The organism is Nostoc sp. 106C (genome assembly GCF_002154725.1).
Lineage (GTDB): Bacteria > Cyanobacteriota > Cyanobacteriia > Cyanobacteriales > Nostocaceae > Aulosira.
On the sequence record NZ_MTAW01000128.1, the window covers coordinates 1 to 47500 of the forward strand.

General features: G+C 40.6%; 41 protein-coding genes and 1 pseudogene. 15 read left to right on the forward strand and 27 right to left on the reverse strand.

The window, feature by feature from the left end; all coding sequences use genetic code 11:
• Positions 1-218: 218 nt before the first annotated feature.
• Positions 219-380, forward strand: a pseudogene (locus BV375_RS38225) (IS701 family transposase); the annotation flags it as partial.
• Between the two features lie 73 nt (positions 381-453).
• Here the strand turns inward: BV375_RS38225 and BV375_RS19525 are convergent.
• Positions 454-2619: a peptidase domain-containing ABC transporter gene (locus BV375_RS19525; protein ID WP_086763345.1), complete on the reverse strand. Its 2166-nt coding sequence runs from the start codon at positions 2617-2619 to the stop codon at positions 454-456.
• A gap of 568 nt (positions 2620-3187) precedes the next feature.
• Here BV375_RS19525 and BV375_RS37000 point away from each other — a divergent pair.
• Positions 3188-3331, forward strand: coding sequence for a hypothetical protein (locus BV375_RS37000; protein ID WP_166507481.1), 144 nt, complete (start codon positions 3188-3190; stop codon positions 3329-3331).
• Between the two features lie 18 nt (positions 3332-3349).
• Here the strand turns inward: BV375_RS37000 and BV375_RS38760 are convergent, their stop codons facing one another.
• The 5 genes from BV375_RS38760 to BV375_RS19545 form a co-directional block, all read right to left on the reverse strand.
• Positions 3350-3484 carry a hypothetical protein gene (locus tag BV375_RS38760; RefSeq protein ID WP_279432940.1) on the reverse strand — a complete coding sequence of 45 codons (135 nt, stop codon included), beginning with the start codon at positions 3482-3484 and terminating at the stop codon, positions 3350-3352.
• Positions 3485-3667: 183 nt separating this feature from the next.
• On the reverse strand, positions 3668-4252 hold the full coding sequence (locus BV375_RS19530; RefSeq protein ID WP_086763347.1) for a Uma2 family endonuclease: 585 nt from the start codon (positions 4250-4252) through the stop codon (positions 3668-3670).
• A gap of 10 nt (positions 4253-4262) precedes the next feature.
• On the reverse strand, positions 4263-5291 hold the full coding sequence (gene obgE, locus BV375_RS19535; protein ID WP_086763349.1) for a GTPase ObgE: 1029 nt from the start codon (positions 5289-5291) through the stop codon (positions 4263-4265).
• Between the two features lie 259 nt (positions 5292-5550).
• Positions 5551-6267, reverse strand: coding sequence for a Mo-dependent nitrogenase C-terminal domain-containing protein (locus tag BV375_RS19540; RefSeq protein WP_086763351.1), 717 nt, complete (start codon positions 6265-6267; stop codon positions 5551-5553).
• Positions 6268-6437: 170 nt separating this feature from the next.
• A complete protein-coding gene (locus tag BV375_RS19545; RefSeq protein ID WP_086763408.1) occupies positions 6438-7505 on the reverse strand; it encodes a sulfate ABC transporter substrate-binding protein in 1068 nt (355 codons plus the stop codon).
• A gap of 604 nt (positions 7506-8109) precedes the next feature.
• Here BV375_RS19545 and BV375_RS19550 point away from each other — a divergent pair.
• Positions 8110-9216: a glutamate--cysteine ligase gene (locus BV375_RS19550; protein WP_208099151.1), complete on the forward strand. Its 1107-nt coding sequence runs from the start codon at positions 8110-8112 to the stop codon at positions 9214-9216.
• A gap of 387 nt (positions 9217-9603) precedes the next feature.
• On the opposite strand, the gene BV375_RS19555 is transcribed toward BV375_RS19550, so the two are convergent.
• The 4 genes from BV375_RS19555 to BV375_RS19570 all read right to left on the reverse strand — a co-directional run bounded on the left by BV375_RS19555 (position 9604) and on the right by BV375_RS19570 (position 14660).
• The gene (locus BV375_RS19555; RefSeq protein ID WP_086763355.1) at positions 9604-10299 is read right to left on the reverse strand and encodes a class I SAM-dependent methyltransferase; all 696 of its coding nucleotides are present in this window, start codon (positions 10297-10299) and stop codon (positions 9604-9606) included.
• Between the two features lie 193 nt (positions 10300-10492).
• Entirely contained in the window at positions 10493-11599 is a 1107-nt protein-coding gene (locus BV375_RS19560) for an iron-containing redox enzyme family protein (protein ID WP_086763357.1), read from the reverse strand.
• A 391-nt stretch (positions 11600-11990) separates the two neighbouring features.
• Positions 11991-13835: a penicillin-binding protein 2 gene (locus BV375_RS19565; protein WP_086763410.1), complete on the reverse strand. Its 1845-nt coding sequence runs from the start codon at positions 13833-13835 to the stop codon at positions 11991-11993.
• Between the two features lie 339 nt (positions 13836-14174).
• Positions 14175-14660 carry a hypothetical protein gene (locus BV375_RS19570; RefSeq protein ID WP_347812727.1) on the reverse strand — a complete coding sequence of 162 codons (486 nt, stop codon included), beginning with the start codon at positions 14658-14660 and terminating at the stop codon, positions 14175-14177.
• Here BV375_RS19570 and BV375_RS39030 point away from each other — a divergent pair.
• The 4 genes from BV375_RS39030 to glgB all read left to right on the forward strand — a co-directional run bounded on the left by BV375_RS39030 (position 14659) and on the right by glgB (position 19161).
• Positions 14659-14991 carry a hypothetical protein gene (locus BV375_RS39030; protein WP_347812728.1) on the forward strand — a complete coding sequence of 111 codons (333 nt, stop codon included), beginning with the start codon at positions 14659-14661 and terminating at the stop codon, positions 14989-14991. The genes BV375_RS19570 and BV375_RS39030 overlap by 2 nt on opposite strands.
• A 563-nt stretch (positions 14992-15554) precedes the next feature.
• Positions 15555-15839, forward strand: a complete 285-nt coding sequence (locus BV375_RS19575) for a hypothetical protein (protein ID WP_208095702.1) — start codon at positions 15555-15557, stop codon at positions 15837-15839.
• Positions 15840-16351: 512 nt separating this feature from the next.
• Positions 16352-16660, forward strand: coding sequence for a hypothetical protein (locus BV375_RS19580; protein ID WP_086763359.1), 309 nt, complete (start codon positions 16352-16354; stop codon positions 16658-16660).
• Between the two features lie 206 nt (positions 16661-16866).
• Positions 16867-19161 carry a 1,4-alpha-glucan branching enzyme gene (gene glgB, locus BV375_RS19585; protein ID WP_208099150.1) on the forward strand — a complete coding sequence of 765 codons (2295 nt, stop codon included), beginning with the start codon at positions 16867-16869 and terminating at the stop codon, positions 19159-19161.
• 132 nt (positions 19162-19293) lie between these two features.
• Here the strand turns inward: glgB and BV375_RS19590 are convergent, their stop codons facing one another.
• From BV375_RS19590 to BV375_RS19615, 6 genes are all read right to left on the reverse strand, one after another.
• Positions 19294-20310 carry a fatty acid desaturase gene (locus BV375_RS19590; protein ID WP_086763361.1) on the reverse strand — a complete coding sequence of 339 codons (1017 nt, stop codon included), beginning with the start codon at positions 20308-20310 and terminating at the stop codon, positions 19294-19296.
• 79 nt (positions 20311-20389) lie between these two features.
• Complete coding sequence (locus tag BV375_RS19595; RefSeq protein WP_086763363.1) at positions 20390-21358, reverse strand: acyl-CoA desaturase; 969 nt, start codon at positions 21356-21358, stop codon at positions 20390-20392.
• A gap of 26 nt (positions 21359-21384) precedes the next feature.
• A complete protein-coding gene (locus BV375_RS19600) occupies positions 21385-23151 on the reverse strand; it encodes a fatty acyl-AMP ligase (RefSeq protein WP_086763365.1) in 1767 nt (588 codons plus the stop codon).
• Positions 23148-23888, reverse strand: a complete 741-nt coding sequence (locus BV375_RS19605; protein WP_086763367.1) for a Coq4 family protein — start codon at positions 23886-23888, stop codon at positions 23148-23150. Before BV375_RS19605 ends, BV375_RS19600 begins: the two co-directional genes overlap by 4 nt.
• 270 nt (positions 23889-24158) lie before the next feature.
• The gene (locus tag BV375_RS19610; RefSeq protein ID WP_086763369.1) at positions 24159-24551 is read right to left on the reverse strand and encodes a response regulator; all 393 of its coding nucleotides are present in this window, start codon (positions 24549-24551) and stop codon (positions 24159-24161) included.
• A gap of 105 nt (positions 24552-24656) precedes the next feature.
• Positions 24657-26186, reverse strand: a complete 1530-nt coding sequence (locus BV375_RS19615; RefSeq protein WP_086763371.1) for an ATP-binding protein — start codon at positions 26184-26186, stop codon at positions 24657-24659.
• A gap of 192 nt (positions 26187-26378) precedes the next feature.
• Here BV375_RS19615 and BV375_RS19620 point away from each other — a divergent pair, with 192 nt between their 5' ends.
• From BV375_RS19620 to BV375_RS19630, 3 genes are all read left to right on the forward strand, one after another.
• Positions 26379-26924: a hypothetical protein gene (locus tag BV375_RS19620; RefSeq protein ID WP_086763373.1), complete on the forward strand. Its 546-nt coding sequence runs from the start codon at positions 26379-26381 to the stop codon at positions 26922-26924.
• A gap of 80 nt (positions 26925-27004) precedes the next feature.
• On the forward strand, positions 27005-27490 hold the full coding sequence (locus BV375_RS19625; RefSeq protein WP_086763375.1) for a hypothetical protein: 486 nt from the start codon (positions 27005-27007) through the stop codon (positions 27488-27490).
• Between the two features lie 535 nt (positions 27491-28025).
• A complete protein-coding gene (locus BV375_RS19630) occupies positions 28026-29225 on the forward strand; it encodes an argininosuccinate synthase (protein WP_086763377.1) in 1200 nt (399 codons plus the stop codon).
• Between the two features lie 73 nt (positions 29226-29298).
• Here the strand turns inward: BV375_RS19630 and BV375_RS19635 are convergent, their stop codons facing one another.
• Positions 29299-29928 (reverse strand): DedA family protein, encoded by a 630-nt coding sequence (locus BV375_RS19635; protein WP_086763379.1) that lies wholly within the window; start codon positions 29926-29928, stop codon positions 29299-29301.
• Between the two features lie 461 nt (positions 29929-30389).
• Between BV375_RS19635 and BV375_RS19640 the strand changes: the two genes are divergently transcribed.
• The gene (locus tag BV375_RS19640) at positions 30390-30743 is read left to right on the forward strand and encodes an STAS domain-containing protein (protein WP_086763381.1); all 354 of its coding nucleotides are present in this window, start codon (positions 30390-30392) and stop codon (positions 30741-30743) included.
• Positions 30744-31293: 550 nt separating this feature from the next.
• On the opposite strand, the gene BV375_RS19645 is transcribed toward BV375_RS19640, so the two are convergent.
• The 3 genes from BV375_RS19645 to rpsF all read right to left on the reverse strand — a co-directional run bounded on the left by BV375_RS19645 (position 31294) and on the right by rpsF (position 33205).
• Complete coding sequence (locus BV375_RS19645; RefSeq protein WP_086763383.1) at positions 31294-31677, reverse strand: nuclear transport factor 2 family protein; 384 nt, start codon at positions 31675-31677, stop codon at positions 31294-31296.
• Positions 31678-31985: 308 nt separating this feature from the next.
• On the reverse strand, positions 31986-32546 hold the full coding sequence (locus BV375_RS19655; RefSeq protein ID WP_086763387.1) for an Npun_F5560 family protein: 561 nt from the start codon (positions 32544-32546) through the stop codon (positions 31986-31988).
• Positions 32547-32878: 332 nt separating this feature from the next.
• Entirely contained in the window at positions 32879-33205 is a 327-nt protein-coding gene (gene rpsF, locus BV375_RS19660) for a 30S ribosomal protein S6 (RefSeq protein ID WP_086763389.1), read from the reverse strand.
• Between the two features lie 441 nt (positions 33206-33646).
• Here rpsF and BV375_RS19665 point away from each other — a divergent pair, with 441 nt between their 5' ends.
• Complete coding sequence (locus BV375_RS19665) at positions 33647-34420, forward strand: fumarylacetoacetate hydrolase family protein (RefSeq protein ID WP_086763391.1); 774 nt, start codon at positions 33647-33649, stop codon at positions 34418-34420.
• A gap of 3 nt (positions 34421-34423) precedes the next feature.
• Here the strand turns inward: BV375_RS19665 and BV375_RS19670 are convergent, their stop codons facing one another.
• The 3 genes from BV375_RS19670 to BV375_RS36120 all read right to left on the reverse strand — a co-directional run bounded on the left by BV375_RS19670 (position 34424) and on the right by BV375_RS36120 (position 35541).
• Positions 34424-34903 (reverse strand): Tic20 family protein, encoded by a 480-nt coding sequence (locus tag BV375_RS19670; RefSeq protein WP_086763393.1) that lies wholly within the window; start codon positions 34901-34903, stop codon positions 34424-34426.
• A gap of 81 nt (positions 34904-34984) precedes the next feature.
• Positions 34985-35182: a hypothetical protein gene (locus tag BV375_RS19675; protein ID WP_086763395.1), complete on the reverse strand. Its 198-nt coding sequence runs from the start codon at positions 35180-35182 to the stop codon at positions 34985-34987.
• A gap of 104 nt (positions 35183-35286) precedes the next feature.
• Positions 35287-35541 (reverse strand): hypothetical protein, encoded by a 255-nt coding sequence (locus tag BV375_RS36120; protein ID WP_143842144.1) that lies wholly within the window; start codon positions 35539-35541, stop codon positions 35287-35289.
• Positions 35542-35752: 211 nt separating this feature from the next.
• Between BV375_RS36120 and glyA the strand changes: the two genes are divergently transcribed.
• From glyA to BV375_RS19690, 3 genes are all read left to right on the forward strand, one after another.
• A complete protein-coding gene (glyA, locus tag BV375_RS19680; protein ID WP_086763416.1) occupies positions 35753-37036 on the forward strand; it encodes a serine hydroxymethyltransferase in 1284 nt (427 codons plus the stop codon).
• A gap of 207 nt (positions 37037-37243) precedes the next feature.
• Positions 37244-38284 carry an MraY family glycosyltransferase gene (locus BV375_RS19685; RefSeq protein ID WP_086763397.1) on the forward strand — a complete coding sequence of 347 codons (1041 nt, stop codon included), beginning with the start codon at positions 37244-37246 and terminating at the stop codon, positions 38282-38284.
• A 132-nt stretch (positions 38285-38416) separates the two neighbouring features.
• Positions 38417-39670 (forward strand): competence/damage-inducible protein A, encoded by a 1254-nt coding sequence (locus tag BV375_RS19690; protein WP_086763399.1) that lies wholly within the window; start codon positions 38417-38419, stop codon positions 39668-39670.
• Between the two features lie 372 nt (positions 39671-40042).
• Here BV375_RS19690 and BV375_RS19695 read toward each other — a convergent pair whose 3' ends face one another.
• From BV375_RS19695 to BV375_RS19710, 4 genes are read right to left on the reverse strand one after another with little or no spacing between them, the layout of a single operon-like run.
• A complete protein-coding gene (locus BV375_RS19695; protein WP_086763401.1) occupies positions 40043-43375 on the reverse strand; it encodes a helicase-related protein in 3333 nt (1110 codons plus the stop codon).
• A 3-nt stretch (positions 43376-43378) separates the two neighbouring features.
• Entirely contained in the window at positions 43379-43822 is a 444-nt protein-coding gene (locus BV375_RS19700; RefSeq protein ID WP_086763403.1) for a type II toxin-antitoxin system VapC family toxin, read from the reverse strand.
• Positions 43810-44049, reverse strand: a complete 240-nt coding sequence (locus tag BV375_RS19705; RefSeq protein WP_086763405.1) for a hypothetical protein — start codon at positions 44047-44049, stop codon at positions 43810-43812. The genes BV375_RS19700 and BV375_RS19705 overlap by 13 nt, the downstream gene beginning before the upstream one ends.
• 58 nt (positions 44050-44107) lie before the next feature.
• Positions 44108-47119 carry a TaqI-like C-terminal specificity domain-containing protein gene (locus BV375_RS19710; protein WP_086763407.1) on the reverse strand — a complete coding sequence of 1004 codons (3012 nt, stop codon included), beginning with the start codon at positions 47117-47119 and terminating at the stop codon, positions 44108-44110.
• Positions 47120-47500: the final 381 nt, after the last annotated feature.

Genomic DNA, 47500 nt, shown 5'->3' on the forward strand with positions numbered 1-47500 from the left:
GCTGGACTGATTAACTATGAACTTGCTCTTTTTTCTTGATTCATGCAAGAGGTCTTTTGCGTAAGCTTATCCCTCTTTTGTCACTCTCGCCAAAGTATAATTAAGTGCGATCGCAAAAACTAAGACAGAGAGTATGGTTGAGCCTCGCCCAGCTGCACCCACAGTAAAATTTGTGGACGAGTACTGCAAGTTAATCAAAAACTATTTCCAGAAGTGAGAAGCCATTTACGCTATTTAACTTAATTAAACCCTGGTTAAGTGTCTTTACAGTTCCTAAGCTATCTGAGGGATTTTTTGATCTTCAAATGATTGTTAATAATCTGACTCGCTCAATTTTGCAAAACTTCAATATACCTTATTTCTATTTTTCCTCTGCCTAGAGTGATAAAAAAGGTGCAATTACCTTAACTTCTCACGGATGGTCAAAGTGTTTCTTATTGCTGGCTCCTACAGCTAAGGAGTTAAAAAATCCAAATGAGCGCCTGATTTTGAGCGCAACTGTTCTGGAGTACCTTGCATGTTTACTTTACCCTGTTCTAATAGCACAATCCAATCAGCGCGATTGATGACTCTGGGACGGTGACTGATTAGAATTGTGGTCTTGCTTTGGCGATAAAATAACAGCTTATCCAAAACATAAGTCTCAGTTACAGGATCGAGATTAGCAGTTGATTCATCTAAAATTAGGATTGGTGGATCGGTAACAATTGCTCTTGCAATTGCTAATCTTTGTCTCTGACCTCCGGAAATACTTGCACCGAATTCTCCCAAAACAGTTTGATATTTGTCTGGTAGTTGACTAATAAATTCATCTGCTTTTGTTAGTTGACAAGCTGTGACAATTTCTTCAAAAGTCACGTGGGGCGCACCCAAGCGAAAGTTAGCAATAATTGAACGACTCCAAAAGTGAGGTTCTTGGGGAATTAAAATCACTTGCTGGCGCAGACAATCAAGAGAGAGGTCTTGGCGGTTATAAATACCAAAACGGATATTACCAGATTCCAAGTTATAAAGTCCGGCTATAAGTTTAGATAACGTACTTTTGCCACAGCCAGATTCACCAATTAAAGCCACTACATGACCACCTGGAATAATCAGGGAAAAGTCTTCTAATAATTCAAGTTGACCGGGATAGTTAAAATTAATTTTTGAGCAAACTATATCAGCATCAGCAGCTATCTTGACAAAGGGTTTTTGAAAATCTTCTTGTTGGATTTCAGGTTTAGCATCAATCACTTCATTCAGACGTTCAGCAGCTGTTCGTATCCAAATAATTTGATTAATAATCGCTACTAAATCAGTCATTAAGCGAATTACATTTTGAGTCAAACTATAGGAAGCTACTAATTGACCAATACTAAGTTCTTTAGCAAACACTAATTGGCTACCAAACCAAAGTATGCCGACGCTACCAAGAACCGAAGTAGTATCAGAGAAGGTTTGGTTTGTAATTGCTAATTGGATCGCACGAAATGTTAAGTTTGCTACACTGCTAGAACGAATTTGCAGTTCCTCCCAAAGTTGTGGCGCTGCTGTGGTCGTTTTGAGAGTAATTGCTCCTTTAAAGGTTTCAACTAAAATTGCTTGTTTTTCACCTTCTTGAGCTAATATCTGTTTAGTTTTTTGCCGCAAGTGTGGGAAAAGTGCAATAGTTGATATTATCATTAAAATAATAATGAAGGTAACAGCTAACATTAACTTCCAACTATAAAATAGTAATAATCCCAAAGAAGCTATCGCAATAAAAAATTCACTGGGTAAACTAACAAATAGCTGGGAAATCACATTTCTAATGCGTTGAATATCATATAGCCGACTGATAATTTCTCCACTACGATGGGTTTCATAATAAGTCAGGGGCAATAGCAAGATTTGGCGCACAAATTCCAAAACTAAACCTAACTCCAGCCGTTGGGCAAAGTGTGCTATTAAGTTAGACTGGACGAGTCTGAGACTGCTACTGATGAGGCTCATCACCGCAACAGCAATTACTACAGCATTGAGTAGCCGAGTATCTTGCCTAACTAGCACATCATCAGTCAGGATTTGAATAAAGAAGGGAGAAGTCAGGGCAATTAGACCGAGAACAAAGTTAAGCAACAATGCTTCGGACAGAATTGACCTATAAGGCAAAAGACGGCGCAAAAAGTGTCCTAAACCATGAACTTTCTCGTCTTGTTGTTTGGCAAATCTTACTTGATCTACCTCCAGCAACAGCATGATGTAGTTTTGCCAGCCTTTGGTTAGTTCTTCACGAGATAAATAACGCACACCAATTGCTGGGTCTGGGTCGGCAATGACATACTTGTTGCCTCGTTTGCCATATAGAACCACCCAGTGATAGCCCAACCAGTGAATAATCGCAGGTAGAGGCATAATATCGATTTGCTCAAGAATCTCTGGTGTTGCTTTCACACCTTGGGCGTTGAAACCCAGTGCCTCGGCTCCTCTCCTCAGCCCTAATAAAGTAGTTCCTTGTTGCCCAGTCCCCACGAGTTCGCGGATGTAACTCATCGTTAGGGTACGACCGTAGAATTTTGCAACAGTGGCTAAGGATGCTGCCCCACAGTCGGATTCGGCAAGTTGTAAAACACATGGATATTTAGCAAATCTGACCATTTTGCAGAATTAGCTGGAAGGATACATCTGGTAAATCATAACTATGTATTTATTAACTAGTAATTACGTATAAATACTTAAACTGTAATCTGGAAATAAAGTTTTCTTCAATGTAGTGACGCTTAAATATTTTTTGAGTTATGAAATTAAGTAACACAGTGTTATTTATAGCTAACGCTGCTGAATTAAATTCAAATTGTAAATTAGGCTACAAGCCTTAATTGACAACATTAAAAGTTCAAAATTACCAAAACAGAATCCGAGGATTACTTATGTTATTCAAAAAGCAAGCTAAAAAGGACACCAAAAATCATAACTTAGGATCTTTACCAGTTGTGCGCTTGAATGAAAAGGAAATGTCTAACGTTTGTGGTGGACCTCCTGCTTACCTTTGAATGAAAAGGAAATTTTTAACCTCTAGTGTTAGAAGGCCAAATCCAGAACTACAGGGTTTGAATTACGTTAACTCTGTGTAATCTAGCTTAATATTTAGAATGAGAGCCTGGAGTGTGCTTTAAATTACCTCTCCAGGTTTTTTTGTGAGTCATTTGTTAGGTGACACTATTTTATGTACACTGACCCTCATCTAGACTTACTCCGTCCAATCCACAGTAAGCAATTTCTGCCTCAAATTAGTCTTTGGACAACGTTGGGGGGTTTATTGCTAGTCGGGACGGTAGGTGCTGCTGTCACTCTTGCTGCAATCACCTAGTACGATAAGTAAGTCAACCTAATTAAACATCAAACGCTCAACTGGATACTGACCTTGCTTGGCTCTATGATTTATACCCTCAATAATAGCGATCGCTAATTCATATTCATCCTCAAAAACTCGGACTGCAAGCTCATCTCGCTTGAGATGCAACCATTCGTTACGGCACTTGCTTCAAGTCGGCAAAGCCGCCCAACGCAGTGCCTCTTCAATGCGATTCATTTGGGGGCTATAGGGAGGTAGAAAAAAGATGTACAAACCTACTCTCTGTCTTAGTTTTTGCGATCGCACTTAATTATACTTTGGCGAGAGTGACAAAAGAGGGTTATTCCATCACTATTCTTCAGCATTAAAGTCTACATTATCGTAAATATCAGCCAGCGAAATTTGAAAACAAACAGAAGCTAGGGATAAAATTACATCGCCATCTTCATATTCCGAAAATATCCATTTATTGTTTTCTGTTTTAAAGTATTGCTCAACGTGCATCTTATATTGGTCAATCAGAACATACTCCTGAAAACTAGAAATTGTCCGGTAAGCAGCAAACTTTTCATCCCTGTCATAACTTTTAGTAGATTTTGACAACACTTCAGCAATAAATACTGGATTGATAAGAGTGTCGCGTCTTCCTTCCTCATACTCCAAAGGAGTTTTCACCATCATCACATCAGGATAAGTGTGAATTCGCCTGTTAGGAATCCAGAGACGTTGGTCAGTGAAAAAGACTCGATAAGGTTGGCGCTTGAGAGCAAAATTTAACACACTATAAAAGTTGCCAGCTATTTGATTGTGATTTGGTGTTCCACCTGTCATAAGAATAATTTGACCATCAATATATTCATGGCGTTCCTCAGAATTAACCTCTAGTTCTAGGTATTCTTCGGGTGAATAATATTGTTGTGTCTGTGCAATGGTCATAGAATTTCACCTAACCTAATACTTCGACTTCTTCAGCAGCATTAATTTGATCAAGAATTCCCCAAAGTTCCTGTAACATCGGCTCTAACCCAGTGCGAGTCACTGCTGAAATTATGAAAACCGGAGCATAAGAGCGATGATTTAATTCGGTAGCCAACGCTTCTAAATCTAAAGTTTCTCGATCAACTGCATCAATTTTATTCAATGCTAAAATTTGCGGACGTTCTGCTAAACCCCGTCCGTAGGCTTTTAATTCTTGCTGAATCGTGATGAAGTCACCTACTACATCTTCACTCGTAGCATCAATCAAGTGCAGCAGTACCCTTGTGCGCTCAATATGACGTAAAAAATCGTATCCCAGCCCCGCCCCGTGAGAAGCCCCTTCAATCAATCCGGGAATATCAGCAAAAACTGTACCATCGCCAGAAGGTTTACGTACTACGCCCAAATTTGGGATGAGGGTAGTAAAGGGATAGTCAGCAATTTTAGGACGCGCGGCTGACAAAGATGAAATTAAGGTAGATTTGCCAGCATTTGGTAACCCAATAATCCCCACTTCTGCCAACAGTTTTAATTCCAAGCGCAATACTTTCATTTCCCCTGGTAAACCGGGGAGGGCGTATTCTGGGGCGCGGTTGCGGTTACTTAAGAAATGCTGATTTCCTAATCCGCCTTTACCGCCTTCCGCAGCCCGAAAACGTTGTCCAGGTTCGATTAAATCCTCTAGCAAAGCACCTGTTGAGGCATCATAAATAGAAGTACCGCAAGGAACTTCGATGATTAAATCCTTTCCTGATGCTCCAGTGCAATTATTTGGACCGCCACGTCCACCATGTTCTGCCTGAAAGCGATGATTGTATCTGAAGTCCAGCAAAGTTTGTAGGTTTTCTACAGCTACAAAAATTACCGAACCGCCTCGCCCACCATTACCACCTGAAGGGCCGCCCGCTGGTACATACTTCTCGCGTCGGAAGGCAACAATGCCATCGCCACCTTTGCCAGCTTCTACTTCAATTACTGCTTGATCGATAAATTGCATAATTAGTCATTTGTCATTTGTCATTTGTCATTTGTCACTAGTGCTCTATGTCATTAATGTTGGTGAGTTCGTAGTGAGTTAGCACGGTCTTGGGGGTTCTCCTCCAATCCCCACTTTGTGGAGGTCCCAAGTCCCTCATCAGCGACTAACGAACCCGTTCAGGACTTTAGTCCTGTATTTTCAAGCACTAAAGTGCTTACTACGAACTTATTCACCTAGGAGAACTAATGACTGATGACTAATGACCAATGACTATTAATTAAATATATGGCGAAACATCCTCACCACAGTCATCTGCCAAATAGGAGAGGGCGCGAAAACGTAAGCCTACCATTTGTTCATAAAGAGGGTTGATTTTACATAATGGCGGAATATGCACAATTTTGCGTCCAAACAGTGTCACATCTCGTTCAAAGGGACACTGTGAAGGAATCATTTTACATAAAAAGCGGGCAACTCTAGGGTCTTGAATATCGAGTCCATCCATCCAATCGCGCAGGGGATCGAGTGCATCATGGGGAGGTGCATAGGGCGCAATTGTTAAGGATGGTTGCTCGGATGGTTCTCGCTGTAGGAAACTGTCTATTGCAGAATCCAGATGTTCTGTGTGTTCTAAAGTATGACGCAGAGCTTCGATTAAATCCTTTGGTTGTCCTAAAGCTTGGCACAACTGTTGCAGAACTTGGTCTTCGCTGGGAGAATATGTACCATCTGCGATCGCGACCATCACAGCTGTACGCAAAAAATTTTCTGCTGCTGATGTACCTTTGCCCAAAATAATAGCTAGTTCTTCTGGTGTGATCACTTCCAGCGAATCGAAGTTAATACTGGGAGCTAATTCATTCTCAGTGATACTAGCAATTAATTGCTTTTCATGAGCGTCAAAGTCACCATCTGCCAGAGCAATAGTGAGCAATCCACGCAACCAGGCAGCAACTTGTTCACTACTATAGGGGGATTGAACGACACTTTTCATAAACTCATACCTCAAGCTGTCCTCAGTCCATACAGTACATACTAAGCTACCTTTAAGGTAATTAAACTGTTACATATTTAACTTTAAAGACTGTGAAAATTTGTTTTTTATTAGCCTCCACGAGAAATAAAAGTAAACGAGGAGGCCGCAGAAGTGGGTTTTTAATCCTGTTAAGCTTTTTGAGAGCGAATTTTGTCAAAGATAGCACCCTCATCAAAGAATTTTTTCTGAATCTCGTCCCATCCTCCTAAATCTTCAGCTTTGAAGAGAGTTTTAATTTTAGGAAAATTGCTTTCCGTTTCTTTTGCGATTGTCAAATCCACAGGACGAAATCCTAATTTAGCAAACTCTCGTTGTGAATCTGGAGTGTAAAGAAATTGGATAAATGCTTCTGCAATAGCGCGATTCCCATGTTTATCGGTATTCTTGTCTACAACAGCAACAGGATTGTCGATGGAAATATTTACTTCAGGCACAATATATGAAACTTTTTCACCATATTTTTTTGCCAATAAAATCATTTCATTTTCATAGTTGAGTAAAACATCACCCTGTCCTTCATTGAAGAACAGTTCACTGGCACTGCGAGCAGTTTTAGGCAACAAAGGTAGATTGTTATAGACTTTAGAAATCAAGTTGATTGCTTGATTCTCATCACCGCCAGTTTGTGTCACAGCACCCCAAAGACTAAGGAAGTTCCAACGCGCACCGCCAGAGGTTCTGGGATCGGCTGTAACTACCTTCACGCCATCTTTTGCTAAATCTGCCCAAGTTTTGATATTTTTCGGATTACCCGGACGAATAGCGATCGCGTCTACAGATTGAGTAACAATGGCATTATTAGGTGCTTCCTTCTCCCAATCTGGTTGAATAAAACCTGCTTGAACCAGTTTATTAATGTCAATGGCAAGTGACAGGTGTACCACATCAGCTTCTTTACCATCAATCACAGCCAGAGTCTGAGAACCAGATCCATCGTAGCTTTGATTGAAAGTGATGTTTTGGTTATGTTCTTTTTTCCACTTTTTTATAAACTTGGGAATGATTTGCTCATATGCAGCACTAGTAACCGAGTAGGAAACAAATGTGAGGTTGACATCACTATTCGAGGTTACAGCAGCAGTATTTGCATTTTTATCGACTTTACCTCCACACGCAGCCAGCACTAAACTCAAGCTCACTCCTAGCAAAAATAGAGATACCAGGTTCCACAAAGAATACCTGTGCCACTTTTTCATCGAGTGCAAAGTTTGAACTAACTCAATGAAGCGGTTCCTTAATTTAAAATTACTCTGCCACAGATTCATCAATTTTTTATCCTTAAACTGCGGTAACTTGACCGAAATACAGTATTTTAAGAGCATTATAAGGCAGTAGCTAAATACACATAACCTTTTTTTAATCTAATTTTAAATAAGTTACTAAAAGGCAAATTATTTGGACAGTACCAAAGAAATTATCAAGGTGTAAGAGTGACAAAATCGCTACTACGCAACTTTTCGTCTTCCTTAAAAAATATTGATAATTTTTCTAGTTAAACTGCTAGCGCCTCAGCATTAGAAAGTAGATTAAATCATATTTAATTTGAAAATAGCTGAAATAATTGCAGCAAATGTTACAGTTTTTCTAGACTAACTATTGCGAATATATCTCATATAACTAGCTTGCTGTTGACGAAGAGAAATTCTCTACTAATAAGTAGACAAATACCTTAACCAGCATCTTGGCCATGCTTTTGAAATTGCTACAAGATTTAACCTGCACTTTGAGTGAAATTTTATCTTCAAATTAATTGCATGGCATGAGATTGAAACTAAGCCCAAATATTTAAGGAATATAATGATGTTTTCTTTTGGTATTGAACATGAGGTCGCTTTCCTTAATAAAGAAGGAAATATTGCTGATTTCTCTGAGACCAAATTTGCTGATTTCAATCAAATTGTCGAAAGGTTACCCTCATACCCCGATGATTATGCTCAATTACGTGTAGGTGATGCTGGTATTAGAAATAAGAGGTGGTATATTGAAGGATTTGAAAGATTTGCTGACTCTGATAAGGTTATAGATTGCTTACCTAAAGGAATTGAAATCAGAACAACTATACACTCTAATATTCAAGGTGTGATTAATGAATTATCAGAAAGTTTTAGCTTATTGCGTGATGTCGCTGCTAATTACGGTTTCTCACCCATCTTGACGAGTTTTAATCCCTACAAAACAGTTTTTGAGCCACAACCACCATTAAATGATTATGAAATAAAATATCTCCAAGCTTATCCTGACGAACACACTGCCAATATTTATATGGTGAGCTACGGGCCAGATTTAAATCTTTCCGTAGCAGACTTGTCTGTAAAAAAACTAATTGATATTGGCAGAAAGTTGACTTATTACAGTCCTTATATAGTTCCTTTTAGTTATAGTTCGCCTTTTTATGATGGTAGGTTGTGGGAAGGACTTTCGGTAAGAACATTTATTAGAACAGGAAAAAGACCAGCAACTTTAGTATTTGTAGAAACAGCAGAACAAATAATTTCAAGTGTTCCTTCATTGACAAAAGTCGCACGTATTCCAGCAGAAGTAGGCCGCATTGAATTTAAAGCTTTTGATAGTTGTGATGATTTTTCGCTTTACGCAGCTTTGTTAGCTTTGCTAAAAGGCTTAGTTTTAGACGAATCTTTGTTAGGTAGAGCAACTATTCCAGATGCAGCCTTACATCAAATTTCTGCAAAAGAAGGATTTGATAACGAAGAGATTTTTCTGAATGCAACTAAGATTTTAGAAGCAGCTGAGATTGCTCTTAAAGATGACCCAGATATGAATTTATTAATGCTATTGAAAATTAGCTTGAATAACCGTGAAACCAAAGCTCAAAAACTTATAAAAGAATATAAGCAATTAGGTTCTATAAAAGCAGTACTGAGGCAAACTTACTTACAATTTATATGATATAAATTTGACTTTTCAACTCAATTATTGTTTGTTAAGCTCAAGGCAAATTACGAGTGACTGATTATCACTCACACAAAGATAATCAGCCAAATTCTTGGATTTATGAAATTTTTTGCGTTGCTGAAACAAGGGATAAAATTTTGGCATAAAGATCTTAAAACCCTCATTCTCTTTGCGCAACGGACACTTTGACGGCAGTTGCTACAAGTCGGCAAAGTCGCCCAACGCACTGCCTCCTCTGCGTGCGACAAATCATCCCGCAAATATGCAACGCCAAATTTTGCAAAGATCAGCGTTCAAGCTAAACGATTGTAAATCTATCTACTATGAAAGTAAGGAATTGACAAGAATCGCAGTCATCAAAAATGCCTACTGTTGACTAGTTTACAAACTTGTCATTACCTGAGCTAATTCGTGAGATAAATCGGTTGTATTTTTTTGACACTTGTTAAATAAAACTCCAGCTAAGAAGTAATATTCACCAGAATAAAAAGCCATTTTGTGCTTCCGCAACTCTTCGATGTGTTGTTTAACTTTTGGCTCAGAGCTATAGTGACCAAATTTTAAAGGTAAAACTACAAAATTGTTCACTGTATATCCATGTTCTTGTGCCTGCTCAATTGTACTTTTAGGGTTAGAAAAGCTAGAAATTAAAAGTAGGGCATTTTCATAACCTAAAGATAAGAGATTGTTAGTAACTGTTGCTCCATCTATACCGCCAAATAGTAATGGCATATAAATATCTGGATCTGGTGCAGGGAGATATGGCGGATTAGCTACAAGATACTTGGCTTGAGGCTTAGAAGATTTAAATAAACATGAGTTATTGATAATATATTTGTTGGCGAGGTTATATTCATCGATTGTTAAATTGGCAGCTTTCCAGGCAGAGGTATTTAATTCAAATCCGTGTATTACTCCATCAAATTTATTCCTCAGCAATGAGTTGATGACAGGGCTACCATCACCTGAACCAAACTCAACAATCGAATCACCATTTTCACAATTCCTGAGAACTAAGTTTTCTAAACAATTGGAGTAGAAATTAGATTCTTCTGGACAAAAAAATATGTCTTTCATGTGACCTCGATTCAACTTTAATGTATAATCAATGTCGAAGAAAATCAGTTCTACTGCCTGAAAGCAATAGAAACTGTTTCTTTAGCGAACGCTTTGTCACTAAAGAAATTCTTTTCTGAGAAAAGGGGTAATATTGAATTAAAAATCTCAGCGCCGAAGCTGCTATTTTTAATTGCTATCTTTCATTTATGGGTCAGGTAGCTTGTTCAACTTCACGTATTGATCGGACAACAGCTTTCGCCGCGCGATCGCCCATAAGTTTTTCTTGGTCATAGCCAAGTACCAGTTCCCACGCATCATTGGGGTATTTTTCTGCCAAAGGCAAAGCCACATCATCCAACATCCAACGACCGTGGCGTTCATCTTCCCGAATGTGCAGTTCCCAATAACCCATCGCTGCCTCTGACAGTCCCAATCGTTGCGCCGCCGCTAAATAATTTCTATAAGCCGCTGGGCCAGCTACCTCAAAATAGGTCAATGCACCACTGTAGCGGAGAAAATAGCGCTTACGCTCCGTCGTTAAGAAATTATGATTATCACAAGCGAGGACTTCCCAAGGCACTAAATCAAAATATCCCTCTGGTTCGGTGTTCATGCCAAACTCAGTTAGCATTTGGGCAAAAAATGTCGAGTGCTTGCGAGATAAGCGACCGTTGCCGTATTCTTCTAAAAATACTCGCACCAGCGTACATTGCACTTCATTTGCCGCACCGCCTAAAATGGAGGTCATACGGCTACCTTCTACTAAGCCATCAAACGAGCCAATGGCTAGTAAGTGACGATAGCCAACTTCACTAATTTCTTCGCGAATATAGCGGCTATCCTGCGATAAAGTTGGATCTACATCAACAGATGCGCGCTCAATCAGTGCTTGTTTGACATCTAGTTGTTGCAGCGCTGACACATCGATTTGTGCCAGTTCCCACCCTTGCCAAGCTGCTTCGATTTGGTTGCGACACGAAGATATATAAAGCGATCGCTCGTTTTCATAGTGCCGCAAATCGTCATACCAAAACAACTTTAGCCGATTAATCCGATAGAGTATTCTTTGCAGAAACCGATGAGCCTGGTCATCACCATTAGCATTTTTATAAGCAGCATTGATTGCTGTTGAAAGCGTCTGCTCAAATTCCCAGATTTTCGCAGATTCTTTTTCTAGTTGATTATCTAAATTCTCCGTAGCTAGCAGTTCTATAAATTGCTGTTCAGCATTGTCATACTTAGTAGCTGTTATTTCCGCTATTTGCGTACTATTTCCTCTTCCCTTGAGGTTGGGGAATATAACTATATTGTTTCCCATGTAATCTTAGGTAGCTTTGCCAAAAGGTGAAAATTAATTCACCTTTAATATTTAGATTTTCATACCTGTAGCCTTTTGCATATCTTTCCTTGGTAATAAAGAAATGTGAAGAGTATATGAAGAAAGAGCAAACTCACAAATTTCAACTTAGATACTATATATTGTAGTTTTTTGTGGCAACATCAGTTAAAACTCGATGTTCAGCGCCAATTTACTTGATTTAAAGCATCACAGCTTATACAGTTTCCTCCAAATCGGCGTCATTCAAAGGGTGGTTATGCTTGTCGCCTACCGTCTTGGGGCAGAGGAAAACAGGTAACAAGCAGTATTTTCTTCCCCTTTATTGCTTATTCTCTCTATGCTTTTTTAAAATTATTCTTTCCTAAACTCCTCAATTTTGCGGAACTGTAGGCGTGGGATTAACTGGTAAACTAGGCGGAATTTGTTCAATCGGAATCAACGCTTCCATCACAGCCTTGACAATCGGTGCAGCGACGGTAGAACCATAGGCGTTTTCTCCTTTTGGCTCGTCCACTAATGCTAAAACAACATATCGTGGAGATTCCACAGGTAAAATTCCTACAAAACTGGTGATTCTAGCACCAGCTATGTAACCACCAGAAGCACTAGCTTTTTGCGCTGTACCTGTTTTACCAGCGATCCGATATCCCGGAATTTGTGCTACCTTACCAGTGCCTTCAGCAACCACAGTTTCCATCATTTCTACTACCCGTTGTGTTGTTGTTGAGGAGAAAATTTGGCGTGGTATGGGGCGGTTTGGGGAATAATGCATCTGCCCTTTATTATCAATTAGGCCGCGGACAACATGAGGTGTTACCAACTTGCCACCATTAGCTAAAGCTCCGTGCATTTGTACTAGCTGTAAGGGCGTTAAGGAAAAGCCTTGGCCAAAAGAGGTAGTTGCAGGTTCAATCGGTGACGAAATAAACTCTTCTTGACTTTTGAGACGACTACCGACCTCAAAAGGTAAATCTGTATCAACAGTTTGTCCTAGCCCTAAACGTTCCAGCCAGTTGTAGTAGACATTAGGCTGTAATCGCTGGATGATTTGCACCATGCCAATGTTGCTGGAATGTTGGAGAATTTGGGCAATGTTGATCTGCCCATAACTTTTATTTTCAGCATTTTTAATGATGCGATCGGCTACTTTGATCGCACCAGGATCGTTAAATAAATCGTCTGGTCTAATAACGCCATTTTCTAGAGCGATCGCTACATTTAAGGGCTTGAATGTCGATCCTGGTTCATAAAGATCTGCTACCGTCCAGTTTTTAAACAGTTCGATTTTAGCTTTGGAGTATTGATTTGGATCGTAGGTGGGTTGGGAAACTAAAGCTAGTAGGGAACCATCCGATGCATCCATCACAATTACTGCCCCTCGTTTTGCACCAAACTTTTCCATCTGTTGTTTGAGCGCAGAACGAGCTGCCCGTTGTAGGCGGCTATCGATAGTTAGTTGTAATTGCAAGTCATCAAAATGCAAAAATCCTTCTGGTGCATGATCTGGCATCAAAGCACCATTACCCGATCGACTTAACCGCACCGTTTTCACCGAACGTTCTAATAACTTCTCTTGACTATATTCCACACCTGCCTGGCCGCGACGGTCAAGATTCACGTAGCCCACCACATCGGCAGCTAAATCGTCTTGCGGGTAAAAACGCGCGTATTTTTGAATAAATTCAAAACCATTTAAATGTAAAGCAATTATGCGATCGGCAATTTCTTCGGGCAATGCCGGGGCAAGTGTAATTCCAGTTTTTTTACTTTCAAATGTTTTCACTAACTCAGCAGCATCTTTGTCTAAGAATGGAGCCAGACGCTTGGCTATTTCTTCATTAGACTTATCAAACAGCTTCGGATGGGCGAAGACAGTATATACAGGACGGTCAATTGCCAACAAATTATTACTGCGATCTATTACCGGACGACGGGGCATAAAAGGCCTCAAATTCACCATTTGCTGGTTTCGCGCCTTTTCTGTTAGCTTTGCTCCCCGAACGATTTGTAATTGATACAAATTGATCCCTAGCCCAAAACCAGCGGCAATTAGTACAGCCCATGCTATAAACAGTCGATTTCTAATATTAGCTACTTGGTCTTGGGTTTTAGAGGTAGGCGTCTCTGATAACTCCTGTTTAGAAACCCTCCTCCGCCTTGTAAAATCTGAATGACGAAAGTTCTTAAATTTACTTTTACTTGGTGACTTACGCATTGGATTTGTCCATTGTCCTTTGTCATTAGTCATTAGTCACTTGTCAAAAGTCAAGAGGCAATAGGCTAATACGTGCCTAAATTGGACATTTTTTCGTGTTCGCGCAGCGTCTTTGACAGGAGAAGACTGTCATTTGTCATTGGTCATTGGCCATTTGTGTTGACGAAGGACTAATGACAAAGAACGACCCTGACGAGTCAATATACAATTTAAATGCGTCACAGCTTAGGCAAGAGTCATGAGTTATTTCCTATCTCTTTTGCCTCCCTTCCCTGCTTCCGCCGCGGTCACCAATCTGAATCCTGATGACAAATGACCAACGACCATTGACTCTTAACTTTAATATCCCAGCGGCGAAGTAGTTTGCTGCTGCGCTTGTGAATCTGGCGTTGTCTTTGTTGGTGTGGAATTAGGATTTTGAGATGCTGGGGGCAAAAAAATCGTGCGATCTGGAGTTGGTAATACCAATCCTGCTGCTGGTTGTTCTGCTTCTTCAGCCATTTTGTTGGTTAGTGCAGCGTTAGTTGTGGTCAACTGTCGCTCATGACGTTGCAAACTTTGGAGTCTGCGGTATCCCTGGCTCCAAATTTCCTGAGAATATACTGTCCAACCATAGACCACTAGGGCTGATGCCACTAACAAAAATGCCACAACTGAAGAATAACGATGAAAGGCATAAAAGCGCAGTAACCACACAGGTAAATTCCTAGAACTATTCATTCCCGGAAGGTTAAGAAAGCCCAAGATTGGGCTGTTATGCACCGTACTTGACTGCCCTTTGAAATTGGCAGCTTGTTGTTTACCTGCGTGCACTGGTGGGAGCATGACTGACCCATTTGTAGCAGAAACAGATAAATTTTTTGATGAACGCCGTTGTCTTGTAGAGGGTACTGGTGGTTCAACAGCAACTGTAGACGCTTTTGAGGCGGTTGACTGTCGATGTGCCGAGCGCTTCCCTAAAGATAGGGAAGAAGCTTGCCGAAACCAATTACCCGTTGCAGAAACAGCTGATTTGCGAGCCGCAGCCATAACTTTTTGTTCAGGTTGGAAAAACTGGATTTTAGATTGGGTGTCTGTTTTTGCTAAGGTTAAAATCGCCTTGAATGCAATCAGCACAAATAATACCCTAAACTCTTTTCAGTGTTTTGATCGGTAGCTGCACCAATGTTTGCATCACTTAAGTATTGCAATGCTCGCTGATTGCGAGCTGCACTAGGACAGCTTGACCCTTTGGGCATCGTCTCTAAAGTATGGCAATGCTAAACAGCTAGCGGCAAGTGTCAGCGACAACATCACAATTTTTGGTATGATAGCTCGGTTTACTGCCAAATTTACAAAATAGCGGCGTTCAATTACTCATACCCATAAATCGGGAAACGCTGTTTCGAGTTCTTCTGCCACTTCTGTTTACAGTACTTTTTTCCCAAAATCCACATCAGACACTGGAGTGGTTAAGGGGTCTTACCCTTGAATGAGCGACAATATCCTAAGATGAGGGAGATGAGTTTAAAAAATCTGATCTTTAGTAATTAAGTTAGGTTTTTCTTGAGTTAAGAGAAACTGATTATTATAGCTGCTGGATATTGCAACTGTGAGAAAAAATCTTTTACATTGCCTTTAATATATATGCCTGAAAGCATTTAAAAAAAAAGCAACAAATAAGGTATCGTATTCATCAGGTGAAAATTTGTTCTTGCCACAATTGGTGAAAGAGGAGTTATGAAAACAAAAATCTTTGGTTTGGCTCTCATGTTAAGTCTGGCTGCAATTCTTGGAGCCTGCGAAGGTGGTGGTGAACCTGGTGGTACTGGCGGTACTACCAGCAGCCCAGCAGCTACAGGTGAACCAACTGATACTGGGGCCCCTGCTACTCGCTCCCCTAGCCCTGCCGCTACAGGGACTGCAACTCCTGGAGCTACTGGAACTGCAACTCCTAAAGCTACTGGAACTGCAACTCCTAAAGCTACTGGAACTGCAACTCCTACCCCTACAAAAACACCCTAGTTATAGCTAGGTTAGTAACAGCAGTCCTCACCATATGCCATAAGTAAATTTGGTGGGGACATAAGGTCTAAAGAATCTGCTGTTACTAAACACAAACTTGAGGATGCTTAAGTATCTGTTTAATTCAGACTGTAAGATAAAGGGCACTGGTGAAGACAGTTAATACTGTGACCAAGTGCCCTTATGCTGCGATCGCCTAAAAATATTCGACTAAAAAATTTATTAGTTGTTTAACATTTTGCCAGTGGCTGGTAATTTCTGCCACCCTACTCTAGTCTGCATTGCTAGACTAGGATGAGATTGTGTTGAAAATTTCTGTCAATATTATCGTTAAGCCCTCTTGGTTCTGTGCTATAAGCAAATTAAATATTACACTCATACTTAAAACTTCCAAAAAATAGCAAAATTAGTCCACCTGTTAATTGATAGGGGTCTAACATACTTAGGTAGGTTGGATAGAGAACAAACCTAAGTTAGATGGCGATCTGGACTCAGAACACCAAAGGGTAGCGATGAAGCGGATAAGATTTTTTGTTTTGAGCATTAGCATTGTAGTGGGGTTGACTAGCCATCTGAGGACAGCAGTTATGGCATTACCACCACCAGAGGATCTTCCAGAAGAAATCTTACGGACACAGATCATTATAGAAGCGCGATCGCCTATTGATGGTAAGCCATTAACTGCTGCCCAATACGCACAATTGCAAGAACAACTGCAAGTTAGCCCACCACGCAAACTAGATCCTAAAATTAGAGAACAGATTTTTTTGCTGCGAATACGTAAGGCTTTGCTTCAGATTTTTCCATTTTTAGGAATTTGATAAATTGGACATTTGTCAAGAGTCAAGATTCATTTGGCATTTGTCATTAGTTATTTCTTCCTTATCGCCTTTTCCCTTATCAGGTACTAGTTCATCATTTCTGAGGTACGATAACGGTGGCGACAAAATTGCAAATAAATGTAAAGAATATATATAAATTACAAAAGTAGTTTAATCAATCACTTTATTTCACGTAGGTAGCTTTAATGTCCATCACCACGATCGCCCCTGAACAGGTTAACAGCATCGTTTGGAATCAACATCAAGATCCCTTTGCAGTACTGGGTTCTCATCTTATAGAACAGAATGGCAAAAATGTCTGGGCTGTGCGAGCCTACCTACCAAATGCTAGTGCTGCGTGGGTAGTGATTCCTCAAGAACGTAAAGAATATCCGATGCAAACAGTGCATCATCCCCACTTTTTTGAATGCACGATTGAAACAGCAGAACTAGCAAACTACCAGTTAAGGATTAAAGAAGGGGATCACGAGCGCGTCACCTATGATCCTTATGCCTTCCGGTCTCCACGTCTGACAGACTTTGACTTACATTTATTTGGTGAGGGAAACCACCACCGGATTTACGAAAAACTAGGAGCGCACCTGACAGCAGTAGACGGCGTTAAAGGCGTTTATTTTGCTGTTTGGGCACCAAATGCGCGTAACGTTTCAGTGTTGGGAGATTTCAATCACTGGGATGGACGCCAACACCAGATGCGTAAGGGACCCACTGGCGTTTGGGAATTGTTTATTCCTGAATTGGGAGTGGGAGAGCCTTACAAATATGAAATCAAAAATTTTGAAGGACATATTTACGAAAAATCCGATCCCTACGGTTTTCAACAGGAACCCCGGCCCAAAACAGCATCAATTGTCACCGATTTAGATGCTTACACTTGGGCAGATCAAGACTGGTTAGAGAAACGCCGACACACCGATCCCCTCACCCAGCCAGTTTCAGTCTATGAAGTGCATTTAGGCTCTTGGTTACATGCTTCTAGTGCCGAACCACCTAAACTTCCGAATGGGGAGACTGAGCCTGTAGTTATTGTTTCCGAGCTTAAACCCGGCGCGCGCTTCCTGACCTACCGGGAATTGGCAGATAGACTGATCCCTTACGTTAAAGAGTTGGGTTACACCCATGTTGAACTGTTACCCATTGCAGAACATCCCTTTGATGGGTCTTGGGGTTATCAAGTAACTGGCTACTTTGCTCCCACCTCCCGTTTTGGTAGTGCCCAAGATTTCATGTATTTTGTTGACCAATGTCACCAAAATGGCATCGGCGTAATTGTGGATTGGGTTCCTGGTCACTTCCCTAAAGATGGTCATGGTTTAGCCTTCTTCGATGGTAGTCACCTGTACGAACATGCAGATCCTCGCAAAGGCGAACATAAAGAATGGGGAACTCTGGTATTTAACTACTCACGACACGAAGTCCGTAATTTCCTAGCTGCAAATGCGCTATTCTGGTTTGACAAGTACCACATTGACGGTATTCGTGTCGATGCTGTGGCTTCGATGCTCTATCTTGACTATTGCCGTAAACCAGGAGAATGGCTACCCAACCAGTACGGTGGCAGAGAAAACCTGGACGCAGCAGATTTTCTACGTCAGGTAAATTATCTAATTTTCAGCTATTTCCCTGGTGCTCTTTCAATTGCTGAAGAATCTACCTCTTGGCCGATGGTATCTTGGCCTACCTATACAGGGGGTCTAGGTTTCAACTTAAAGTGGAATATGGGCTGGATGCACGATATGCTGGACTACTTCAGCATGGACCCTTGGTTCCGTCAATTCCACCAAAACAACATCACCTTTAGTATGTGGTACAACCACAGCGAAAACTTTATGCTAGCTTTGTCCCACGATGAAGTGGTGCATGGCAAGAGCAATATGATTGGTAAAATGCCAGGGGATACATGGCAGAAGTTAGCTAATGTGCGTTGTTTGTTTAGCTATATGTTCGCTCACCCAGGCAAGAAAACCATGTTTATGAGCATGGAGTTTGGGCAGTGGAGTGAATGGAATGTCTGGGGCGATTTAGAGTGGCACTTACTGCAATACGAGCCACACCAACAGTTAAAACAGTTTTTCCAAGAGTTAAACCATCTCTACCGCAGTGAACCAACTTTATACACCCAAGATTTTGCTGAACCAGGATTTGAGTGGATTGACTGTAGCGACAACCGTCATAGCGTGGTTTCCTTCATCCGCCGCGATCGAGATTCGGAGAATTTTGTTGTTGTAGTTTGTAACTTCACACCTCAACCTCATTCCCATTACCGCATAGGAGTACCAGAAAAAGGTTTTTATACTGAGTTATTTAATAGTGATGCTCGTCAGTATGGCGGTAGCAACATGGGTAACTTAGGCGGTAAGTGGACTGATGATTGGTCGTTGCACAATCGTCCTTATTCGCTGGATTTATGTCTGCCACCTTTGGGAGTTTTAATTCTCAAATTGGATCACAAAAAGACAGCAGAAGCACTGGAATCCTAGTCAAGAGGGTGGGCATAGTCCCACCTTTTAATTATGCGATCGCTCTTGTGGTTGAATACATTGCGCAATGTATTAACTGTAAAGATCGCTTTTACTTTATGCATTGCAACCACAGATGGTCAGAGAGTCACATCATAGGTCAAAAGCCTGAGAATTCCATAAACGCCGCCAAGCTTCTGTAATTGTTAACTGGTTATAGTCTTGTGGAAAGTGCTTTTTCAGCAAATCGCTAACTAATGGATAGTAACAAGGGTGCATTGTTGGAAATAAATGATGTTCAGTGTGATAAGAGAAATTGTCATGAATCAGATTGAACAAGGGAGGTACTATTACAGATGTAGTACCTTGCACAGAATTATTCTGCGCTTTTACTGGATTGAGGTAATGATTTGTCGCTACATAAATGACTTCAATCACTGAAGCAATCAATATAGGTAATATCCCAACAAATAAGTACTTTAACCAGTTACATTCAACGGCTGCAAAAATTATAGTCTGGATTAAAATAATAATGCCTGTTTCAATAATAATTGAGAATTTTTCTTTGAAAGTATATGGTACTTGATAAGGAACTATATACAGCTTGCTTGTTGGTGAGATAAAAACAGCAATGAAATTACGCAGAATGTAAAAAACAAAATGAATATAAGCAAAAGGATTAATTAATCCAGGTAATAATTTATTTTTCTGTGGATAGAAAATCCAAGTGTAAATCCATTTAATCCAAGTTTTTTCTGAGGTTAACCATCGTCTATCAGGGTCTTGAAATGTTGCTGCATTAGGATGATGTGTTCGATGATGAATATGTATCCACATTGTCTGGGGGATAAAATTTATTCCCCAAATTAACACTTCTAGACAATGTCTCTGCCAAGATTTTGCCATAACTAAACCATGACTCAAATCATGAGCAAAAAAAACTAGACCAGGTAAGCTATTTCCTGACAATAAACTTGCAATCAAAAATATCCAAATATTATCGGAGTAGCGTGTTACGGTAATTGCTGAGATAAATAGCGAAAAATTAGCCAGAAAATACCAGAGATAACTTGGTTTTTTTTGAAAAGCTTCTTTTGGTAAGAAAGGACGGATAGTTTGAATATAGTATTTATCTGTATGTGTTAGGGGCTGTTGCTCTGTCGTATTCATAATTAAATTCTGCTTCGCAGGTTATAGATTCGCTTTTGAAGATGGCAAATAATAGATGGAAAGCTAGAACTACACTTATTTATAGCGATCGCACGCTTTTTGATTGGATCATTTCAAGTGTAGGTTGATTCACATCCCAAACTAAACCCAGACTTTGCAATGTCACTATTACCCAATAGCCAATATCAATTTGCCACCATTGCAGCCCAAACTTAGCTGAGTTTTGAAAGGCATGATGATTGTTGTGCCAAGATTCGCCAAAAGTAGGCATAGCCAACCAAAGATTATTTGTACTTTTTTCTTTGGTATCAAAAGCACGACTACCGCAGAGATGACAAATAGAGTTAATGCACCAAGTTGCTTGCTGTCCTAAATACAGGCGAATGACTCCACCCCACAAAAAACCATGCCAAGCACTACTCCAAGTTCCTGTGAGACTCAACGCTACAACCGCAGGGAAAACCAGCCCTAAAATTACCCAGACATAATACAGTTGATTAAGCTTGCAAATTGTTTTGTCCCGCAGTAGTTCTGGTGCATAGTAAAGTGGGTTGGGGTAATCGTAGCCCATCTTCCACCACAGATGAGCGTGCCAAAATCCATAAAGCTGATTGCGCCACCCTGTACCGTTTAAATGAGGGGAATGGGTATCCCCAACCTCATCACTATAACGATGGTGATGTCTGTGGTTAGCAACCCAAGAAAGAACAGGGCCTTGTCCACCTGTAGAACCGAGAATCACTAGCAGAATGCGAATAAATGGATGTGTGTGAAAAGCTTTATGGGTGAAATAGCGGTGATAGCCAACAGTAATTCCTACAGAGGTGAGAAACCACATCCCCAGAAAAACTGTAATATCAACTACACTGATAGGCTTGCCCCACAAACAGGCGATCGCTAAAATAAACCCAACAAAAGGTAGAACATCACACAATAAAAAATGCCGCTTCTGCAACAACTTAATATAGCTGTTGCTCATGGTTCTCTTTTTTAATAAATCAGTAGCACGACTAATTGATGCGGATTCAATGCTAGCAGTGGTTTCCATATTCCAAACCTTGATAACTGAGGCGATTATGCAGACAAAAGCTGATTTGCGCTCGAATTTGGCGCTAAATTTGGCAAAATCTCTAATTTTTGAGTTAAAAACTGCTCTCTGCAAGCATAGCGCTGGACTTTACCGCTAGAAGTTTTCGGGAGAGTGGCGGTTTTAATCAGCGCTATAGTATGAATCTGCAACTCATGCTGTTGTAAAACCGCTTCCCGAATCTTTCCCACCACTTCTGCAACGTTGAGGTGGCGCAGATATTGACGCTCAACTTCTTGCACAATTACTAGCCGCGCTGCATTTTCGCGCTCAATGGTAAAAGCTGCACCAGCGCCAAGTCTTAAGGATGGGTGAGCTTGAGCAACCGTTAATTCGATATCGTGGGGGTAATAGTTACGTCCCCGAATAATTATTAAATCTTTGAGACGGCCTGTAACGAATAGTTCGCCTTGATGTAAAAAGCCTAAATCTCCTGTGCGTAAAAATGGCCCTTGTTGGCTATCTGCTAAGTATGCTTGGAAATATTCTTTTGTTGCTTGGGGATTATTCCAATATCCTTGAGCGACACTAGCACCTGAAACCCAAATTTCCCCGACTTCATTGGGTAAACATTGAGTTAAAGTTTCTGGATTAACAATAACAACTTGCAGATTTGCTAAAGTTTGACCGCAACTAACAATATTTTGACTATCAAGATGATTATCGCTAGGAATTACTTGATGCTGTTTTAAAGCATTTTCCTCTACCGTTTCCACAGTTGGTAAAGCAGCTTTATCTCCCCCAGCAATGATTAACGTAGTTTCTGCCATTCCGTAGCAGGGATAAAACGCTTCGCGACGGAAGCCACAAGGCGCAAATAGAGTAGCAAACTGCTCCATTGTTTCCGCACGCACGGGTTCCGCACCATTGAACGCAACTTCCCAACTGCTCAAATCGAGAGTGGCGCGTTGTTCTGGGGTAATTTTACGCACGCATAAATCATATGCAAAGTTAGGGCCGCCACTGGTAGTTGCTTGGTAACGCGAAATCGCTTGCAACCAGTAAAAAGGCTTTTGTAAGAATATCATCGGCGGCATCAGGAAGACCGGAAAACCACCGTAAAGCGGTTGTAAGATACCGCCAATCAAGCCCATATCATGATAAGCAGGTAGCCAAATTACACCCCGACTCTCTGGAGAATGCTGAAACGATTGATAAATTAAAGAGGAATTGTGCAGTAAATTAGCGTGACTAATCATCACACCTTTTGGTGTGGAAGTGGAGCCGGAAGTATACTGTAAGAAGGCGAGGCTATCACTACTAACTTCGACTCTTCGCCAATCTTGCGCCCAGTGGTTATCTAGGTTATCGGTAGCTTGCCATTGTAGCGATCGCAAATCGGCAAATTCTTGTAACTGTGGCTGCACAAGGGCTAAAACTGCTTGAGTGGTGAGTGCAATTTTAGCTTGAGCATTTGCTGCGATCGCTTGTAGTCGTGAGATAGATTGATTGGGGCGCGGAGGATAAGCCGGAACCGCCACTGCGCCTGCATACAAACAGCCAAAAAAAGCAGCAGCAAAATCTAACCCAGGCGGATAAAGTAATAAAACTCGCTCTTGGTAGGCTTTTTGGCTCTGCAAATATGCTGCGATCGCCTGGGCTTTTTGATGTAATTCCCCATAGGTGAAACTGCTATCTTCGGTAATCCCATCTGCAAGGAAGGTATAAGCTGTTTGCTGCGGCTGATGGCTGCCTCGATACTCCAACAGATCCACCAAAGTAGTCACACTCGCATCTATTGCTGTATGTCTCATTTGACTCCCACCAATTCAGGTTTAGCAGTAATTTCCTCACCACGCCATTTAATAGCAGCTTCTAATTCTGAACCTAAATAAGGACGAATATTTAATTCAGCGCGGATTTCGTCTAAAGGCTTTTCCCATAAAGTATTCCAAGGAACACCAAACAGAGGTTGTGCTTGTTGTCCCATAATCCAGCCGCGCACAAAAGCTTCCATGTGCTGACTGCACAAATCCATATCTTCAATCGCAGTTTTGAGGAAATTTTTCGCTAGTAACACCACCCAAAACCGCGCCGGATAAAACTGAGTTAAAGAAAATGTCTCTACTTGAATTTCACCAGCTTTGTCTGTATTGCTACCTGTAACCACGTGCCAGATATCATGAGTTTCCATCACATAATTGAACAAATATCTATAAGTATCTGGCGTATGTTCGCGCACTGGCGGCGGAGTTAAGCCGTTTCTGATCATATGATCGGCGTAAATATAGCCCAAAGTGTTGCTAGGTAATTGATGAAGTTGCTGTAAATCAATCTTACCGAGGAGCTTTTTTTCAGCTAGGGCTATTCTTCCCCTTTGTGTGCGCGAGAGAAACTGGACAATTTGATTGAGACTCTTGGGATCGATTGCTGCATCAGACAAATTGCCACCTGCGCCAAAGGAACCGTAAGGTAGTTGTACAATGCGCATGAAACGATAGGCGAATATCAGCTTTTTTAGCTCTTTTTTAAGATTTTGTATAATTTGCATTTGATTTATCTCCCAGCGATGCTTGTGTTTTTAAATTAAAGAGCGATCGGGGAGAACTAGGGGAGAAATGTGAATAAGATGAGGAGAAGATGAGAGAGTTAAGATTGTAAGCGCACAGCACCCACGAATTGGATTTAGATCCCCGACTTCTTCAAGAAGTCGGGGATCTAGGCAACCATTCTTGCTTAAGTTATAACTACCTAAACAAAATTAATTACACATTCTCCTGGCTGTTCTCTGTTCCCTATTCCCTTTTTGCTTAACCACTTATCAACTCTCTATTTCACTGTAAGCCCAACCCAACACTTCACTGATTTGCCCTGCCAGTTTTAAAGGGCGGAAAGGCTTGGCAAATATAGCAGCTACATCTAACCCCGTAAAGCAGTCTTGATCTGACTCTTGGACTTTGGCAGTTAGTAAAATTACAGGAATTTGCTTAGTAACAGGGTTAGCCTTTAATTTTTGCAAAGTGGCACGCCCATCCATATCAGGCATCATCATATCTAGCAGGATGACATCAACTTGTGAGTTGGCAGCTACATTCAAAGCTTCTCTACCAGAACAAGCCGTCAACACATTCCAACCAGCACCCAATTCTAATCCCAATTTGGCGATCGCCTGCACATCTTCTTCATCATCAACAATCAAGATATTTCTGCTCATGGTGTCATCCTTGCATGATATGTGATGCTGACTAGCTTGATTACCTTGAGCTATTCTAAAATGCAATCGGGCAGAACTGGGGGAGATTGAAGTAGTGAGAAGTTGCTAATTAAAGACAGCTAAAGGTAAAAGTACATAAAACGTGCTACCTTCCCCTAAAACGCTCTGAACCCATATTTTACCGTTATGTTGCTGCACAATATTCCGACAAATAGCCAGTCCTAAACCTGTTCCGCCTTTGTTGCGGGAGTCAGATGCATCTACCTGCTGAAAGCGTTCAAAGATAATTTGTAACTTATCTTCAGGAATTCCTCGCCCTTCATCTTGGATAGTAATCAACAGGTAGTTGGATGTGTCTTTTTTCAACTCAACGCCTTGATATTCTGAAACTGTGGCACTGATCCAAACAGTATCACCTGGTTCCGAAAACTTAATCGCGTTGCTTAGTAAGTTGGTCAAAGTTTGCAACAAGCGATCGGCATCTGCCCAAAGTTCAATTTCTAAAGGATTAACAATTAGTTTGACTTGTAATTTATCTGCCATTGCTTGCATCGCTTCTGTTGCTGTAATCAGCAATTCAGCAGCGTTGCACTTGGCCTTGCGCATAAAGATTTTGCCCGATTTCATCCGTTCTAAATCGAGAATATCGTTCACTAAACGAATTAGACGTTCAGTGTTATTTGTCGCAATGCTCAGAACTTTTTGCCCCTGTGCGGTTAGAGTTCCTAGTTGTCCTGCACTCAATAAATCTAATGCTCCCATTGTGGAAGTTAAAGGTGTACGCAACTCATGACTAACTAAAGAGATAAACTCGTTTTCTAGGCGTTTGCGTTCGGTGATGTCATTGGCAATTAATAATGCACACGGTACTCCCGCTAGGTCAATCAATTCGATGGAAAGTAAGATGGTTTTGAGTTCGGCAGATTTGGTAGAAAATTCAAATTCCAGATTGTAGAGCGAACCGCTATCGGGTAAATTTTGAATAGTTTGGGCGATCGCTACTGTATTTTTACCTAAATCAATTTCCCTAACGGTATGTCCAATTACATCGTCTAAACAATAGCCACTCATTTTTAAGAAACTGGGATTAACATCCAGAAAACGTGTTTCTGAAATTGTGGCGATCGCGATCGGGTTGGGACTAGAACGAAAAACTTTGGCAAACTTCTCCTCAGCTTTGGCACGGTTGCGTATTTCTTGCTGCAACTGCTGATTTTGCGCTTGGAGTTGCTTTTGTAGTTGGCGAATCGTCAAGTGATTTTCAATTCTGGCTAAAACCTCTTCTAGTTGAAAAGGCTTTGTGATATAGTCCACCCCACCAACTGCAAACGCCTTCACCTTATCCAGTACATCACCCAAAGCGCTGATAAAAATTACCGGAATGTCGCGGGTGCGATCGCTTGTCTTTAGTTGTTGACAAACTTCATAACCATTCATCTCTGGCATATTCACATCCAGCAAAATCAAGTCGGGGGGAACTGCATTTGCTCCCCGCAATCCTGTCGAACCTTTGGTCACGCTCCTAACTTTATATCCTTGTTCGGTCAGCATAGCGGATAAAAGATTCAGGTTTTCTGGTGTATCATCAATTACCAATATGTCTGCTTTGGGAGAGTTAAATAACTGTTTGAGCATCGCAATATTAGCTTGAGCCAGAATAGGCTACGTAATAGTGAATAAAAATTTTAACGTTAATTTTCTAGCTTAATAATCCTTTATAGAAACTTATTCATAACTTAATTGTCTCCCCCAGTTCTCCCCGATTGTTTTTTATTTTTAAAACATGAAAGCAAAAGTTTAATTCATGACTAAAAGGTTAAAAATAATATGACAAATCAACAATTATCTTCCTTATCAAAAACCGCCCGTCTTTTTGCTGCTTTAGGTCTAACTCTCAGTGCTAGCCTGTTTGTTTACCCTAGCACCAGTCAAGCAGGTAAAAACGGCGGTGCGATACCTGCTGAACTTCAAGGCGAGTGGCTTTACGGTCGAATTTCTTCTATTCAATACCAAGACCAAAATACGGGACAGTCAGCAGCACCGAATGGTTCGAGCGATCGCTTTCAACTCGCAGCTAACGGTAACTACCAGCGGCAAAGGTTAATTCAAATCAACACCTACAACTGCGCGTCTAACCTGTTCATACAAGAGACAGGTAAGGTTAGTGTTGAGGATCAACAACTTACCTTCCAACCTACTGAAAGCACATCCAAAGGGCAAATCTGCAATACTGGACGCACTTACTCTGGACGCAATACCGCCAAGCCTGAAACATACGCGTGGTCAATAGATAAGAACGAGTACGGACAAGAAGTCCTCTTACTTCAGACTTCCGATGGTAAGGGTCAGGCTCATTATGGGCGACCTCAGTAGCTCTGCACAAGCCAGACTTTTCTCCCCTAGTTCTCCCCGATTGTTTCCTAATCTATAAAATATCGAACTGAGGTTATTCTATGATTCACCATATTTCTTTTGCTGTTAAAAACCCTCACCATGTTGCTCAAGTTTTCGCGGAAATTTTAAAAGCATATGCTGTTCCCTTTCCTCCTAATCCAGGTAGCTATATAGTTATACCTTTTGATGAACATGGTACAGCCATTGAACTTTATCCTTTAGGTTCTCAGATAGAACCTGGCGAAGGCAATAAGGAATCCGCAGTATTTGTACAGACCGCTATTTCTTCTAGATTTACAGATATTCATGCAGCCATTTCTGTATCTGTTAATCAAGAAGAAATCCAAACAATTGGTGAGCGTGAAGGTTGGCGTACTGTGCGCTGTAACCGCGATACTTTGTTTGATGTCATTGAGTTTTGGGTAGAAAACAGAATCATGATCGAACTACTAACACCAGAAATGGCAACTCAATACTTAAAATTTGCAACTCAACCAGAAACTCTGAAAATGTTTACGACAGAACCTGCCTTAGCAACAGTATAAATCTTGTGAAAAAGAGTTATTGCAGGTTGGATTTGAGTAAATTACAAGAATTATACTTAACTTAAAACTTCTCTTCTTACTGATAAGAGGAGAAGTATCTGCATTTAAAAATCCTGGTAGACAAAATATTGCGATGGCCTCGATTTACCAAATATTAGGATGCTTGATGGCGGAACTTTGAACGCACCATGAATATTATCAAGGATGCTTCATTCACTAGATATAACTTATATTACTTTTCAAAGCGATTGCTTTATAAGCAAACTCTGACAATTATTCAATAAATACGATCAAAATCAGCAATAAATTCATCAAAATAGCTGATTATATAGCAATCCTAATCATTAGTGAAAAATTCTATTGCCTCTTGTCTATTGTATATTGCCTGCCTCCACGAGTAAGTTCAAAAATCAAATAGGAACGCTATATAAGCATTTGTAGTTAATTTCTCCATTGTTTGAATACTAGATAAAATATACGTGTATTAGTTAGATATAATAATGACTCATTCTTTGTTTCCTAAGTGGAGAAACTAATGGGTCGCGCCAAAAAGGTTGTCCTGGCATATTCTGGCGGAGTAGATACCTCTGTTTGCATTCCCTACCTCATGCATGAGTGGGGTGTAGAAGAGGTGATTGCGCTAGCAGCAGATTTAGGCCAAGGAGATGAATTAGAACCAGTTCGAGAAAAAGCTCTAAAATCGGGTGCAAGTGAATCCCTGGTGGCGGATGTAAAAGAAAGCTTCGTTAAAGATTACGCCTTTGCAGCGATTCAAGCTAACGCCCTCTATGAAAATCGTTATCCTTTAGGAACTGCACTTGCCCGTCCACTAATTGCCAAGATATTAGTAGAAACAGCCCAAAAATATAATGCTGATGCGATCGCTCACGGTTGTACTGGCAAGGGTAACGATCAGGTACGCTTTGATGTTTCCTGTGCAGCCCTAAATCCCAATCTTAAAATCCTTGCACCAGCACGGGAATGGGGAATGAGTCGTGAGGAAACCATTGCCTACGGTGAACGTTATGGTATCCCCACACCAGTAAAAAAATCTTCTCCTTACAGCATTGATAAGAATTTACTCGGTCGTAGTATTGAAGCGGGGGTGCTGGAAGATCCAGCTGCTGAACCACCAGAAGAAATTTATCAGATGACTAAGGCGATCGCTGATACTCCCGATCAGCCAGAGTACATTGAAATTGGTTTCCAACAAGGTATTCCTATAACCCTAAACGGTGTAGCAAAAACTCCAGTCGATCTGATTGAACAACTAAATCAGATCGCAGGAAATCATGGTATCGGGCGGATTGATATGATCGAAAACCGCTTGGTGGGCATCAAATCGCGGGAAATCTATGAATCGCCTGCGATGATGGTGTTAATTCAAGCACACCGAGATTTAGAAAGCTTAACTCTGACAGCAGATGTCAGTCACTACAAGCGTGGTATTGAAGAGACTTATACCCAATTGGTCTACAACGGTTTGTGGTACAGTCCACTGAAAGCAGCCTTGGATGGGTTTATTCAAAAGACACAAGAACGAGTTTCTGGTACTGTACGGGTAAAACTTTTTAAGGGTAATGCCACCTTAGTCGGGCGTTGGAGTGATAACTCTCTTTATACCCCTGACTTGGCAACCTACGGTGCTGAAGATAAATTCGATCACAAGGCAGCTGAAGGCTTTATTTACGTTTGGGGTTTACCAACACGCATTTGGGCCCAACACACTAGGTAAAGGCAAAAATAAAAAGGCAAAAGATCAAAGAAATTATTACTTTTGCCTTTTTACTTTTTACTTTGTTTCTTTATTATTCTCCCGCTGCACGCTTGACTTGGCGAGACTCTAACCAAATGGGCACAACGATTACAGCAACTAAAATCAGTAAGGCTGCGATCGCAAAATGGCTAACCCAGGAAACCAATTGTTCCAAAGAAACAACTCTTCCCGCAAAGAAAGCTAATGTTACCATCACGCTTGCCCAAGCACTTGCGCCTGCTAAGTTATACACAAAGAATTTTCCAAAAGGCATCTCGGCTATACCTGCTAGTGGCGCAGCAAATATTCGTAGGAACGCGAAAAAGCGTCCAAAAAATACAGCTTTAACAGCATTCTCACTAAATTGCGCTTTAATATTTAGTAGTTTTTCCTCAGATATTCGGAACAACTTACCAATTTGTAGTAAGAAATTCCAACCACCGAATCTACCAATCCAATAACCACACGTACCACCGATTGCGGCACCTGCAACGGCGTCCCCTAGCACCAGCCAGTAATTAAGTTCATTACTACCTGCTAGAAACCCACCTACAAGGGTTACGGTTTCACCAGGAAGGGGAATGCCTAAATTTTCTAGCAAAATTCCCAAAAAAATTGCCCAATAACCATAATGGTGGGCGAATTCCTGGATGTTTTCTAGTGAAATCAACTCAAGAGACATTCCGCACCGCCGCCTTTACAAATTTTTACTTGTACTATAATCTTTGCTCCTTTTTGGGTGGGGTGTCAATCAAGCCACTCATGGGAGTACATAGCTTCTAGTCTATACTAACTTTTAACTGTGGAGGATTGACAGGGGCTTCTTTATAAGCTATTAGCACAACCGTATAGTTACTGAAGAATAAGTATAATCTTTTTATAGAAAATTTATCGAAATCCTTCTAAATATAAAAATTTTGTAAAAAATACGTAAGCTACTGCCATTCTTAGGAGCTTATGCCTATATTGAGAAAGTTAAGACAAATTATACGGCATGAATACTGAAAAAACTTGTTTCAACTGCACTGCTGTAATTCCTTTGTTATTTAAGTAACACGGCAAGTACTTGTTGTAAACAGAACGCAGTATTAATGCCAATTTTTTGTTTTCTGTTATAGTGTTGCAATTAATTCAGTGAAATTCATGACTCTGAAACAGAAAGCTCAAGTGGTTTTGTTTAAACCTCAAGGCAGTATAGACTTACAAGGTGGAATCGCCTTAAGTAACGAAATGGCTAAAGTAATACCACAGCCTTACCAACTTTGGGTTATCGACCTAGCAGCAGTAGATTTCATGGATAGTTCTGGCTTAGTCTCGTTGGTAAAAGGATTGAAAGCTGCACGCCAGAGCGGTTGCCGCTTAGTTCTTTGCAACGTTAAAGCACCCGTCCGGTTGATATTAGAACTCACTCAACTGGATTCAGTATTTGAAATCTTTCGTACCTATGAAGATGTCCTCACTATCGCCAACGATAATAGGCTGGTACTAGCAGGGTGAATCTCTATTCTTATTTAGAAATGCATGGTGAGGCCCAGCAATTTTAGTAACTTTTAATAATTTCCTCGATTACAATCACCTCACCATCATTAACAATACCAGATTGGCGATCATATAGCTTCTATAAATTTACACTCCCTTAAGGGCAGCTGCCCTTGGGACTTATATATTGACTTATAGCAAAATAGATTGTTACGCTTTGCTTTCTGCCCCATCACATTGGTGCCTGAGTAGCAAAATTAAAAGAGGCTAGAGAAAAAGTATGAGCGTGTGTCTTAGTTGAGAAACCTCTCTCAGTAAAAAGAGAGGTTTTTGTTTCGGTTTAGGGGTGCGAGTAGCAACGGAACAGAAAACTGGGATAAGCAAATAAAATCAAAAATATTGGCAAAATTATTACCATGCTTCAATTGGTATAGGTTTCTCCGTAGCGATCGCTTGGGTTAAAAGCGGCTCATCAAATCCAAGCGCGTAACTTTCTGTACGGTTGCTTACTTCATCCCGGATACAGAAAAAGGCTGCCCACCGATGCTTGTTCGTTCTTTGCGTGTGGTTAGGCCTTTGGGATGGACGATGGAAGTGGACAGACTTCCATCGCTTGAATCAAGCCGTGTTCAAAGGTGAATCGATGGCCCACGTGCTCATCGGCAAGAACTGCGTCAGCCTTGTCACGCACGACCTGATGCACATCGACCAAAATGCGCCCGGCCGCCTCCGAGTAAAAGGAAACCGGCTCGACGTGCGGATTGATCTCGCTCCATTGCTCCGTCCAGTAAGCGCGAACTTCTTCAGGTCCACGGACAAAACCGCCTTTGAACGCTCTGGGCCAAACCACGTCCGGAGTCATGAGGGCAAGGGCAGCGTCAACGTCTCGCGCGTTGAAGGCTGCGTAAGCCGCACGGAGCAGTTCGATTAGGAGTGCAGGTTGATCTGACATTTATTGGTATGGTGAACCAAATGCAGTAAGGATTAATAATTTATTGTACAGAGTTTAGCTGAAGCTTTTTTTATCGACACTATCATGCCTGATGTCAGGTTTATTTCGAGGATTTTCCGTTTTTAATTCTTCTATTGTAAGGAAGGTTGTTTTATATGTAGTTCATGAGCGTTATTCACGAAAACTCAGCACAGATGATACCAGGCGCTTACATTTAAGAAACCTGAGAGCAACACTAAAATCGGCTGCCTTAGATCTTCAGCTTCGCAAGCAACTGGCTCAACTGTTAGGAAAATTTAAAATTACTATTAACTATTAGGTACAGGAGAAATACTGGTTTCGTCAGATGTTGGACGGGGAAAACTGGGCAGATCGATACCACTATGATTGGCATTACGGCTTTTCAGAGCTAAACGGTAACTGACACTTTGCAGTTCTGCTTGCAGTTGTCGATTTTCTCGTTGTAGCATTGCTACTTTTTCTCGCACTGGAGCCATACGCTCTTCAAACTTCCGACGGTAAATTTGTGGTAACTCCTGTACTACTTGCTCTAACATGCGGCTGCGATCGGTTAATTCCTGAACTGTCTGCCGCAATTGGTAAATCTCGGCGTCACGCGCGGTAATTTGCTCTTGGTAGAATGTCACCTGTTGCTCGACAGCTTGCAATTGTTCTTGCAAAGCCTGCAACTGCTTCAGATCTGGCTCCGACTCCGATTTTTGGGGAATAAAACTAGTATTACCCTTGACCAGTCGGAAGAGTTCTTGAGATAACTGTTGCACTAATTGGTCACGAAGTTGCAACTCTTGGCGCAGTTGCGATACTTCACTAGAGAGAGCTTGGATGTTGGATGTATCAGATTGGCTCACAGTGGCTTACAGCTCCCATTCAGAATCTTGTCCACTTTTACGTATAACTGCGGTCATAATACTTTTGGCAAGTAGTTGTTAATTTAGCATTACTAGCCAAGATCGGAAGAAAAAAGGCACATTTTTTTATAAGTTTTATCTTACTCAGTATTAAGTTCTTCTCAATATTGAGTGCTGAGTCTGAGAAAGGAAAATTACCAAGTACTGATGTACTTTGTAAAAGCCCTGCCCCAGAACTTTGCCTGAAGGGATTCCCTCCAGGCAACTTCTCTCTTTATGGGCGGTCTTTAAACTCGAAACTCAGGACTCAGCACGCTTGATTTAGAACTTGCTTAAGCGGTTGCAGCCACTGGATCTGCTTTTTCTTCGTGGACTTCCTGTTTAATTGTTAGGTAGCGAATGACTTCTTCGCTCAAACGCATTGCCCTTTCCACAGGGGCGATCGCAGTTCCAGGACCAGTATAGTTGAATTGAATGTAAATGCCATCCCGGTGCTTTTTAATTTCATAAGCCAGACGACGCTTTCCACGATTTTGAATTTGGATATCTTCAGCACCTTGTTCTTTGAGCAAGTTCTGATATTTATTAATCGCTTGCTCTACCTGTTCGTCTCCCAGATCGGGACGCAGGATGTACATTGTTTCGTAAACTATCGACATGAACTTTAGTCTCCTTATGGACAGAGTGGCTGCCGATGTTAATTTATACAGTACTTTTGAGAGGATATCTCAGTACCGATCAACATCTGAAGCAACAAGGAACTATAATCTTACCAGTTTTTAATTTGAATCTTGAGCCAAATCCGCCAAAGTTTTAATCTCTAAAAAGAAGCTACTCCCTGACTTCTGATGTTTAGCAGCCGCATGAGCAGCTTTAGCAATACCCTGACGGGAAGTTGCTGGGTGGCAACAGAGGCAGTTAAGTTAACCCTGGGATTGAATTAAAGAGGGGGAATCGAGCTTTGGGTTATCGACCGCTATTGGTTTGAGACTCAAAGCTCTACCGTTGTCTGTTGGCTCTACTGATTTTTCAAAAGCTAACTCACGGTTGCTAACAGCTAACAGCTTTCAATTGCATCCAAAAGGATATTAATCAAGGTTATGGCGCAGCGCTATGTGCGAGTTCAAAATCAGGAAGGACAGATTTACTATGGGTTATTACAACTATCCCTTAATGTCCAGTTACTAGATGCTCCGCCCTGGTTACAGGGACAACCTACAGATTTAATCTTGGCACCAGACGATTATCACATTCTGGCTCCTTGTGCGCCCTCAAAAATTGTGGCTGTGGGCAAGAATTATGCAGACCATGCAGCAGAAATGGGGACTCCGGTGCCGAGTGAACCACTGATTTTTCTCAAGCCACCTACATCTATTATTGCCTCTGAGACAGAAATTAAATATCCTCTTCTGTCACAAAGGGTAGACTACGAAGGCGAATTGGCACTGATCATTGGCGATCGCACTAGTGACTGTACCCCAGAGGAAGCCCAAACCAAAATTTGGGGTTATACCATTGCTAATGATGTGACAGCGCGGGATTTACAAAAAAAAGATGGTCAGTGGACGCGAGCCAAAGGTTTTGATACATTTTGTCCCTTGGGTCCTTGGATCGTCAGAGAATTAAATCCGGGTGCGAGATTGCAGACTTTTTTGAATGAGGATGCTAATCCTGTGCAATCTACCTGTATCGATCAGATGGTATTTGCTCCCGATTTTTTAGTGTCCTATATTAGTCAGGTAATGACGCTGCTGCCAGGAGATGTGATACTCACTGGTACACCAGAGGGAGTCGGTTGCTTGCAGCTAGGCGATCGCGTCCGTGTAGAAATTGAAGGCATTGGTCGCCTAGAGAACACCGTAGCAGCTCGTTAATTACTACCGCACTTGCATATAAACAGCATCCGAAATTGCTGGAATTTCTGCGTAACGCCCTAAAAGAGACTGAGCAACAGAATATCCAACTGCTGCTACTAAACCGAGAAAGATAGTGCTGGCTACAGTTTGCACTGCAAAATCTACACCAGGGAGTGCTACAACCCGCAAAACTATGCTGCACAAAAACACAATAATATCTAAAAGGATTGCCTGCATAGTGTTAAAGCGAATGAAATGAATGATTTTTTCATTTCTCACCACCAAAAAGAATAAGGCAAAGAAAACTATTAGTTGCCCAAATTGTCCTAAGCTGCCGTAAATAGCAACAATCGGCGCAAGGGGCAAAAACACCACTTGCAGCGCTGGAAATTGTCTTAATAAGGACACATAACCAAACATCAACCCATCAATTAAGGGCAGTAAATAAGGTAAGCAAGCAAGAATGCGGTCCGAAACCGTTGTAGACCCGCGCCAAGACATGGTGAGTTCTCCTGTGGATAAAGTTCAACAGTTACTTGAGCCTAGGATAACGCAGTTACTTGGTCTTGCTAGCAAATCCTCTTATTCTATATTGGCAACGAGAAAACCCATCATACACTCATACTGCTCTGGCTGCTGTTCGGTGAGTTTACGTACTTGTTGACCGCAACGCAGTTGACCTTGACTCCAACGTGGTTGACCACTTTGATCGGCTAGTAGACAAGACTGACAAACCTTCCCAGGGGCAAGGATTTGATTTTCCATTAAAATGACTAGCATCCCATCCCTCCTGTAAATTCTCACTATTACCCACAATTTCACTTAGGGGAGAATCGGCTTTTTAGACGCCCCAGCCGCAGAATTACTAGATGTTCCAGCTTTGCTCAGTCTAGAATTTGGGAAAAGTGGATTGTGATTCGGGATGGCAATGAACGCCTAAAAGTAACCTCTGATGTCTCTTTGGCAAAAGTGTAGGCGATCGCGTAGCGCTTGAGAGCAGGAAAGGAGTTTTGAGAAGAAACACCTCGACAATATACAGGCGGTCGCAACTCAAACAAAAATTGCCAAGTAGACTCTAGATTTATTGTATGTTGTGTATAGTAGAGAGGAGTTTTTTTAGTAAAAAGTAATACATACACCGCTACAAGAAATTTAAAATTAAAAAATTAAAAATTTTTGATTCTGGGTTTTTCTACAGTATCGAACTTGCGTCTAATAATAAAGAAGTTGGTAATCGTCAAAAGCCATTGAACTATAGACTAAATATGTACTATTGACTGTGGACTGTTACGTAGGTACGACACCCAGGCAAAATTAACTGTTGTGCAAATTTTTCTAAGGATAGCTGAAGTGACTAAGACTAATTCAGACTTGCTGAGCTCTAGCGACCCCGCGATCACGGAGCTACTTAATCAAGAACTACAGCGTCAACGTGACCATTTGGAGTTGATTGCTAGTGAAAACTTTACCTCAGCGGCTGTACTAGCAGCGCAAGGTTCTGTGCTCACAAATAAATATGCCGAAGGCCTACCTGGTAAACGCTACTATGGCGGTTGTGAATTTATTGACAAAGTTGAGCAGTTAGCAATCAACCGTGCTAAACAGCTTTTTGGTGCTGCTCATGCGAATGTTCAACCCCATTCTGGTGCTCAAGCGAATTTTGCCGTGTTCTTGACACTATTAGAACCAGGCGACAAAATTATGGGGATGGATTTGTCTCATGGAGGACATCTTACCCACGGTTCACCTGTGAATGTGTCAGGTAAGTGGTTCAAAGTCAGCCATTACGGCGTTAGCGAACAAACAGAACAATTAGACTATGAGCAAATTCGGGAGCTGGCGCTAAGGGAGCGTCCTAAGCTACTAATTTGTGGTTATTCCGCTTATCCCCGAATCATTGACTTTGAGAAGTTCCGCAGTATCGCCGATGAAATCGGTGCTTACCTGCTAGCTGATATTGCCCACATTGCTGGTTTGGTCGCTACTGGCCTTCATCCCGACCCTATCCCTTATTGCGACGTAGTAACTACTACTACCCATAAAACTCTTCGTGGTCCTCGTGGCGGTTTAATTTTGACCCGCGACGCCGAACTTGGTAAAAAGTTCGACAAATCTGTTTTCCCCGGAACTCAAGGCGGGCCATTAGAACATGTAATTGCTGCTAAAGCAGTGGCTTTTGGCGAAGCTCTAAAGCCTGAGTTTAAAACATATTCTGCGCAAGTGATTGACAATGCCCGTGCTCTGGCAACTCAACTGCAAAATCGTGGTTTAAAACTTGTATCAGATGGTACAGATAACCATTTAATGCTAGTAGATTTGCGATCTATCGGACTGACAGGTAAGCAAGCGGATCAGCTGGTGAGTGGCGTAAATATTACCGCTAACAAAAATACAGTTCCCTTCGATCCGCAGTCACCATTTGTTACCAGCGGTCTGAGGTTAGGTTCGCCAGCCATGACAACCAGGGGGTTAGGAGAAGTAGAGTTTACAGAGATTGGAAATATTATTGCTGATCGCTTAATATCTCCAGACTCCGAGGAAGTTGCTGCTGATTGTCGGCGACGGGTAGCGGCGTTATGCGATCGCTTCCCCCTATATTCTCATCTAGAGATTCCCGTACCAGCTCTAGCATAGGGGATTGGGGAGAAAAAGCAGGGGAGCAGGGGAGCGAGGGAGATAACACTTCCCCTTAATCCTCCGCCTATTTAAAAGTTCCTAGCCTGTATTCTCTAATCTAAAATCTCAAATTCCTATGCTGATCAATGACTCAAATTTAGTAGATCTAGGTAGCAAAATCCTTCAGCAGATTTTTGTCTTACAAATTACTTTTTGAAAATACAGATGCCTCCTCAGATTTATCATCTGATTTCTTTCCTAGTAGCCGCCGTAGTCGTTCTCTGGACTACGCCAGATATCAAAAACATTGGGATCAAAAGTGGACGTGTAGATCAACCTGGTGGACGAAAAGTCCATCAACGCCCGATGGTACGTCTGGGAGGAGTTTCAATTTTCGCAGGGACTATAACCTCTCTACTAATTGTCTGGTGGTTAGGTGGATTTGGCAGTCTGCCACCGGAAAAAGAATGGCAAATTTGGGGTGTCACCTTAGGTGGTCTCGGCTTTTTTCTTATTGGTTTAGCCGATGATTTACTTAACTTGTCACCCCTGTCACGTCTGTTGATGCAAATGATTGTGGCAGCTGGTGCATGGAAAGCAGGCGTAAGTATAGATTTTATTACTGTTCCCACCGTAGGAATTGTTGACCTGGAATGGCTGAGTTTACCGATTACAGTCCTTTGGCTGGTAGGAATGGTCAATGCCATTAACTGGATTGACGGTTTAGATGGATTAGCAGCTGGGGTATCGGGAATTGCCGCTATGGTGATGCTAGTTGTAGCGCTATTTATGCACCAACCAGCAGCAGCTCTAATTGCCGCGGCCCTTGCTGGTGCTGCATTGGGATTTCTCCGCTATAATTTCAACCCCGCTCAAATTTTTATGGGAGATGGCGGGGCTTATTTTATGGGATTCACCTTAGCGTCTGTAGGTGTAATTGGTCTGGTAAAAATTCCGGCTTTCACAGCTGTATTATTACCTTACCTAATTCTTGCCGTACCGATTGTAGATATGTCAGCAGTGATTTTAGCGCGGCTGCGACGTGGTAAATCTCCATTTACTGCGGATAAAAGCCATCTCCACCACAGACTACTCAAGGCTGGTTTATCTCATCGCTGGACAGTTTTGTTTATTTATTCTTTAACTTTGTGGGTTGGCAGTTTAGCATTGGCTATTGCTGGCATACCTAGTGGCATTGCTTACGCCTGTGCTGGAACTTCGCTGCTCAGTTTCGCTATCTGGCGAGTTTGGAAACTCTCTCGGTAAAATCAAGTATTTTAGATTTGTAATTTTGGATTCAATCTAAAATCCGTCTGGGAAAGTTTGCTAAGTTGGTCAACTCCTGCCAGAAACTGACTCAACTTTCCGCAAAATTTTAAATATCAAATCTAAAATCTGATGAGTGCAGAAATTATTTGTGTTGGTACGGAAATGCTGTTGGGTGATATTCTTAACAGCAATGCGCAATTTCTCGCGAAACAATTAGCTCAACTAGGTATTCCTCACCACTATCAAACAGTGGTAGGGGATAATCCCGAACGACTTAAGCAAGTTATAGAAATTGCTACCTCAAGGGCGCAAATTTTGATTTTCACAGGTGGTCTTGGTCCCACGCCAGATGACCTCACCTGCGAAACCATCGCTGATTTTTTTGGCGTTCCTTTAGTAGAACGTGCCGAAATCATCGAAGATATGGCTCAGAAATTTGCTCAACGCGGTCGGGTTATGTCCCCCAGTAACCGCAAACAAGCTTTAATTCCTCAAGGTGCAGAAATTTTACCTAACCCTACAGGCACAGCACCTGGCATTATCTGGCAACCCCGTCCTAATGTAACTATTTTTACTTTCCCTGGTGTGCCATCCGAAATGTACCGGATGTGGGAAGAAACAGCAGTACCCTATCTTAAAGGCCAAGGCTGGGGACAAGAAATTATTTACAGCCGGAGTTTAAGGTTTTGGGGAATTGGTGAATCTGCTTTGGCAGAAAAAGTAGCCCCTTATTTTAATTTGCCTAACCCCACAGTTGCACCTTATGCAGGCACTGGGGAAGTCAGACTCAGAATTTCTGCTAAAGCCGCTTCGGAAGCAGCAGCAGAAGATTTGATTGCGCCTATTGAAAAACAAATCAAAGAAATTGCAGGCTTAGATTATTACGGTATTGATAATGATACCTTGGCTTCAGTAGCTGGTAAGTTATTGCAGGCTTCAGGAGAAACCTTATCAGTAGCAGAATCCTGCACTGGTGGTGGACTAGGGCAAATGTTGACCGATATTTCTGGTAGTTCTGAATACTTTTGGGGTGGGGTAATTTCTTATGACAACTCCGTGAAAATAGGTTTGCTAGGAGTAAACCCAGACGACCTTGCTAAATTTGGAGCCGTAAGTGCTACTGTTGCAGAGCAAATGGCACTTGGTGTAAAAACCCGCCTCTCTACCACTTGGGGATTAGGTGTGACTGGTATTGCTGGCCCAACTGGTGGAACAGACACCAAGCCTGTGGGTTTGGTTTATATTGGTTTAGCTGGGCCGAAAGATGAAGTCGCCAGTTTTGAGTATCGCTTTGGAACAACGCGCAATCGTTCTTATATTCGCTATGTCAGCGCGTGTGCAGCATTGGATGTACTGCGAAGGAAGTTATTGACGAGACAGTAGTAATACTATTTCCCAATACTGCCAGGAATATGGAAAAAAGGGTGGGGTAAAGAGGAAAGAAAAACCTTTACCCCTTACCAAGTTCATCAAATGTTAGGTGTTAATCTAATCACACCAAAGCCTCACTACAAACAATTATAGGAATTGGCTGAGATAACGTAGGTAACCTGAGTTCGGGATAAGAAATCCTCAAACCCCTTGATTTTTCGTTGTCTGGTCTGAAACTTTGTTTTCATATATTTTCAATAAGGCATGTTGTTGATATTAATCTCATTTGTGAACCTTATTGACGAAACGATTCCACTTTAATCACTTCTTTTACCACTTAGAATTTTGCTCAATCTATACACAATAAGCTTTTTAGCTTCTGGCTTAACCCGAACTCAGGTTAGGTAAGCTATTATCTTGCAACTCATGCATATTATGTTGACGGTAAATCTGTACTAGCTGATTAAACAATTCCTTACCTGTGAAACCGTCGCGGCGCAGTTTGTTTAACTCGCGGTTAACAGCTTGGTTCACACTCAAGCGGAACGCTTTTTCTAAAATATTGACCTGACCTTTTAGTTCCTCATCTGTAGTTGACTTAAAAAATATTCTCAGCTCCCGCAGAATATACCTTTGTCCCTGAGTCAAACGTTGGTTAAATTCCCGTTCTGCTTGGCGATGTTTTACTTCTTCTGCAAATTGACCTTTGACGCGCATCACAGCAGCGTTATGGTCTTTGGGAAGTGACAAGGTGGGGGTGGTGTCATCAGCTTTAATTGCACCTAAGATACGGGGGATATCTCTAGAAATTATTTCTCCTTTGTCATCTAATAAAAATAGTTGCTGGTAGCCTTTGATATCAGGTCGATTGGGGTCGGAAGCTTCGCAGAAAATATATGTCCCCTTTTGCATGGAAAATTTAGCAGTGCGAATACCATGCGGTAAATTAGCAATGCGTTCAAATTCACCTGGGTCTTCTTTTTGTAATTTTCTGAGGATTTCTTCTGCCTCATTTAAATCTAAAAAATTATCTTCATCCTCAATATCAAATAGACTCAACTGTTTACCTTGTTGTTCGTAAATGGCATACATTGCTTCTTCGTTGAGTCTTTCTGTTAAGTCAAGTATTGCAGCATCTTCACCTATGGTATCGTGAATTTCTTGTATTCTGTTTTTAAGTTTTTGTTTCAAACCTAAATTGCGCTCAATGCCTAGTTCTGGTAAAAAGTTATATCCATAGATGACATCTTTATCACTGCCAATACGGTCAATACGACCAAAACGTTGAATAAGCTTAACTGGGTTCCAATGCAAATCATAATTAATAATCAAATCACCATCTTGCAGGTTTAAACCTTCTGCTAATACATCGGTAGCAATCAAGGTATTAAGTTCTGATTCTCCGGATTTAAATTTATATTCTTTGTTGGCGTTAGGGGCAAACCTTCCTACTAGCCGTGCTTTATTTTTGCTGTTACCGCTATAAATTACATCAATATCATGACGCTGACCATCTGGGTTTAAATTATCAGATAAATACTTGGCTGTGTCGGCATATTGAGTAAAAATTAGACGTTTTTTATCTCTAATATTTGGTTTAGATAACCATTTGATTAAAGTCTGTAATTTAGTATCTTTATCAGGGGTAATTGGTTCTACTAAATCCAAAATACTTTTCAATAATTTAATATCATGCTCGATATGCTGTTGTAATCTTTTTGCATCAAAATCCGATAAGTCATATTTATTAGATACCTGTTTTAATGCGTCCATCAAATCCTGTTCTTCTGCTTGATTATAATCTTCCGATAGCAGAGTTTGGGCTTCTTCTCCGGCGGGTACAAATCCTTGAGATAGTGATTTTAAAAATCTTTCATGCACTATCAATAATTTCTTGATAGTTTCTTGGAAAGCGTAAACACTCGATTCAAAACGCTTAAATAATAATACCCGCATCAAACCCCGGAGGTTAGCACCTGCACGTTGCAAAGTGTTATAAGGTTCTTGCTTTTGTTTATCTTTTAAAACATAATTCCACAGCCCATAACGTGCATAGCTAAGTTCGTTTGTGGGTGGTTTAAGCAGTTGACGTTTGCGGGACTTACCCATGTATTGCCGTAAATCCTGATACAGTCCTTGGTATGTGTCCTCAATGCTGTATTCAATGGTTTCTAGTTCGCGTTTGGGGAAAAAGCGATGTTTACCACCAACGATGACATAAGCGCGTCGGGTTCCGTCTAGGTACTCTCTAAAATTAGCTGGGTCAACTTGTTGATGAGTTTTTGAATCAAAACCGTAAAAACGTAAGATGTGGTTGCGTGTACGGCGGATAAGGATATGAGAAAGTAACTCTGGTAATTTTTTCGCACCCTTTTCTACTAATTGAAAGTATTCTTTTAAATTAGGTGGGTCTATTGGTAAATCAGTTTTATCATCTTGATGAAATAATTTTAACTGGTAATAAATATCCCAAACACTCTTATTTCGAGGAGTAGCTGTCAAAAAGCAACAACGTTTACCCGCACCTAAAAACGCTTCTACAACTTTATATCTTTGAGTATTATTATTTCGCAAGTTATGACTTTCATCTATGAGTACAAAATCTCTATCTTGAAATCTAAAGTCATTTAATAATGCTTTTACGTCTCCATCATCATCTTCTTTCAACATTCCCATTGAAAGGACGCGAGCATTTAACTGGTAAACTTCATTATATCTATCCCACATTTCTATAAGTGGTGCAGGACAAATAATTAAAGGACGTGCGCGTTCTACTTGTTCAAATCTTTTAATAATTGCAGCGCCAATAAAACTCTTTCCTAGCCCTACTACATCAGAAACAAAAGCTCCGCCATAATCTCTGATATTTTGGACGGCATTATTAACAGCTACTTTTTGGAAATCTGCTAATTGTTTACTAATTTCATCTTCTAGAATTAAATCTTTTGGTGCAGTATCTTCTAATCTATCTTTGACTAAAGCGTAGAGAGTTTTATAGTAAACATCATAAGGACGGACTATAGAACCCGCCCAAGATTGTTTCATCTCTCTCATTAATGCTTCATTAAAATCTTCTGCTTCATTCCACAATTCATCAAACCAATGAGTTAATTCTGTATGGTTATCGTTTCCGTGGATGGTTACATTCAGTTCGGTATTATGGGTAATACCCGAAAGGGTAAGATTGGATGAACCTACAATCGCAATCCCTTTTTCTTGACGCTCTAAAGCTCTACCTTTGTTATCATAAACAATACCGTAATCAAAAATATAGGCTTTGGCGTGTAAAGTTCCTTTTGTGTAAACGCGGACATAAAGCCGTTTTTCTTCTATCATTTGCACTAGGTTTTTAACCAGCGTCTCGGCTTCATCCGTTTGATCCATTAATTCAATACTAGAACGGATATTGGCTGCTGTTTCATTCGCCATCCGCTTTTCTTCACTACGCTTAAGATATTTCTGTGCTTCGATTTTATCTTCAATTAATTCTAATCTTCGGTATCCTTGGGCAATTTGTTCAATGGTTTCGCGGTTACTAGTATTGCCAATTAGCAAGCGTAATTCTTTAATACTGGTGAGGCGTTCTGCAATGGCAGTGAAGCCAGAAAGGAAGAAATAACCTACCGCAAAATGTGCCGCTTCTGTTGAGTCGAGAATGCGTTTAATTTGGTCTACTAATTTTTGATTGCGGTTGTCTATAATATCGTGGGTAGGCATTGTTCAAGATGCTAAAACTTCACTGAGGATAACAACAGGTAAACCAGGAACATTACGAAAGCCTTTATCGTTGGTGATAAATTGGTTACAAGTAACAGATAAAGCTGTAGCAGCATGAATAGCATCGGGTGTTTTGAGGTTACTTCTAGCCCGAAGATTAGCAGCTTGTCGCAGTATTGATTGACTAATAGTAATTAACTGCACTTGAGATGATAATAATAGTTCCTCATAGTCTGCTACTAAAGAATTATTACCATTACGCAATGGAACAATTAAAACCTCCATTAATATTAGTTCGCTGCTAATGATTTGAATTTCCCCTGCGTAAAACTTAGACCATAGTGGTTGCAGCAAAGAATAATAGTCTGGATTACCTTCAATAGTATAAATAACCACCGAAGTATCTATATAAATAGAGCCACTTGTTGGAAGTATTAGCTTTCCCATGATAAGCGTTCTTCTTGTAGTTGTCTGTCTATATCCTCAGCAGTTCGAGAAGGGTGTCTCCTACGGCTTTCTTCTATAATGTCCAGTACAGAACGACGCTTTGGTTCAGCTTTTTCTGGTAAAATCACAAATACATCAACGCTATCGCCAATTTCAGCTTCGGGGATTTCAATTTCTATTTTGTTTCCTGGTAAAACTTTGGTTGTGATACGTAAAGCTGATTGCATGGCTTTTCCCTCAACATTTCTTAATACTGTAGGCGAGATTGTTATTTTCTCTATTGTCCTACAGTCCATAGAGGGCGGCGACTCGCTCATCTATTTCTTTCTCCCATGCTTCACACTCTAGACCTTTTGCATCAAGGCATTTTTGGACTAGTTTAGATATTACTTGGCGATCAGTAGTTGAAGCATTGGGAATAGGAATTTTATTCATATATATACTGCGTAACTCTAAACTTTTACCTAAAAGCTCAGAACACTGACTCTTAAGGTACTCCCATATAATTGAAGAGTTCAGTATTCCAAGAAGGTAGAGTTCTGGAATGGGAATAATAAAAGCTTTATCATTAGTAAATGCTCCTTTTGTATCTAAGGCAAAACGGGATTCTTTTGCAATAACAGGATAGATAATTTTAGGCTGATTAAAAGCATCTACATATTCCGCTCCATAACGTGCCATACACCACCAATTATATCGACCTTCTCGACACTCAGGACGTGCTTTTAGTTCTTGTACCCATTGAGTAAGATGATTTTTTACAGCAGGATAATTATCTATTTTCAAATTCCAAGGAGAATAGATGAACCACTTATCTTTATAATTGACCCGCCACTTGCGAATATCATCACCTACAGTTAATGGTTTGATAATTTCTGCACTTTTAGGATCTTGAGTAATGAGTTCTGCGCGTTTTGCTCCATCAATGACAAATGCTTTATTAAACCCTGTCTTTACTCCGTAATAAATATGTCCATTGACATACTCACCTAATGGAACACCTACTGCTTCCATCTTTCGTAGACGGTTGACAGAAGTTGTATCAGTTAGAGTCCAATTTTCACCTTTTAAAGCATCAGAAGGTAATACATGTCCACTATCTTGAATAATTTGCTTTACATCAGGATAAGGAGATTTCAAAGATTTTACCTGTGTGAAAGTAGGTAAAATATCATTTGACTTTTGATTTTGAGCAACAAAAATCATCACTAAAACAGCAGCACTTTGAAATACTGGTAAATCGCCAAAATCAGTAATACTATGAACTTGGCAAGTATCAGCAATATGCTTTTTTAACTTCTCCCCATACTTAGCACGAAACCACTTGTTAGAAGAAATAAAACTTAACATTCCGCCAGATTTCAAAAGTTGCAACCCACGGGCATAAAAGAAACAATATAAATCAGATGTTCCATTATAAGTAGTGGGATAAATCTTTTGCAATGTAGGCTTTAAATCTTTAATTAATTCCTGTCTTACATAAGGCGGATTAGCCACCTGAATATCAAACCCACCATCAGCAAAAACTTCTGCAAACTCTACTGCCCAATCAAAACCTTCTGGTGTTTTAATGCTTCCATTAGTTATTAGCGTAATTTGAGTTTTTAACTCATTAATTTCATCTTCTAGTTTTTGCTTCTTCCCACCTTCATGGGTTCGCATATATTCAGCCTTTTTTTGACTATATTGGCTGATTAATTCATCTCTAATAACTCCTGTTGTTGCAGGACTAGGAGCCGTGAGACTATCTCCCACTTCAATTTTATATTTCAGGTTTGGTAGTGGATTCGGCTTCTCACCTTGATACTCAACAGCAAGCGAAAGCCATAACCTTAACCGCGCAATATTGACTGCAAATACATCTTTATCAATCCCGTAAATATTATTTTCAATAATCTCTAATTTACGTTGATAAACAGTATTTGAATCTAAACCTTTGTTTGCAAATAAACACTGACGTAAATCTAATAATTCGTGGAGCATCCCTAATAAATAAGCTCCACTTCCCGCAGCTAAATCACAGCACCTAACTTTCCGTAAAGCTTCTAATATCGCTTCTGAATTAACCAGATGATTTGGATTATGTTCATCAACAAATTCGGCGACTGCATCATGTGATTCGTTTGCAACTTGGGTTTTTAAATACCCCTTTAAAGCCTCACGACACATAAAAGAAACAATCGGCTTGGGAGTATAATAACTTCCAGATTCATGTCTACCTGTGACGAGTTCCTCGAACACCTTACCCAACATTTCAGGATCTACCGCTACTTCAACATCAAGCGGGGTACTCTCAGTAACAGTAAAAGCAAAGCGTTGGAATAGGTCATGCAGAATAGTGTCTATACAATCATCTGGGATGATAAATTGAGGGTTCTTCTCATCTTCACCTTGTTCAAAAAGACCACCATTCAAATAAGGAACACTACCAATTAATTCTTTGAGAAAACCACCATTATTAATTCCGGTGATGTCCTGTTCTTGAGGATTATTTAGTCCTGAAAAGAAGAGATGAGAAAGTCTATCTCTATAAAAGTTTTTGTCTGATACCCCGTCTTCATGCTGGTAAGATTCCCATAAAGCTGATAAATAATCAGTTCTTTTTTGGAATTTCAGCCAACCTTTTTTCTCAATAAAAGCAATAAACATCAAACGGTTAAACAGCTTTTGAGTGAATAACCGTTTACTTTCTGAATCGGTTGCCCATTTAATTAAATTTTCTATTTTCTCAAAAGTTTTACGATACTCTCTGAAAAATTCCTGAGTGACAGCTTCAACATCAAACGCTTCATCATGACGTGTTTGAATATCTAACGGTGATGCATCTGGAATGCTTTCTAAATCCAACAGACTGATTCTTTCTGTTGCGGTGCGTAATTGTTCCCCTTCTCCAACGGTAATGCGGCGGAATAATCTTCGTTTTTGAGGTGAACTGTCATACTTAACATTCAGAAAGTGCCAGCGCGATTGTGATTTATTAGAAAATATAAATAAAGCATAAGGATGTTCTTGCAGAAGATGATTGACAACTACTCTTTCACTTTGTCTGGATAAATTTTCTGTTTTAAGACGGCTATAAATTACATGAAAATCTTTATTCACTCCTCCAGAGGCTAACAATAAAGGTTCGCCTTCAACTTCATTAGTAACTGCATCAGTCAATTTACGACGAGAAAGTGCTTTATTCTCTCGTTCGTAATTTAATTGACTCCAAAATAATCTTTTTAGTGCGTCGAGGTTTTTTAAGTTTTGGAGCGAAGATTGGACTGACTGTTGTAGCTCTAGTGTGGCACCCATAGATATAAACCCTGACCTAGTAGTGTTTTTTACTAAAACGCGCAGCAAAATCCGCCCACAAAGCTTAAAACTTTGCAGCTATTATGAATAATTAAAATTATGATAATTCGGCACTAATCAGATAGAAATCTGCTGCGCTTATGCCGTTAAAATTTTCAGAACCGTCTATTGCACAAATTAATTAACTTGGCAAATTTTGCTTATATATTGTCAATCTCTAGCCAAAATATAAAAAGAACAACAGCGATATACTACTAATTTAATTAATAGGGAATTTTCACAGTAAAATAATGCCTATAAAAAGTGATATCTATATCACTTTATTAACTGGAGTTTAGACTAAATAGCCGACCTAAAAAGAAAAATAGGGGGTGTGATTGA

Coding starts and splice junctions, on each gene's coding strand:
- BV375_RS19525 (WP_086763345.1), bottom strand. CDS start 2,619: ATGGTCAGATTTGCTAAATATCCATGTGTTTTACAACTTGCCGAATCC.
- BV375_RS37000 (WP_166507481.1), top strand. CDS start 3,188: ATGTACACTGACCCTCATCTAGACTTACTCCGTCCAATCCACAGTAAG.
- BV375_RS19530 (WP_086763347.1), bottom strand. CDS start 4,252: ATGACCATTGCACAGACACAACAATATTATTCACCCGAAGAATACCTA.
- obgE (WP_086763349.1), bottom strand. CDS start 5,291: ATGCAATTTATCGATCAAGCAGTAATTGAAGTAGAAGCTGGCAAAGGT.
- BV375_RS19540 (WP_086763351.1), bottom strand. CDS start 6,267: ATGAAAAGTGTCGTTCAATCCCCCTATAGTAGTGAACAAGTTGCTGCC.
- BV375_RS19545 (WP_086763408.1), bottom strand. CDS start 7,505: ATGAAAAAGTGGCACAGGTATTCTTTGTGGAACCTGGTATCTCTATTT.
- BV375_RS19550 (WP_208099151.1), top strand. CDS start 8,110: ATGTTTTCTTTTGGTATTGAACATGAGGTCGCTTTCCTTAATAAAGAA.
- BV375_RS19555 (WP_086763355.1), bottom strand. CDS start 10,299: ATGAAAGACATATTTTTTTGTCCAGAAGAATCTAATTTCTACTCCAAT.
- BV375_RS19560 (WP_086763357.1), bottom strand. CDS start 11,599: ATGGGAAACAATATAGTTATATTCCCCAACCTCAAGGGAAGAGGAAAT.
- BV375_RS19565 (WP_086763410.1), bottom strand. CDS start 13,835: ATGCGTAAGTCACCAAGTAAAAGTAAATTTAAGAACTTTCGTCATTCA.
- BV375_RS39030 (WP_347812728.1), top strand. CDS start 14,659: ATGACTGACCCATTTGTAGCAGAAACAGATAAATTTTTTGATGAACGC.
- BV375_RS19570 (WP_347812727.1), bottom strand. CDS start 14,660: ATGCTCCCACCAGTGCACGCAGGTAAACAACAAGCTGCCAATTTCAAA.
- BV375_RS19575 (WP_208095702.1), top strand. CDS start 15,555: ATGAAAACAAAAATCTTTGGTTTGGCTCTCATGTTAAGTCTGGCTGCA.
- BV375_RS19580 (WP_086763359.1), top strand. CDS start 16,352: ATGAAGCGGATAAGATTTTTTGTTTTGAGCATTAGCATTGTAGTGGGG.
- glgB (WP_208099150.1), top strand. CDS start 16,867: ATGTCCATCACCACGATCGCCCCTGAACAGGTTAACAGCATCGTTTGG.
- BV375_RS19590 (WP_086763361.1), bottom strand. CDS start 20,310: ATGAATACGACAGAGCAACAGCCCCTAACACATACAGATAAATACTAT.
- BV375_RS19595 (WP_086763363.1), bottom strand. CDS start 21,358: ATGGAAACCACTGCTAGCATTGAATCCGCATCAATTAGTCGTGCTACT.
- BV375_RS19600 (WP_086763365.1), bottom strand. CDS start 23,151: ATGAGACATACAGCAATAGATGCGAGTGTGACTACTTTGGTGGATCTG.
- BV375_RS19605 (WP_086763367.1), bottom strand. CDS start 23,888: ATGCAAATTATACAAAATCTTAAAAAAGAGCTAAAAAAGCTGATATTC.
- BV375_RS19610 (WP_086763369.1), bottom strand. CDS start 24,551: ATGAGCAGAAATATCTTGATTGTTGATGATGAAGAAGATGTGCAGGCG.
- BV375_RS19615 (WP_086763371.1), bottom strand. CDS start 26,186: ATGCTCAAACAGTTATTTAACTCTCCCAAAGCAGACATATTGGTAATT.
- BV375_RS19620 (WP_086763373.1), top strand. CDS start 26,379: ATGACAAATCAACAATTATCTTCCTTATCAAAAACCGCCCGTCTTTTT.
- BV375_RS19625 (WP_086763375.1), top strand. CDS start 27,005: ATGATTCACCATATTTCTTTTGCTGTTAAAAACCCTCACCATGTTGCT.
- BV375_RS19630 (WP_086763377.1), top strand. CDS start 28,026: ATGGGTCGCGCCAAAAAGGTTGTCCTGGCATATTCTGGCGGAGTAGAT.
- BV375_RS19635 (WP_086763379.1), bottom strand. CDS start 29,928: ATGTCTCTTGAGTTGATTTCACTAGAAAACATCCAGGAATTCGCCCAC.
- BV375_RS19640 (WP_086763381.1), top strand. CDS start 30,390: ATGACTCTGAAACAGAAAGCTCAAGTGGTTTTGTTTAAACCTCAAGGC.
- BV375_RS19645 (WP_086763383.1), bottom strand. CDS start 31,677: ATGTCAGATCAACCTGCACTCCTAATCGAACTGCTCCGTGCGGCTTAC.
- rpsF (WP_086763389.1), bottom strand. CDS start 33,205: ATGTCGATAGTTTACGAAACAATGTACATCCTGCGTCCCGATCTGGGA.
- BV375_RS19665 (WP_086763391.1), top strand. CDS start 33,647: ATGGCGCAGCGCTATGTGCGAGTTCAAAATCAGGAAGGACAGATTTAC.
- BV375_RS19670 (WP_086763393.1), bottom strand. CDS start 34,903: ATGTCTTGGCGCGGGTCTACAACGGTTTCGGACCGCATTCTTGCTTGC.
- BV375_RS19675 (WP_086763395.1), bottom strand. CDS start 35,182: ATGCTAGTCATTTTAATGGAAAATCAAATCCTTGCCCCTGGGAAGGTT.
- BV375_RS19685 (WP_086763397.1), top strand. CDS start 37,244: ATGCCTCCTCAGATTTATCATCTGATTTCTTTCCTAGTAGCCGCCGTA.
- BV375_RS19690 (WP_086763399.1), top strand. CDS start 38,417: ATGAGTGCAGAAATTATTTGTGTTGGTACGGAAATGCTGTTGGGTGAT.
- BV375_RS19695 (WP_086763401.1), bottom strand. CDS start 43,375: ATGCCTACCCACGATATTATAGACAACCGCAATCAAAAATTAGTAGAC.
- BV375_RS19700 (WP_086763403.1), bottom strand. CDS start 43,822: ATGGGAAAGCTAATACTTCCAACAAGTGGCTCTATTTATATAGATACT.
- BV375_RS19705 (WP_086763405.1), bottom strand. CDS start 44,049: ATGCAATCAGCTTTACGTATCACAACCAAAGTTTTACCAGGAAACAAA.
- BV375_RS19710 (WP_086763407.1), bottom strand. CDS start 47,119: ATGGGTGCCACACTAGAGCTACAACAGTCAGTCCAATCTTCGCTCCAA.